At 68.2% G+C, this 55,248-nt stretch carries 54 protein-coding genes and 1 pseudogene (1 of these 55 only partly in view); 30 read left to right on the top strand and 25 right to left on the bottom strand.

Going from position 1 to position 55,248, the window contains the following annotated elements:
- Positions 1–220, top strand: the final stretch of a protein-coding gene (locus tag GGC47_RS16885) for a B12-binding domain-containing radical SAM protein (protein ID WP_038363004.1). It extends 1,400 nt beyond the left edge of the window; only the last 220 of its 1,620 coding nucleotides appear in the window; its start codon lies off the left edge, out of view; it ends in the stop codon at positions 218–220.
- Between the two features lie 129 nt (positions 221–349).
- On the opposite strand, the gene GGC47_RS16880 is transcribed toward GGC47_RS16885, so the two are convergent.
- The 6 genes from GGC47_RS16880 to GGC47_RS16855 all read right to left on the bottom strand — a co-directional run bounded on the left by GGC47_RS16880 (position 350) and on the right by GGC47_RS16855 (position 6,359).
- Positions 350–1,690 (bottom strand): MFS transporter, encoded by a 1,341-nt coding sequence (locus GGC47_RS16880; protein WP_429068547.1) that lies wholly within the window; start codon positions 1,688–1,690, stop codon positions 350–352.
- A gap of 50 nt (positions 1,691–1,740) precedes the next feature.
- Positions 1,741–2,856, bottom strand: a complete 1,116-nt coding sequence (argE, locus tag GGC47_RS16875; RefSeq protein WP_429068546.1) for an acetylornithine deacetylase — start codon at positions 2,854–2,856, stop codon at positions 1,741–1,743.
- Between the two features lie 152 nt (positions 2,857–3,008).
- Entirely contained in the window at positions 3,009–3,944 is a 936-nt protein-coding gene (locus GGC47_RS16870; protein WP_429068545.1) for a DMT family transporter, read from the bottom strand.
- A gap of 8 nt (positions 3,945–3,952) precedes the next feature.
- On the bottom strand, positions 3,953–4,678 hold the full coding sequence (locus tag GGC47_RS16865; protein ID WP_429068544.1) for an alanyl-tRNA editing protein: 726 nt from the start codon (positions 4,676–4,678) through the stop codon (positions 3,953–3,955).
- 97 nt (positions 4,679–4,775) lie between these two features.
- Positions 4,776–5,606 carry an AraC family ligand binding domain-containing protein gene (locus tag GGC47_RS16860; protein WP_113251915.1) on the bottom strand — a complete coding sequence of 277 codons (831 nt, stop codon included), beginning with the start codon at positions 5,604–5,606 and terminating at the stop codon, positions 4,776–4,778.
- A 108-nt stretch (positions 5,607–5,714) separates the two neighbouring features.
- Complete coding sequence (locus tag GGC47_RS16855; RefSeq protein WP_429068543.1) at positions 5,715–6,359, bottom strand: helix-turn-helix domain-containing protein; 645 nt, start codon at positions 6,357–6,359, stop codon at positions 5,715–5,717.
- Positions 6,360–6,599: 240 nt separating this feature from the next.
- On the opposite strand from GGC47_RS16855, the gene dapA reads away from it, so the two are divergent.
- The 8 genes from dapA (at position 6,600) to GGC47_RS16815 (ending at position 14,911) form a co-directional block, all read left to right on the top strand.
- Positions 6,600–7,499: a 4-hydroxy-tetrahydrodipicolinate synthase gene (gene dapA / locus GGC47_RS16850; RefSeq protein WP_112764911.1), complete on the top strand. Its 900-nt coding sequence runs from the start codon at positions 6,600–6,602 to the stop codon at positions 7,497–7,499.
- A gap of 14 nt (positions 7,500–7,513) precedes the next feature.
- Entirely contained in the window at positions 7,514–8,941 is a 1,428-nt protein-coding gene (locus GGC47_RS16845; protein ID WP_429068542.1) for an FAD-binding oxidoreductase, read from the top strand.
- 125 nt (positions 8,942–9,066) lie between these two features.
- On the top strand, positions 9,067–9,915 hold the full coding sequence (locus tag GGC47_RS16840; protein WP_038362993.1) for a transporter substrate-binding domain-containing protein: 849 nt from the start codon (positions 9,067–9,069) through the stop codon (positions 9,913–9,915).
- A gap of 141 nt (positions 9,916–10,056) precedes the next feature.
- Positions 10,057–10,722: an amino acid ABC transporter permease gene (locus GGC47_RS16835; protein WP_038362992.1), complete on the top strand. Its 666-nt coding sequence runs from the start codon at positions 10,057–10,059 to the stop codon at positions 10,720–10,722.
- A gap of 10 nt (positions 10,723–10,732) precedes the next feature.
- Positions 10,733–11,494, top strand: coding sequence for an amino acid ABC transporter ATP-binding protein (locus GGC47_RS16830; RefSeq protein WP_113251914.1), 762 nt, complete (start codon positions 10,733–10,735; stop codon positions 11,492–11,494).
- Positions 11,495–11,503: 9 nt separating this feature from the next.
- Positions 11,504–12,781 (top strand): NAD(P)/FAD-dependent oxidoreductase, encoded by a 1,278-nt coding sequence (locus GGC47_RS16825; RefSeq protein ID WP_142023033.1) that lies wholly within the window; start codon positions 11,504–11,506, stop codon positions 12,779–12,781.
- Positions 12,778–13,746 (top strand): ornithine cyclodeaminase family protein, encoded by a 969-nt coding sequence (locus GGC47_RS16820; protein ID WP_142023032.1) that lies wholly within the window; start codon positions 12,778–12,780, stop codon positions 13,744–13,746. The genes GGC47_RS16825 and GGC47_RS16820 overlap by 4 nt, the downstream gene beginning before the upstream one ends.
- A gap of 10 nt (positions 13,747–13,756) precedes the next feature.
- Positions 13,757–14,911, top strand: coding sequence for an alpha-hydroxy acid oxidase (locus GGC47_RS16815; RefSeq protein ID WP_142023031.1), 1,155 nt, complete (start codon positions 13,757–13,759; stop codon positions 14,909–14,911).
- A gap of 79 nt (positions 14,912–14,990) precedes the next feature.
- On the opposite strand, the gene GGC47_RS16810 is transcribed toward GGC47_RS16815, so the two are convergent.
- The 7 genes from GGC47_RS16810 to GGC47_RS16780 all read right to left on the bottom strand — a co-directional run bounded on the left by GGC47_RS16810 (position 14,991) and on the right by GGC47_RS16780 (position 21,689).
- Complete coding sequence (locus GGC47_RS16810) at positions 14,991–15,863, bottom strand: amino acid ABC transporter substrate-binding protein (protein ID WP_112764917.1); 873 nt, start codon at positions 15,861–15,863, stop codon at positions 14,991–14,993.
- A gap of 57 nt (positions 15,864–15,920) precedes the next feature.
- Positions 15,921–16,991, bottom strand: a complete 1,071-nt coding sequence (locus tag GGC47_RS16805) for an NAD/NADP octopine/nopaline dehydrogenase family protein (RefSeq protein ID WP_429068541.1) — start codon at positions 16,989–16,991, stop codon at positions 15,921–15,923.
- 84 nt (positions 16,992–17,075) lie between these two features.
- Positions 17,076–17,804 (bottom strand): amino acid ABC transporter ATP-binding protein, encoded by a 729-nt coding sequence (locus GGC47_RS16800; protein ID WP_038362977.1) that lies wholly within the window; start codon positions 17,802–17,804, stop codon positions 17,076–17,078.
- The gene (locus tag GGC47_RS16795; protein ID WP_038362974.1) at positions 17,801–18,457 is read right to left on the bottom strand and encodes an amino acid ABC transporter permease; all 657 of its coding nucleotides are present in this window, start codon (positions 18,455–18,457) and stop codon (positions 17,801–17,803) included. Before GGC47_RS16795 ends, GGC47_RS16800 begins: the two co-directional genes overlap by 4 nt.
- Positions 18,454–19,173: an amino acid ABC transporter permease gene (locus tag GGC47_RS16790; RefSeq protein ID WP_038362972.1), complete on the bottom strand. Its 720-nt coding sequence runs from the start codon at positions 19,171–19,173 to the stop codon at positions 18,454–18,456. Before GGC47_RS16790 ends, GGC47_RS16795 begins: the two co-directional genes overlap by 4 nt.
- 78 nt (positions 19,174–19,251) lie before the next feature.
- A complete protein-coding gene (locus GGC47_RS16785) occupies positions 19,252–20,709 on the bottom strand; it encodes an NAD(P)-binding domain-containing protein (protein ID WP_429068540.1) in 1,458 nt (485 codons plus the stop codon).
- On the bottom strand, positions 20,706–21,689 hold the full coding sequence (locus tag GGC47_RS16780; protein ID WP_429068539.1) for a LysR family transcriptional regulator: 984 nt from the start codon (positions 21,687–21,689) through the stop codon (positions 20,706–20,708). The genes GGC47_RS16785 and GGC47_RS16780 overlap by 4 nt, the downstream gene beginning before the upstream one ends.
- 90 nt (positions 21,690–21,779) lie before the next feature.
- Here GGC47_RS16780 and GGC47_RS16775 point away from each other — a divergent pair, with 90 nt between their 5' ends.
- Positions 21,780–22,274: a CMD domain protein gene (locus GGC47_RS16775; protein ID WP_113251906.1), complete on the top strand. Its 495-nt coding sequence runs from the start codon at positions 21,780–21,782 to the stop codon at positions 22,272–22,274.
- Positions 22,271–22,846 carry a peroxidase-related enzyme gene (locus tag GGC47_RS16770; protein ID WP_142023026.1) on the top strand — a complete coding sequence of 192 codons (576 nt, stop codon included), beginning with the start codon at positions 22,271–22,273 and terminating at the stop codon, positions 22,844–22,846. The genes GGC47_RS16775 and GGC47_RS16770 overlap by 4 nt, the downstream gene beginning before the upstream one ends.
- 7 nt (positions 22,847–22,853) lie before the next feature.
- On the opposite strand, the gene GGC47_RS16765 is transcribed toward GGC47_RS16770, so the two are convergent.
- Positions 22,854–23,921: an NAD/NADP octopine/nopaline dehydrogenase family protein gene (locus tag GGC47_RS16765; RefSeq protein ID WP_429068538.1), complete on the bottom strand. Its 1,068-nt coding sequence runs from the start codon at positions 23,919–23,921 to the stop codon at positions 22,854–22,856.
- Between the two features lie 22 nt (positions 23,922–23,943).
- Positions 23,944–24,630 carry a GntR family transcriptional regulator gene (locus GGC47_RS16760; protein WP_051987964.1) on the bottom strand — a complete coding sequence of 229 codons (687 nt, stop codon included), beginning with the start codon at positions 24,628–24,630 and terminating at the stop codon, positions 23,944–23,946.
- Between the two features lie 205 nt (positions 24,631–24,835).
- Here GGC47_RS16760 and GGC47_RS16755 point away from each other — a divergent pair, with 205 nt between their 5' ends.
- From GGC47_RS16755 to GGC47_RS16735, 5 genes are all read left to right on the top strand, one after another.
- Positions 24,836–26,338, top strand: coding sequence for an ABC transporter substrate-binding protein (locus GGC47_RS16755; protein ID WP_112764924.1), 1,503 nt, complete (start codon positions 24,836–24,838; stop codon positions 26,336–26,338).
- A gap of 93 nt (positions 26,339–26,431) precedes the next feature.
- Positions 26,432–28,513, top strand: coding sequence for a hydantoinase/oxoprolinase family protein (locus GGC47_RS16750; RefSeq protein ID WP_429068537.1), 2,082 nt, complete (start codon positions 26,432–26,434; stop codon positions 28,511–28,513).
- A gap of 2 nt (positions 28,514–28,515) precedes the next feature.
- Positions 28,516–30,162, top strand: a complete 1,647-nt coding sequence (locus GGC47_RS16745) for a hydantoinase B/oxoprolinase family protein (RefSeq protein WP_142023021.1) — start codon at positions 28,516–28,518, stop codon at positions 30,160–30,162.
- Positions 30,163–30,189: 27 nt separating this feature from the next.
- A complete protein-coding gene (locus GGC47_RS16740) occupies positions 30,190–31,110 on the top strand; it encodes an ABC transporter permease (protein WP_370955203.1) in 921 nt (306 codons plus the stop codon).
- Entirely contained in the window at positions 31,107–31,964 is an 858-nt protein-coding gene (locus GGC47_RS16735) for an ABC transporter permease (protein ID WP_051987962.1), read from the top strand. Before GGC47_RS16740 ends, GGC47_RS16735 begins: the two co-directional genes overlap by 4 nt.
- 41 nt (positions 31,965–32,005) lie before the next feature.
- Here the strand turns inward: GGC47_RS16735 and GGC47_RS16730 are convergent, their stop codons facing one another.
- Positions 32,006–32,926: a LysR substrate-binding domain-containing protein gene (locus GGC47_RS16730; RefSeq protein ID WP_038362954.1), complete on the bottom strand. Its 921-nt coding sequence runs from the start codon at positions 32,924–32,926 to the stop codon at positions 32,006–32,008.
- A gap of 214 nt (positions 32,927–33,140) precedes the next feature.
- Here GGC47_RS16730 and GGC47_RS16725 point away from each other — a divergent pair, with 214 nt between their 5' ends.
- From GGC47_RS16725 to GGC47_RS16710, 4 genes are all read left to right on the top strand, one after another.
- Positions 33,141–35,210, top strand: coding sequence for a hydantoinase/oxoprolinase family protein (locus GGC47_RS16725; RefSeq protein ID WP_370955204.1), 2,070 nt, complete (start codon positions 33,141–33,143; stop codon positions 35,208–35,210).
- A 10-nt stretch (positions 35,211–35,220) separates the two neighbouring features.
- Positions 35,221–36,984 (top strand): hydantoinase B/oxoprolinase family protein, encoded by a 1,764-nt coding sequence (locus GGC47_RS16720; RefSeq protein WP_113251899.1) that lies wholly within the window; start codon positions 35,221–35,223, stop codon positions 36,982–36,984.
- 107 nt (positions 36,985–37,091) lie between these two features.
- Positions 37,092–37,301, top strand: coding sequence for a hypothetical protein (locus tag GGC47_RS16715; RefSeq protein ID WP_112764930.1), 210 nt, complete (start codon positions 37,092–37,094; stop codon positions 37,299–37,301).
- Positions 37,302–37,462: 161 nt separating this feature from the next.
- Positions 37,463–37,786, top strand: a complete 324-nt coding sequence (locus GGC47_RS16710) for a hypothetical protein (protein WP_133565408.1) — start codon at positions 37,463–37,465, stop codon at positions 37,784–37,786.
- Between the two features lie 132 nt (positions 37,787–37,918).
- Here the strand turns inward: GGC47_RS16710 and GGC47_RS16705 are convergent, their stop codons facing one another.
- From GGC47_RS16705 to GGC47_RS16675, 7 genes are all read right to left on the bottom strand, one after another.
- Complete coding sequence (locus GGC47_RS16705; RefSeq protein ID WP_133565407.1) at positions 37,919–38,251, bottom strand: hypothetical protein; 333 nt, start codon at positions 38,249–38,251, stop codon at positions 37,919–37,921.
- Positions 38,252–38,433: 182 nt separating this feature from the next.
- Complete coding sequence (kduD, locus tag GGC47_RS16700) at positions 38,434–39,204, bottom strand: 2-dehydro-3-deoxy-D-gluconate 5-dehydrogenase KduD (RefSeq protein WP_142023020.1); 771 nt, start codon at positions 39,202–39,204, stop codon at positions 38,434–38,436.
- Positions 39,204–40,040 carry a 5-dehydro-4-deoxy-D-glucuronate isomerase gene (gene kduI / locus GGC47_RS16695; RefSeq protein WP_142023019.1) on the bottom strand — a complete coding sequence of 279 codons (837 nt, stop codon included), beginning with the start codon at positions 40,038–40,040 and terminating at the stop codon, positions 39,204–39,206. Before kduI ends, kduD begins: the two co-directional genes overlap by 1 nt.
- 10 nt (positions 40,041–40,050) lie before the next feature.
- The gene (locus tag GGC47_RS16690) at positions 40,051–41,331 is read right to left on the bottom strand and encodes a TRAP transporter large permease (protein ID WP_142023018.1); all 1,281 of its coding nucleotides are present in this window, start codon (positions 41,329–41,331) and stop codon (positions 40,051–40,053) included.
- A gap of 3 nt (positions 41,332–41,334) precedes the next feature.
- The gene (locus GGC47_RS16685; RefSeq protein WP_051987958.1) at positions 41,335–41,868 is read right to left on the bottom strand and encodes a TRAP transporter small permease; all 534 of its coding nucleotides are present in this window, start codon (positions 41,866–41,868) and stop codon (positions 41,335–41,337) included.
- Between the two features lie 71 nt (positions 41,869–41,939).
- Positions 41,940–42,926 carry a TRAP transporter substrate-binding protein gene (locus GGC47_RS16680; RefSeq protein ID WP_051987956.1) on the bottom strand — a complete coding sequence of 329 codons (987 nt, stop codon included), beginning with the start codon at positions 42,924–42,926 and terminating at the stop codon, positions 41,940–41,942.
- 64 nt (positions 42,927–42,990) lie between these two features.
- Positions 42,991–43,785: a 2-keto-4-pentenoate hydratase gene (locus tag GGC47_RS16675; RefSeq protein ID WP_142023017.1), complete on the bottom strand. Its 795-nt coding sequence runs from the start codon at positions 43,783–43,785 to the stop codon at positions 42,991–42,993.
- Between the two features lie 81 nt (positions 43,786–43,866).
- On the opposite strand from GGC47_RS16675, the gene GGC47_RS16670 reads away from it, so the two are divergent.
- Positions 43,867–44,541: a GntR family transcriptional regulator gene (locus GGC47_RS16670; RefSeq protein WP_142023016.1), complete on the top strand. Its 675-nt coding sequence runs from the start codon at positions 43,867–43,869 to the stop codon at positions 44,539–44,541.
- Between the two features lie 124 nt (positions 44,542–44,665).
- Positions 44,666–45,811: a lyase family protein gene (locus GGC47_RS16665; protein ID WP_142023015.1), complete on the top strand. Its 1,146-nt coding sequence runs from the start codon at positions 44,666–44,668 to the stop codon at positions 45,809–45,811.
- Between the two features lie 128 nt (positions 45,812–45,939).
- On the opposite strand, the gene GGC47_RS16660 is transcribed toward GGC47_RS16665, so the two are convergent.
- Positions 45,940–46,812 carry a helix-turn-helix domain-containing protein gene (locus tag GGC47_RS16660; protein ID WP_142023014.1) on the bottom strand — a complete coding sequence of 291 codons (873 nt, stop codon included), beginning with the start codon at positions 46,810–46,812 and terminating at the stop codon, positions 45,940–45,942.
- 127 nt (positions 46,813–46,939) lie between these two features.
- Between GGC47_RS16660 and pobA the strand changes: the two genes are divergently transcribed.
- The 6 genes from pobA to GGC47_RS16630 all read left to right on the top strand — a co-directional run bounded on the left by pobA (position 46,940) and on the right by GGC47_RS16630 (position 52,931).
- Positions 46,940–48,112 (top strand): 4-hydroxybenzoate 3-monooxygenase, encoded by a 1,173-nt coding sequence (gene pobA, locus GGC47_RS16655; RefSeq protein ID WP_142023013.1) that lies wholly within the window; start codon positions 46,940–46,942, stop codon positions 48,110–48,112.
- 125 nt (positions 48,113–48,237) lie between these two features.
- Positions 48,238–49,431: an ABC transporter substrate-binding protein gene (locus GGC47_RS16650; protein WP_142023012.1), complete on the top strand. Its 1,194-nt coding sequence runs from the start codon at positions 48,238–48,240 to the stop codon at positions 49,429–49,431.
- A gap of 171 nt (positions 49,432–49,602) precedes the next feature.
- Positions 49,603–50,466 (top strand): branched-chain amino acid ABC transporter permease, encoded by an 864-nt coding sequence (locus GGC47_RS16645; protein WP_142023011.1) that lies wholly within the window; start codon positions 49,603–49,605, stop codon positions 50,464–50,466.
- On the top strand, positions 50,466–51,473 hold the full coding sequence (locus GGC47_RS16640) for a branched-chain amino acid ABC transporter permease (protein WP_142023010.1): 1,008 nt from the start codon (positions 50,466–50,468) through the stop codon (positions 51,471–51,473). The genes GGC47_RS16645 and GGC47_RS16640 overlap by 1 nt, the downstream gene beginning before the upstream one ends.
- A complete protein-coding gene (locus tag GGC47_RS16635) occupies positions 51,470–52,228 on the top strand; it encodes an ABC transporter ATP-binding protein (protein ID WP_142023009.1) in 759 nt (252 codons plus the stop codon). The genes GGC47_RS16640 and GGC47_RS16635 overlap by 4 nt, the downstream gene beginning before the upstream one ends.
- On the top strand, positions 52,215–52,931 hold the full coding sequence (locus GGC47_RS16630) for an ABC transporter ATP-binding protein (protein ID WP_038362926.1): 717 nt from the start codon (positions 52,215–52,217) through the stop codon (positions 52,929–52,931). Before GGC47_RS16635 ends, GGC47_RS16630 begins: the two co-directional genes overlap by 14 nt.
- 75 nt (positions 52,932–53,006) lie before the next feature.
- Here GGC47_RS16630 and ggt read toward each other — a convergent pair whose 3' ends face one another.
- Positions 53,007–54,683: a gamma-glutamyltransferase gene (gene ggt, locus GGC47_RS16625; RefSeq protein WP_142023008.1), complete on the bottom strand. Its 1,677-nt coding sequence runs from the start codon at positions 54,681–54,683 to the stop codon at positions 53,007–53,009.
- 149 nt (positions 54,684–54,832) lie between these two features.
- On the opposite strand from ggt, the gene GGC47_RS16620 reads away from it, so the two are divergent.
- Positions 54,833–55,015 (top strand): hypothetical protein, encoded by a 183-nt coding sequence (locus GGC47_RS16620; RefSeq protein ID WP_142023007.1) that lies wholly within the window; start codon positions 54,833–54,835, stop codon positions 55,013–55,015.
- 33 nt (positions 55,016–55,048) lie between these two features.
- Positions 55,049–55,248 (top strand): annotated as a pseudogene (locus tag GGC47_RS16615) (ferredoxin--NADP reductase); the annotation flags it as partial.

Raw genomic sequence — 55,248 nt, 5'->3', positions numbered from 1 at the left:
AGGCGGCGTGCGGCGCGAGTTCTGGAAAACCGTGATCGATTGCCTCACGCATAATCGCCAGGCGCTGCCCTATGTGATGATGATGGTCGCGCTCTATCTCCATCTCGGGCCGTTCTCCCGGCAGGTGATGGCCCAGGTCCAGCAGCAGATCGACCGGCTGGCCGACGCTCAATCGCCGGCAGACATCCCGGTTGCCGCGATGTCGGCCGCCGTGGCGTGAGGGTGAACGGCATGCGATCTCGGACGGCCAAAGCCGGATCGCATCCGTAAGGCTGCCGAGGCGTCCCGCTGGGCAGGCACGCAATCCTGTCCAGCGAAGATGCGGATGCCGCGGCGCCGCCCGCCTCCCTCAGCGCCCGGCGGACATCCGCATCAGCTTGCCGCCCATGAGCAGGGCCGTCAGGCTGAAGGCCGCCGCCAGCATGACGTACCAGGCCGGTGCGAGCGCGCTCCCGGTCTGCACGATCAGCCAGGTGGTGATGAAGGGCGCGAAGCCGCCGAAAAGCGTGACCGCGAAATTATAGGCGATGGACAGGCCGGTCGAGCGCATGGCGGGCGGATAGAGCTCGGCCATCGCCGCCGGCGCGGGGCCGCTGAAGCCCGCGATCAGCACGGCGAAGACGATCTGCGCGAGCATGAGGTTGAACGCGCTGGGCTGGCCCGTCAGCCAAAGCAGCATCGGCCAGCTCAGCAGAAAGAGCCCCACCACCGAAGCCAGCATGATCGGGCGCCGGCCCACCTTGTCGGACCAGGCGCCGAAGACGGGCGCCAGCACGACGATCAGCGCGAGCCCGACGCTGTTGGCGAGAAGGCTCGCGCTCTGCGGCACGCCGAGCTGGCGCACCGCATAGGTCGGCATGGTGACCAGGAAGAAATAGGTGCAGACCGTCCAGGCGATGGTGATGCCGAAGCCTGTGATCACGGCGGCCCGATGCTGGCCGAGCGTGTCGCGCAAAGGCGAGAAATCGGTCTCAGGCCGCGCGGTACGCTCGCGCAGGATGGCCTTGAAGGCCTCGGTCTCGTCGACGCGCGAGCGGATGTAGAGACCGACCGGCGCGATCAGGAGCCCGATCAGGAACGGCACGCGCCAACCCCAGGCCTCGAGCTCGGCCTGCGGGAGCAGGCCGGTGAGCAGCGCCCCCGTCAGGGAGCCCAGCAGCAGGGCGCCGGCCTGGCTCGCCTGCTGCCAGCTCGCATAGAGCCCGCGGCGCGCGGGCGGGGCATGCTCGACCAGGAAGGCGGTGGCGCCGCCGATCTCGCCGCCGGCGGAGAAGCCCTGGATCAGCCGCGCGAGCACGATGATCGCCGGCGCCCAGGCGCCGGCTGTTGCGTAGGTCGGCGCAAAAGCGATCATCGCGGTGCCGAGTGCCATCAGCAGGATCGTCAGCGAAAGCGCCACCTTGCGGCCGCGCCGGTCGGCGAGCGTGCCGAGCACGAGCGCCCCGACCGGGCGCATCACGAAGCCGACGCCGAAGGTGGCGACGGTGAGCAGAAGCGAGACCGTGGCGTCGCCCGCGGGAAAGAAGAGCTTGGCGAGCGTCAGCGCGAAGAAGCCGTAGACGGCGAAGTCGTACCATTCCAGCGTGTTGCCGGCGACGGCGGCGATCACCGCCCGTCGGCTCGAAAACCTGCTGGCCGTCTTCCCGGCTCCGGATTCGGACATGGCATGCGTGGCGGCGAGTTCTGTCATGGTGATCCCCTCTTTGGAAAACAGGCCCTTGGCGTCGAGGCTGCGGGCGTTCAGGCGTGCTGGCGTCGGGCCCAGCCGGTGAGGCGGGCGAGAAAGGCGTCGGCGGCATCGAGTTCGGCGCGCGCGATCCATTCGTCGGGCTGGTGAGCCTGCGCGATCGAGCCCGGCCCGCAGACCACGGCGGAGATGCCCGCCGCCTGGAAGAAGCCGGCCTCCGTGCCGAAGGCCATCGGGAAGGGCGGCACGATGCCGCCGAGCGCGGCCGCGACAGCGAGCGCCCCCGCCTCGCCTTCCGCGCTGAGCGGCGGGACATGGATCTCCCGCAGCAGCGACGGGCGGATATCGTCCGGCACCGCGCGGGCGAGATAGGCGCGGGCGAGCACCTCGATCTCGGCGGCATCGCCGGCCGTGACCGGCCTGAACTCCCAGAGCACCTCGCAGAGGGACGGCACGATATTGATCGCGGTTCCACCCTCGATCCGGCCGATATTGACCGTGGTCGCGCTGGCGCCCACGCCGGTGCGGTGCCCGATGGTCTTCAGGAAGCCGATGAAATCGGCGGCCGGATAGATCGCGCTCGCGCCGGCACCGGGGTCGCTCGAATGCGCGGCCCTGCCCTCGAAGCGGGCGCGGAAGCCGAGGAAGCCGCGATGGCTGTCGCCGATCCGCATGCCGGTCGGCTCGCCGATGATCGCGAGCTCCGGCTTCTCCTCATGGGCGAGCAGGTCGTCGATGAGGCGGGGAACCCCGAGGCAGCCGACCTCCTCGTCATAGGACAGCGCGAGATGGACCGGCCGGGCGAGACCGGTGCCGGCAAAGCCCTCGGCCGCCGAAAGACAGGCCGCGACGAAGCCCTTCATGTCGACGGCGCCGCGGCCATGCAGCTTGCCGTCGCGCTCGGCCAGGCGAAACGGATCGGAGGTCCAGTCCTGGTCGGCGACCGGGACGACGTCGGTATGCCCCGACAGGACGACGCCGCCCGGCCCGCGCGGCCCGAAGCTGGCGAGCAGATTCGCCTTGGCCCGGTCGTCGTCATAGCTCAGCCGGATGCGGGCACCGAGGCTGTCGAGCCGGTCGGCGACGCGGCCGACGAGAGCCAGGTTCGAGCGGCTCGACGTGGTGTCGAAGCCGACGAGTTCCTCGAGCAGGGAGACCGTCGCGCTCATCGCTCAGGCCGCCAGCGCGTGCCGCCCGGCGCGGGCGCGCCGGGCCTGGGCGAGGCGCAGCGCAGCCATCCGGGTCGGGCTCCGCGCTCTCGAAGATCGCCCGCAGCGTGTCGCCGATGCCCGCGACGCCGCGAAGGCGTGGGAAAACACGGTCATGGCTTGAGCGCTCCCGCGGCTCGGGCTGGAGAGGGGCGGCCGCTGCTCGCCGCGAGGCCGAAGCCGCACAGGATGAGCGCGGCGCCGACGAGGTGGAACGGGCGCACCGGCTCGCCCAGCAGCAGGAATGCGAGCACGGCGGTGAACAGGGCGACGAGATGGAAGGAGGCCCCGGTGACGCTCGGCCCCAGTGTCGCGACGCAGCGGTTCCAGATGACGAAGGCGAGCAGCGAGGCGAAGACGCCGATATAGAGCACGGACGCGAGCGGGCCGGGCGCGGTCGGGATCGTCGCGCCGCGCGCCAGTTCCCAGATCCAGAACGGCAGCAGCACGAAGAGCCCCGCCACCATCGTCGCCGCCAGGAAGAGGAGCGGATCGAGATCGGCGGGCCGGCGGCGCAACAGCACCGAATAAACCGCGTAATTGGCGACCGCGAGCAGGACCAGCGGCTCGCCGCCGCCGATGCCCAGCCGCGACAGGCTCGCGGGCTCGCCGCGCGCCACGATCCAGGCCACGCCCACGAAGGAAATGGCGATTCCGGCAAGCGTGCGGACCGAGACGCGCTCGACCCCGAGCGCGAAGGCCGCGAGCGGCACCATCAGCGGCAAGGTCGAGTTGAGGAAGGCGACGCTGGCGGCGGGCGCGCTCTGCAAGGCGAGATAGCCGAGCGCATTATAGCCGGCGATGCCGAAGGCGCCGCAGGCCAGGACGATCCAGCGGGCGCGAAACAGCGCCTGCCGCTGCGCACTGAGCGCGCCGAGCACGAAGGGCGCGAGGCAGGCGAGCGCGACGAGCCAGCGCCCGACTGCGAGCGAGACCGGCGGAAACGTGTCGGCAAGCGCCCGTCCGAGCACGAGGTTGCCGGCCCAGAACAGGGGCGGCAGCGGGAGCAGCAGCAACGGCTGGTCCCAGAGACGCTGGAGGATCGACATTGCCGGCCTCACAGCGCGCCCGCGAGGCCGATCCGCAGGCGGCGGTTGTGCCGGCCCTTGTTGTCGATCTTCAGGATGCGGATCGGCGGCGAGCCGCCGGTCGAGGCGAGATGGGTGCCGCCGCAGGCCTGACGGTCGAGGCCGACGATCTCGACGACGCGCACCTGCCCGTCCGCAGTCGGCGGTGGGGCGACCGAGCGCGAGCGGATCAGCCCCGGCTCTGCGAAGGCCGCGGCCTCGGGGAGATAGTCCTGCCGGACGGCGAGGTCTTGCCGGATGAGCGCGTTGACCGGTTCCTCGATCGCGCGCAGGCGGTCATTATCGGCGTCCGGCAGGTCGAAATCGATGCGCGCGGTGCCGTCCTCGTTCATCTGCACGCCGGTGACGAGCGCGCCGTCGAAGCCCTGGAAGACGACGGCGTTGACGATGTGCAGATCGGTGTGGAGCGCGCGCATCAGCCCGCGAAACGCCGGGTCGACCCTGGCTTCCACGGTGCCGGCCGGGAGTTCGATGGGGTCGGCAAGCAGATGCCGGAGCCGGCCCCCCTCATTCTCGAAACCGGCGACCGCGACCTCGCCGCCGGCCCATTCCAGGGAGCCGCGATCGGGCAATTGTCCGCCGCCGCCCGGATAGAACGGGCTTTCCGCGAGAACGACCCAGCCCGGCCCCGCCTCGACGACCTCAGTCGCGAGCGTCGGGACCTCCGGATTGTCGAGGCAGAAATAGCGGGACATGAATCTCATCCTTTCCGCAGTGCCGACAGGGCATCCGCATGGAGGCGAGATTGGCGCGCCTTGCCGCGCCGCTATTGGCGGAAATTGAGAAAACCGCTCAGCCGGCGGTCGCCTGCACCCATTGCAGCGGGGTGATGCCGTAGCTGCGCTTGAAATGCCGCGTCAGCGCGCTCTGGTCGTAGAAGCCGGCATCCAGCGCGGCGGCAGCGATGCTCGTGCCGCGACCGAGCGCAGCGATCGCGGCCTTCAGGCGCAATTGCGTGAGATAAGCATGCGGGGTGAGCCCCGTGCTGCGCTTGAACAGGGCGATCAACTGGAACGGCGTGAGCCCGACGGCGGCGCCGAGCTCCTCCAGCGTCAGCTCCTCCGCATGGCGTTCGCGCATGATCTCGCGGACGCGGGCCGCCCGCTGCGCGTCGCGCGCCGGCGGCGACAGCCTGGGCTCGCCCGCGGCATGGCGCCGGATCAGGGCGCCGAAGCTGCGCAGCAGCAATTCGCGCTCCTCGAACGGGTCGTTGCCGTCGTCGAGAATGCGATGCAGCCCGAGGAAGGCCTCGATCAGATCGGCGTCGTGAAAGCTGTTCCGGCAGAAATAGGCCGTCGCGTCCAGCCCGAGCGCGGCATTGAGCGTCTCGATCGCCGGGCGGGTCAGATAGAGGCCGCGATAGCGCCAGCGCGGGCTCCAGCCCATGCGCCCGGAATGCGGCTCGTCGGGATTGAACACGAGCAGGGTCGAGGTTCCCGCCTCGTCGGTCCGCCCCCGGCTCTTGAACTCGGCGCCGCCGGCCTCCGTCACCGCCACGACGAAGGCCTCGTGGCTGTGAGGGGCGTAATCGTGGCTGGTGAAATCGGCGACGAGGCAACTCAGGCCCGGAACCCGAGGGTCGTGCCAGTAGCGGGACGAGTTGCGCAGGTCGATACGGGCCAAGATGCGATCCGATCGTCGGACAAGCCGGGATCGTGCAACGATCGTGCCGGGACCGCAACCGCGCCCTGCTCCGAGACGGAATCGGGCGCTGTCGCGGCGGCGGCGCCGTCAGAGGTCGACGAGCACCCAGAGCACGACCGCATCGGTCGGCCCCTTCGAGGTCCAGGTATGCTCGGTGGTGGCGTCGTAATAGACGGAATCGCCCTTGTTGAGCTCGAGCGGCTCGTAGAGGCGGCTATGCACGATGAGCGTGCCTTCCATCACCATCACGAAGATCTCCGCCTCGGATTTGGCCCAGGCTGCGTATTCGTCCGGCGAGCGGGCCGTCACCGTGGTCAGGATCGGCGTGGCGCGCTTGTTCTTGAGATCGGCGCAGAGCAGGACGTTGTTGCAGGTCCCGGTGGTGTGCTTGCTGCCGCCGCCCGCCCGGCTGATGCTGCGGCGCCCGGCGAAGCTCACCGCGCCGCCCTGCTCGCCGCTCGACAACAGCGTCACCAGCTCGACCTCGAGCCCATGGGCGATGCGCTGCATCGTCGAGATCGTCGGCGAAAGCTCGTTGCGCTCGATCTTGGAGAAGGCCGAGGCCGATACGCCCGTCATCGCGCTGACGTCCTGCAGGGTCAGGCCGCGACTCTTGCGCAGCTTGAGCAGCCGCGCGCCGATATCGATCCCGCCGCGCGCCTCGTCGCCGGACTGCCAGGCCTCAGGCGGCTCGGGCGATTCCCCCCGTTCCGCCAGCGAGATTTCCGGCATGCCCATTCTCCTCGTTCCAGCCCAATGGCGCCTCCTGTCATAATCGCCGGCCGCAGGGAAGAAAAGGGAACGTCACCGCTCATGGGCGAATAAATTTCGTATCCGACATTTTTATATTTTTGTGTTGACAGTTGGTCCCGGCTGCAACAATTTTCCGCAAATGGTGCGCCGGCAACCGGTCCGGAGGCGTTCGGCGAGGGGCCGGCGCGGCCAGGCGACATCGCGGCAGGGACGTTTCGCATGACACTCACGCACGACACACTTGGCGGCCTCTACACCGCGATCGTCACGCCGCTCGCCGCAGACGGCGCGGTCGACATCAAGGGCCTCCAGGCTTTGGTGCGGTTCCAGCTCGCGGCCGGCGCGGCCGGCATCGTGCCGATCGGCGGCACAGGCGAATATCCGGCCTTCTCCCGCGACGAGCGCCGCGCCATCGTCGCCGCCTGCGTCGAGGCGGCCGACGGCAAGCCGGTCATTCCCGGCGTGCTCTCCACCGGTTTCGAGGATGCGCTCGAAGCGGGCCGCGACTTCGCCGCTGCCGGCGCCGCCGCGGTCATGACCGTCACGCCCTATTACGCCCCCGGCACGCAGGACGGCATGCGCGCCTATTTCCGGCGCTACCGCGATGCGCTCGACCTGCCGGTCATGCTCTACCAGATTCCGCGCCGCACGACGGTCTCCGCCTTCGCCGACACGGTGCAGGCCATGGCCGAGGACGGTTCGATCATCGGCATGAAGTACTCGTCCTACGACATGCCCGATTTCATCCGCACGGTGAAATATGCCGGCGACAAGATCGCGATCCTGTCGGGCGAGGAGCCGCTCTTCGCCACCCATGTCGCGCTCGGCGCGCGGGGCGGCGTGCTGGCGTCGGCGACCATCTATCCGAAGATCTGGCTCGAGATCTTCGCGCTTGCCCGCCAGGGCAAGCTCAAGGAGGCGCTGAAGCTGCAGGACAAGATCGATCCGGTGGTCGACGCCATCTATGTCGAGACGAATCCGGGACCGCTGAAGGAGTATATGGCACTTGCCGGCATGCCGGTCGGCGGCGTGCGTCTGCCGCTGCTCGGACCGAGCGACCAGACGCTGGCCGGGCTCAAGGTCGCCGCGGCGCAGGCCAAAGCCATCAGCCTGGCCTGAGCGGAGAGCGGATCGTGATCGAGCGGCTTCGCGGCATCGTCGGCGACAAGGGCCTGATCACCGATCCGGCCGAGATGGAGCCCTGGCTCGTCGACTGGCGCCAGCGCCGGCGCGGCCGGGCGCTCGCCATCGTCCAGCCGGCTTCCACGGCGGAGGTGTCCGCCGTCGTCGCGCTCTGCGCGGCCGAAGGCCAGCCGGTCTTCCCGGTCGGCGGCAATACCGGCCTGTGCTTCGGCGCCGTGCCGGACAGCGGCCGGAGCGACAAGCCCGGCATCGTGCTGTCGCTGCGCCGCATGAACCGCATCCGCTCCGTCGACCGGGCCACCGGCGTCGCGACCGTCGATGCCGGCGTCGTGCTCGGCGATCTGCACAACGCCGCCATCGAGGCCGGGCGGCAGTTTCCGCTCCATCTCGGCAGCGAGGGCAGCGCCCAGATCGGCGGGCTGATCTCGACCAATGCCGGCGGCACCGGCGTCGTCCGCTACGGGCCGATGCGCGATCTCGTCGCCGGCCTGGAAGTGGTGCTGCCGGACGGGCGCGTGCTCTCGGACCTCGCGGCGCTGCGCAAGGACAATACCGGCTACATGCTGCGCCATCTCTTCATCGGCGCGGAAGGGACGCTCGGCATCGTCACGGGCGCGGCGCTGCGGCTGCATCCGCAGACGCCGAACACCGCCCATGCCTGGGTCGCCGTCGCCGAACCCGCGGCCGCAGTCGCGCTGCTGGCCGCGCTGCAGGACCGCGCCGGCTCCTATATCCAGGCCTTCGAGATGGTCTCCGCCTCGCAATTCGAGCTGGTGCGCAAGCATGCCGAGCGGGCCCGCTTCCCCTTCCCCGAGATTCCGGCCTGGTCCGTCCTGATCGAGCTCGGCAGCGAGGACGCGACCACCGCCCTCCCCGCGATCCTCGAGGAGGTCGTCGGCGCCGCGCTCGAAGCCGGCGAGGTGCTCGATGCCGTCATCGCGACCTCCGAGCAGCAGGCGGCCGAGTTCTGGCACCTCCGCCATTCGGTCTCCGAGGCCAACAGGAAGGAAGGCATGAGCATCACCCATGATGTCGCCGTGCGCTCCTCCCACGTCGCCCCCTTCATCGCGGCGGCCGACAAGGTCGCGGCCGAGCGCTACCCGCAGGCGATCAAGGAAGTGGTCTGCCATCTCGGCGACGGCAATGTGCACTACATCCTGATGTTCACGCACGAATTCTGGGCGGCCCTGCCCGATGCGGAAGCCTTCGCGCTCGAAGTCGAGCGAGCCATCCACGACGTCGCCGCCCGTTTCGGCGGAACCTTCAGCGCCGAGCACGGCGTGGGGCGCAAGCTGACCGAAGAGCTCGCGCGCCTCGCCGATCCGCTGCGCTACGAGCTGATGAACAAGGTCAAGACGCTGTTCGATCCGCAGAACCTGATGAATCCGGGCGTTCTGCTGGCGCCGGGCACGGCCTGAAGACGACCGAAAAATCCGCTGCGGCCTTCGGTGAGGGGGCGCAGGTCACGGAAGCCCGCAGGGGAAGCGGGAGCCTGCCTCACCAGCCATGACGGGGTTCGCCTCATAACGCCGGGAGAATGAACATGACGACACGCAGGGATCTGGCAGGCCTCATCGGCGCTGGCGCGGTGGCAGCCGGCGCGCTCACGCTGGCCTCCAACGGAGCGAGCGCGCAGAGCGCGGCGAAGAACACCTTCGACCGCATCATCGCCAGCAAGAAGCTCAGGCTCGGCGCCGTGACCTCGAGCGCGCCCTGGTTCGTCAAGGACCCGGCCAGCGGCAAGTGGAGCGGCCATTTCTACACGATCGGCGCCGCACTCGCGAAGGACATGGAGGTCGAGCTCGAGCTGGTCGAGACGACCTGGGGCAATGCGGTGCTCGATCTCCAGGCCGACAAGATCGACATCATGTTCGGGCTCAACCCGACGCCGAAGCGCGCGATGGCGGTCGATTTCTCGGTCGGCGCCTATGACAGCGCGCTGGTCGTCATCGCCAAGCCGGGCTTCGAGCCCAAGAGCTGGGCCGACATGAACAAGCCCGAGGTCAAGATCTCGGTCGATGTCGGCTCGGCCCATGACCAGATCGCCACGCTTTTGTGCCCGAAGGCCCAGATCACGCGCTTCAAGACCATCAACGAGGCGATGCTGGCGCTGCGCACCGGCCGCGTCGATGCGCAGTGCATCTTCTGGATGGGCGGCGTGCGCGCCGTGAAGGCCGACCCCAGCCTCGGCAAGGTCGTCGTGCCCCAGCCCTTCTTCGGCTCGACCTCGAACGCGGCCTTCCGCCGCGAATCGGACAAGACCTGGCGCGATTTCGTCAACACCTGGATCGTCTATGCGCGCGGCCTCGGCCTCGTCCGCAGCGCCGTCGTCGAAAGCCTGGAGCAGGTCGGCGTCACCTCCGAGGACATTCCGGCGGGCATCACCCTCTGAGGGTTCTCCGGCTTCCCGCGTCCATCGCGGGAAGCCGCTTCGTTTCCTGCACGCTCTTTCGTGCAGATCGCTTTTTGCGGGCCGCCTCCGGCAACACGCTCTCATGCGCGAGGGCCGCGCCGCGCGCGGGCAGGGTTGGACATGTCCTACACTTGGAATTTCGACATCGTCTGGAGCTATCGCTGGATCTTCCTGACCGGAACCGGCGTGACGATCGGCATCACCATCGCCGTCGTCCTGCTCGGCCTGGTCGTCGGCCTCATCGCCGGCATCGCCCAGCTCTCGCGCTCGCCGGCCCTGCGCTGGCTGTCCTGGGCCTATATCGAGATGTTCCGGCTGACGCCGCTGCTCGTGCTGCTGCTGTGGTTCTATTACGCGCTGCCGATCCTGACCGGCATCAAGCTCGACGCGATCACCGCCTCGGTCGTGACGCTGACGCTCTATGGCGGCTCGTTCTATGCGGAGGTGATCCGCGGCGGCATCATCTCGATCGAGCCGGGGCAAAGCGAGGCCGGGCTGGCGCTGGGCATGACCCCGGCGCGGGTGATGCGCCGGATCGTGCTGCCGCAGGCGATCAAGCGGATGATCCCGCCGCTGATGAACCAGTCGATCATCCAGTTCAAGAACACCTCGCTCGTCTCCGTCCTCGCCGTGCCCGACCTGCTCTATCAGGGCCAGGTTGCCGCCATGGACACCTACCGCGCGCTCGAGGTCTACACGGTGGTCGCCGCGATCTACGTGGTCGTGCTGCTGCCGCTGACCGCGATCGTCAAGCTGGCCGAAAAGCGGCTGGCGCACAGCAATTGAGGGCCGGGCGATGAGCTACAGGATCGAGGTCTCCGGCCTTCGCAAGAGCTTCGGCGCGCTCGTCGTGCTGAAGGACATCAATCTCAAGGTCGAGACCGGCCAGGTCGTCGCGCTGATCGGCCCGTCCGGCTCCGGCAAGTCGACCCTGCTGCGCTGCCTCAACCTGCTCGTCATGCCCGAGGGCGGCCGCATCCGCATCGGCGAGGACAGCTTCTCCTTCGGCGACGGCTCGAAGCTGCCGGCCACCCGCGAGCAGGCGCGCTTCCGCTCGAACACCGGCATGGTCTTCCAGCACTTCAACCTGTTCCCGCACATGACGGTGGTCCAGAACGTCATGGAGGGCCCGGTCTCGGTGAAGGCGATGCCGAAGCCGCAGGCGGAGGCGCTCGCCCGCAAGCTCCTCGCCAAGGTCGGCCTCAGCGACAAGGTCGACGTCTTCCCCAACAAGCTCTCGGGCGGGCAGAAGCAGCGCGTCGCCATCGCACGCGCGCTGGCGATGGAGCCGGAGGTGATGCTCTTCGACGAGGCGACTTCCGCGCTCGACCCCGAACTCGTCGGGGAGGTGCTCGGCGTGATGCGCGACCTCGCCGCCGAGGGCATGACGATGATCATCGTCACCCATGAGATCGGCTTCGCCCGCGAGGTCGCCGACCGCGTCGTCTTCATGCGCGACGGCGTCATCGTCGAGGAGGGGCCGGCGCGCGAGGTGATCGGCGAACCCAAGCAGGAAGCGACCCGGGCTTTCCTCAGCCACTTCCACAATCGCGGCTGAGGCCGGGCGATGCCGGGGGACGCGCCATTGACCGTCGCCGTGATCGGCGCCGGAATCGTCGGCCTGTGTGCAGCCCTCGAGGTCCAGCGCGCCGGCCACCATGTCCTGCTGGTCGAGCCGGGCGAGCCCGGCGGCCGTCAGGCCGCCTCCTACGGCAATGCGACCTGGATCAACCCCGGCGCGATCATGCCGATCTCCCTGCCGGGTCTCTGGCGCAAGGTGCCGGGCTTCCTGCTCGACCGGACCGGGCCGTTCACGTTGCGCTGGCGCGACCTGCCCCGCCATGCCGGCTGGCTCGCCCGCTTCATCGCCGCCGGCCGCGACTGGGAGCGCATCGGGATCTGCGCACGCCGGCGCTACCCGCTCTGCAAGCACACAGTGACCGATCACCGCGCCTATGCCGACGAGGCTGGCGTCGGCCACCTGATCCGGCAGGAAGGGCTGGTCTATGTCTATCCGGACCGCACCGCCTTCGCCGCCGAAAGCCGCATCTGGGCGATGCGCCGCGAGCTCGGAATCCGCTTCAGCGAGATCGAGGAGCCCGAACTGCGCCGCCTGCAGCCGGAGCTGTCGCCGGCCTACCGCTTCGGCGCCCGGCTCGACGATGCCGGCCAGATCGCCGATCCCGGCGCCTATTGCGCGGCGCTTGCCCGGCTGCTGGAGGCGCGCGGCGCGCAACGCATCACGGCGCGCGCCACGGGGTTCGTCATCGACGACGGCAGGCTGAGCGCCGTCGTGACCGACCGGGGCCCCCTCGCCTGCGACCGCGCCGTCATCGCGGCGGGCATCGGCTCGGCCGGGCTGGCGAAGCTTGCCGGAGACCGCGTGCCCCTGATCTCCGAGCGCGGCTACCATGTCGTCATCCCCGAGCCGGGCGTGGCGCTCGGTGCCGGGCTGATGCCCTCGGACGGCCAGATGGGCGTCGTCTCGACGCCGCAAGGGCTGAGGCTCGCCGGGCAGGTCGAGCTCGCCGATCCCGACGCAGATCCTGACTGGCGCCGCGCCGACATCCTGCTCGGCTATGCCCGCAGGATGTTTCCCGGGCAGGCGAAGCGCTTCGAGACCGCCCGGATCGACCGCTGGATGGGCAACCGCCCCTCGACGCCGGATGGCCTGCCCTGCATCGGCATCGCTTCCGGCTCGGCCGATATCGTGCATGCTTTCGGCCATGCCCATACCGGGCTGACCCAGGCGCCGGCGACGGGCAGGCTCGTCGCCGCGCTGATCGACGGGCGCGAGCCGCCCTTCGATCCCACCCCCTATTCCGCCCGGAGGTTCGCCCGATGAGCGAGCGCCTGCTCTATCTCTCGCGCAGCGACGTCAAGGCCCTCGCCATCCCGCCCGGCAAGGCGCGCGAGGCCGTGCTCCAGGCCTTCCGCGACCATGCCGCCGGCCTCAACCGCAGCCTGCCGAAAAGCGCGCTCGGGCTCGGTCCCGGCCATGGCTTCCAGGCCATGACGGCAGCCTCGCAGGCGCAGGGGATCGCGACGCTGAAATGGGTCTCGATGGCGCCCGTCGGCCCCGACAGCCCGGTGCCCGGGATCAACGCCCTGATCTGCGTCAGCGACTATCGCAGCGGCGCGCCGCTGGCCGTGCTCGACGGTGACGAGATCACGCTGATCCGCACCGCCGCGCTCTCGGCCGCCGCCGCCGCGCGGATGGCGCCGCCCGCCCCCAGGACCATCGGTTTCGTCGGCTGCGGCCTCCAGGCCCATGCCCATCTCGACGCCTTCCTCGCCCTCTATCCCGACCTGACCACGGCGCTGGCCCTGAGCCGCAGCCGCTCCTCGGCGGAGCGTCTCGCGCAGGCGGCTTCGAAGCACGGACTCGCGACCGAGATCGTCGCCGATGCCGACGCCCTGCTGGCGCGCAGCGACATCGTCATCTCGATGGTGCCGGGCGCGCCGGGGCTGAAGCCGTTCCTCGATGCGAGCCTGATGAAGCCGAACGCCTTCGCCGCCGCCGTCGACATCGGCCGGAGCTGGATCCCCGAGAGCCTGCCGGCCTTCGACGTGCTGGCGACAGACAGCCTCGAACAGTCGCAGGCGCCCTACGATATCGACGGCAACCCAGTGACGACGGTCCGCTTCGGCCACGATCTCGTCGAGATGGCGAACGACGCCCACCCGACCGCGCCGGGCGCCCGCTCCTTCTTCTGCTTCCGCGGCTTCGCCCTCGCAGATCTCGCGCTGGCGCATCTCGTCATCGGCCGCGCCCGCGAACGCGGCATCGGCATCGACCTGCCACGATGACGCCGCCGCGATGACCGCCTTCTCCCATATCCTCAACGTCGCCGATGCGCGCCGCGCCGCTTCGCGCCGTCTGCCGCGCGGCCTGTTCGAATATGTCGATCGCGGCAGCGAGGACGAAGTCTCCATCGCCACCAACCGCAGTGAGCTCGACGCGATCCGGCTTTCGCCGGCCGTGCTGGTCGATGTCTCCCGGCGCTCGACCGAGGCCGAGATCCTCGGCCAGCGCCAGCCGCTCCCGCTGGTGATCGCGCCTACCGCCGTCGCCGGCCTCGTCTGGCACGATGGCGAGATCGCCATCGCCAAAGCGGCGGCAGCGGCCGGCATTCCCTTCTGCGTCTCGACGCAGTCGATCACCGCCATCGAGCGCATCGCGGCGGAATCCGGCGCGCGGCTCTGGTTCCAGCTCTATGTCTGGAAGAACCGCCAGCGCATGCTCGCCCTGCTCGACCGCGCCTGGGCGGCCGGGGCCGAAACCCTCGTCCTGACCGTCGACACCGCCGTCGGCCCCAACCGCGAATACAATCTCCGCAACGGCTTCGGCATTCCGCTGAAGGCCTCGTGGCGGGCGGGGCTCGACGTAGCCCTGCATCCGCGCTGGACGGCCTCGGTCATGTTGCGGGCGCTGGCGACGGGCGGCGTGCCGACCTATGCGCACTACCCCGACGGGTTCCGCACCAAGCTCGGCCGCGCCGCGCTCTCCGACGAGCTCAGCCTGGCGGCGGACGTGACCTGGGAGGATGTGAAGCTGCTGCGCCGGCACTGGCGCGGCAAGCTCGTGCTCAAGGGCGTCCTGCGGGTGGAGGATGCGCAGGCGGCTTTATCGCACGGCGTCGACGCCATCGTCGTGTCGAACCATGGCGCGCGCAATCTCGACTGCGCGCCCGGCCCGACCCAGGTGCTGCCGGCGATCGCCGACGCCGTCGCCGGCCGTCTCGAGATCCTGGCCGATAGCGGCGTGCGCCGCGGCGCCGACATCGCCCGCTTTCTCGCTTTGGGCGCGAACGGCGTCCTGATCGGCCGCGCGCCGCTCTATGGCGTGGCGATCGGCGGCGCGGAAGGCGCTGGCCGCATCCTCGACATCCTCGCCAATGAACTCAGGACCACGATGGGGATGCTGGGCGCTCCCGCGCTCCGCGATCTCCGGCTCGCCCCCTCAGGTGCCTGACCGCAAGCGACCGACAGGCCCTGCCGCCGCGCGGAGCGCGGCGGGTCCGGTTCTCAAGCGCCGTGACGGCGGCGCAGGCTCATTCGGCGTAGGATTGCGTCGCCCAGGCCGCCCGCAGCTTCGGCCCGACATGGGCGCCGAGCGGCCCGAACCACTTCATGTACAAGGCCTCGGCCTCGCCCGATTTGAACATCTTGCCCATCGTGTGATTGACGATCCAGAGAATGGTCGGGTTGAGCTTGGGCACCATGAAGCCTTGCGGCGCATAGCCATATTCGTCGCCGACGATCTCCAGCGCATCGGGCTTCTTCGACTGCTTGATCAGCCCGTAGAAGGCGCCGTTGTCGCTGAAATAGGCATCGGCGCGCCGGGTCTCGACCGCGATCAGGGCGGCGGCGTGGTCGTCGACATTGATGACGCGCAGATTGAGCTTGCGCTCGGCCACGAGCTTCTTGAGGTCGGGCTCGCTGGTGCCGCCCGTCGCCACCGCAACGATCTTGCCGTTGAGGTCGTCGTAATTCTTGATGCCGGTGCTCTTGAGGACCAGAAGCTGGCTCGCCGAGACGTGGCTGACCGACGAGAAATCGACCTGCTTGTTGCGACCGAAGGTGTTGACCGTCCCCTCGCATTCGAGGTCGATCGTCCCGTTGGCAACGAGCGCCTGCCGGTTCTGGATCGTCATCGGCACGTATTTGATCTTGATCTCGGGCAGGTTCAGCTCGGTCTTGATGTCCTCGATGATGCGCTTGCAGAACTCGACCGCATAGCCCGTCGGATTCTTGTTGTCGTCGAGATAGCTGAACGGAAACAGCGCCTCGCGGACGCCCATGGTGATGGTCTGTGTCTCTTTCAGCTTCTTGACGATGCCGTCGACCTCCTGGGCTCCGGCGGCCGAACTCGCCAGGTTCAGCGCCAGACATGCGCCCGCGGCTGCAGCAAGATGGAATCTCATGGCTCTCTCCCGGTTATCGCGATCGCTCGCATGGCCGCCCTCGCCGGAGGACGGTGTCTAAAATCCATCCCGCGCCCGCGCCTCCAGCTCGTCGCGCGCCATCGCCGCGAAGCCGAGCGCCGGCAGCAACTCGTTCTCGCCCGCGAAATCCCGCCCATAGGCGGCCGACAGCATCGTCAGCCCCGCCTCGTGCAAGGTCGCCGGTTTCCCGGCGAGCCGGCCGAGCAGCACGGTGGGCCATAATCCGTAAGGTGCATCTTCGAGAACGTAGCGGCTCTCCAGCGTCGTCGGGCCGAAACCGCCCTTGCCGCGGCCATGCAGCTCGGCGTTCATCTCCGCGATGCTGGCGACCGGAAGCTGGTAGGAATAGGCATAATGCTCGCGGATCGTCCGGACCGAGACGCCGAAGGCCTCGGCGATGGCGAGCCGCTCCGCATCGAGCGCTTCCATCACGCGCCCGACGGCGGTGGTGACGTTCTCGGCCTGGCCCCAGCTTTCGCCCCGCTCCATCCGCGTCAGGTTGAACAGGGCGATGGCGAGATGGTTCTGCGGGTTGAGATTGCTCAGGGCGATCGCCAGCAGTCCCTCGCGGACGACAAAGCGCTCGCCGAACAGGGCGTTGCACAGCGCCAGCGCTTCGGCCGCAGCTTCCTGCGGCAAGGCCGCGATGTCGATCTTGGAGCGCAGCGAATTCACCGCGACCTCGGTCGGCGATGCCTTGCGGCCGGTCGTCAGGGTCGTCCCCCATACGACGATGGGCACAGACAGCTCCCGCGCCGCCAGCAGCTGCGAAAGGTAGAGCGCGCCGAAGGAGGCATGCGAGCTGACGATGACGGACTGCCCCTCCCTCAGATGAGGGGCGATCGCATCGAACGCCATCTTGTGGGCGTAGCCCGGCATCGCCAGCATCACGACGTCGGCGCTGGCGACGGCTTCCGCGGCGCTTCCCGCGATGCGCGGGTGGAAGCTGGCTTCGATCGCTCCCGTCGCGCGCAGCGGCGCTCCCGCAGCAAGCTGCTCCGTGCTCCGGCCGGAGGGCGACCACAGCATCGGGTCATGCCCCATGGCCGACAATTGAGCCGCGGCGCCGCAGGCCGCCGCTCCCGCACCGAGAATACTAACGCGCATCGTGGAATCGCCTCTCCCGACGGGACCGCCGGCTTGTTGTCGCTCGCGTGACCATGGCTGGCCGCTGGAAACGCCCATGACCGCTCAATGCGTCAGGACCTGCTTCAGGAATTGCCGCGCCCTCTCCGAGGCAGGGGCTGTGAAGAACTGCTCCTTGGGCGTGTCCTCGACGATCTCGCCACGATCCATGAACAGGACGCGATCCGCAACGCGTTGGGCGAAGCCCATCTCATGGGTGACGACGATCATGGTCATGCCTTCGAGGGCGAGCTCCTGCATCACCTCCAGCACCTCGTTGATCATCTCGGGGTCGAGCGCCGAGGTCGGCTCGTCGAACAGCATCGCCTGCGGGTTCATCGCCAGGGCGCGTGCGATCGACACGCGCTGCTGCTGCCCGCCGGAGAGTTGCGACGGGCGTTGTCCCAGCTTGTCGCCCAGGCCGACCCGCGTCAGGATCTTCGCCGAGCGCTCATCGGCCTCCTTCTGCGAGCGCCTGAGCACATGGATCTGCGCCAGGCTGACATTCTGCAGCGCGGTCATGTGCGGGTAGAGCTCGAAACTCTGGAAGACCATGCCGATGCGCGAGCGCAGGGCCGGCAGGTCGGTCTTCGGCGACGAGACCGAGACGCCGTCGACCGTGATCGTGCCCCGCTCGAACGGCACCAGCCCGTTGATGCATTTGATCAGCGTGCTCTTGCCGGAGCCCGACGGCCCGCAGACCACCACGACCTCGCCGAGACGGATCTCGGCCGAGCAGCCGCGCAGGATGTGCTGGGGGCCGTAGGATTTGTGCACGTCGTCCAGAACGATCATGACGGGCGCCCCTTCCTGTAGAATTCGGCAAGCTTCGTGACGGAGAGGCAGATCACCAGATAGACGACGGCGACCAGCGTATACATTTCGGTGGAACGCCCGTCGCGGGCGGCGACCACGCTCGCGGCGGTGAGGAAGTCGTGCAGCGACACGACATAGACCAGCGAGGTGTCCTGGAACACGATCACGATCTGGTTGAGGATCAGCGGCCCCATCGCCCGCATCGCCTGCGGCATCACGATCAGCCGCAGCACCTGCCAGCGGCGCAGGCCCGTCGCCAGCCCGGCATCGCTCTGCCCGGAGCGGACGCTGCCGATGCCGGCGCGGATGATCTCGCAATAGAACGCCGCCTCGAACAGGACGAAGGCGATCAGGGCCGAGGTCAGCGAGCCGACCGGCCGCCCGATGGCGAGCGGCATCAGGAAATAGAACCAGAACAGCACCAGCACCAGCGGCAGCGAGCGCATCACCGTGACGTAAGCCGCCGCCGGGACCGAGATCAGCCGGTGCGTGGACAGCCGCATCAGCGCCAGCCCGAAGCCGACGACGAGGCCGCCCAGCGTCGCGACCAGAACCAGCAGCGCGCTGAGCGCCATCCCTTCGGCGAGGAATCCATACGAGCGGGCGATCACGCCCCAGTCGAAATCGCTCACGTCGTGGCCTTTCGCAGCGAGGCTCCGCCGATCCGGCCATCGATGAGGCGCATCAGCCCCGTCGCGCACAGGCCGATCACCAGATAGCCCACCGTCGCGAAGGTGAAGGCCTCGAAGCCCTGGAAGGTGTAGTTCTCGACATGCCGGCTTTGCGCGGTCAGTTCGAGCACGCCGATCGTCAGGCTGAGCGAGGACAGTTTGATCGTGATCAGGAACTCGGAGGTCAGCGGCCCGACGATGGCGCGCAGGCCCAGCGGCAGGGCGATCAGCCGGAAGGCCTGCAGCGGGCGCAGGCCTGTGGCGAGCGCCGCTGGCAGCAACGGCGCGCCGACGGCCTCGATGCCGGCGCGAACCTGCTCGGCGACGCGCGCCCCGGCGAACAGGCCGATGGCGACCACCGCGGTGACGATCTCCGGATAAGGCAGGTCCCGCTTCAGCCAGAGGCCGACCCCGTCGGGAACGATCTCGGGCAGGACGAAATACCAGAGGAACAGCTGGACGAGCGGCGGCACGCTGCGGAACACGTCGATATAGATGCCGGCCAGCAGGCGCGCCACGCGAGACGGGGCGCTGCGGGCGACGCCGACGACGATGCCGATCGTCAGCGCGACGGCCCAGCTCAGGATGCTGATCGCCAGCGTCAGGAGCAGGCCGCTCCACAGCCAGTCGATATAGGGCTCCCTGATCAGGACCGACCAGTCCCAGCGGTAATTCATCCGTCCCTACCTGTCCCGAGGCCGCCCCGACGCATTGGTTATCCAGCTAAAGCAAAATGAAGAGCACCATCTAAATTGTCAGCCCGAAGCCGCCGAGTGCGGCGCGACCGTCCACTCGTCACCCAGCAGCTCCGGCGTATCATAGGCGACGAGCGCGGCGTAATGCGTCTCGCGATCCTCGCTGAACAGCCCGGCGGTGATGCTGCGCGCAAGGCGATCCGCGCCGTCGCTGACGGCCGGGATGTCGCCCGAGAGCTTCCCGTGGGAGAGCATCGCCGGATAGTTGAAGCAGTGGATCCGCGACAGCGCCGGGCAGGAGCCGGGCTCGCGTTCCTGGAACTCGAAGCCGGGCCCGAGATCCGGGGCATTGGCAAGCTCCGCATTGTCGAGGCCGGTCGGCGGCGTATAGCGGTGCTTCCAGAAGCGGATGAAGGGCGCGAAGGCCGCAAGCTCCGGCCGCAGGCCGAGATCGACCTGGAACCCCGTCGCCAGGATCAGGAAATCGAGCGGATAGGCACCGCTCGGCGTGGTCAGGACGAGATGACCGTCGCGCTCCTCCAGGCTCAGGATCGGGCTGCCGAGATGGAAGCGCGCCTGCGGATGGCGCGAGACGCGCAGCGTCGAATCGCGCGGCGGCGGCGTCTGCGCCTTCATCGCATGGTCGAGGAAGCGCCATTTCCACTCATCCGGCAGGGCAGCGAAACCATGGACCACGCCCTGGCTGCCGATGCCCGTGAACTTGTTGACGCGCGGCAGGTCCTTGCGGCGAACGAAGAGGTCGAGGCTGCCAGCCCCCTGTTCGAGAGCCTCGGCCGCATTGTCCATGGCGGAGGCGCCGGCGCCGACGACCCCGATGCGCTTGCCTCTGAGAGCCTCGAAATCGACCTCCTCCGAGCTATGGGCCCAGAGCTTGCGGTCGATACCGGAGACAATTTCCGGCACGAAGGGGCCGCCGAGCCCGTCGCGGCCGGTCGCCAGCACGAGGTGGCGGGCGCGGATGACGCGCTCGGCGCCGGCTTCGCGCAGGCGCAGCGTCAGCAGCTCCTCGGGGCCGGGCTCCACGGCGAGAAGCTCGACCTCGTTGCGGACCGGCAGGTCGAGCACGCGGCGATACCAGGTGAGGTATTCCATCCATTGCCGCCGGGGGATCTTGCCCAGCGCGTCCCAGGCGTCCTGGCCGAACTGTGCCTCGTACCAGGCGCGGAAGGTCAGGGCCGGCAGGCCGAGGGCCGGGCCCGTGAGCTGCTTGGGCGAGCGCAGCGTTTCCATGCGCGCGAAGGTCACCCAGGGCCCTTCGCGGCCGGCGGGCGCCTTGTCGAGCACCAGCAGATTCGCGATGCCGAGCCCCTTCAGCGCCGCCGCCGCGGCGAGCCCGCACATCCCGGCCCCGACGATCACGACGTCGGTGACGGGCTCTCCGGCGAAGGTACGCGGCGGCACCCAGCTCTTGGCCGGCCATTCCAGCCAGAAGAGGTCCTGTCGCAACCGCAATTCGAGCTGGCGCAGGCCGATGGCCGGCGGCGTGTTGGCGTTCATGGCGCAAGGTCTTTCGGATGGGGGGAAGAGCCCAGGGCGTCGGCCATCAGCCGGTCGCGGGCCGTCGCGGCGTGCCGGACGAAGCCCGGCAGCGTCTCACGTGAAATCGTCTCGAGCGCCTCGACAAGGCCCGAGGCCAGGCCGCTCAACGGCCGGCCATAAGGCGAGAAGACCGCCCAGAAGAAGGGGATCGACAGGTCGAGCGGGCGGATCGCCACTCCCTCCACCGGCACGCCATGGGCCATGACCGGCTCGACGATCGCAATGCCGAGGCCCGCCCGCGCCGACATGATGGCGGTCTGCGCGGTGTTGCTGTCGAGGATCGCGGCCGGCACGATGCCGCGCTCCGCCAGCGCCGTATCGAGGCGGCGGCGCCAGCGGAACGGATTCGCCATGGTGATCAGCCGGCGACCCGCCAGGCTCGCGAGCGGAATGCGGTCGCTGCCGGCGAGCGGATCGTCCGCCGCGACGACAGCGACGCAGGGCGCCTCGCCGATCCAGTGAATGTCGATCGCCGGATGCTCGACCGGCAGGCTGGCGATGCCGATTTCGCAGCCCTGCGTCGCGACGGCCTCCACGACCTGCTCGGCAATGGCCGTCCGGACATGGATCCGGTCGGGAAGGCTGTCTCCGTCCAGCCGCGCAAGCGCAGCCGGCAGCATGCCGGAGAAGGCGGCGATGGCGGCGACGGACAGCGAAGGCGGCCGCTCCTGCGCGATGGCGTCGGCCCGCTCGCGCAGCAGCCGCAGCCAGGCGATCACTGGCTCGACCTCCTGGTAGAAGCGCAGGCCCTGCCCGGTCGGGGTGACGCGCGGCCCGGCGCGATGCAGCAGGCCAAAGCCGAGCGAGGCTTCGAGATCCTGGATCAGGCGGGTCAGAGCCGGTTGCGAGCGCCCGAGCAGCCGCGCCGCGCCGGTGATGCTCCCGGCGGACATGACGGCGGCGAAGGCTTCGAGCTGGCGCAGATCCATGGCATCCATAATTCCAAATCCGAATGATATGGACATCATGATACGCGTCAAGCATTATTCGATCGGGCGACGAGACGCCCGCCTTGCGCGGAGGATGGAATGACTTTGATCGAGACCCTGGCCGGCGTCGGGGCAGGCTCGCCCCTCGCCGAGGCGCTGGCACAGCGGGCGCAAATCATGGAATTGAGTCAGGCCAGCCACGATGCGGTGCTGCTGCCGCGCGAGCCGGGCGGCCTCAGCCATGCCGAGCGGGCCGCGCTGGCGACGCGCATGGCCTCCGTCAATCGCGACGACGCCCTGGCGGCGCATTACCGCGCCTTGCTGGCGGATGCCGGCGAAACGCCGGTCCTCGCCGCGATCGCTGCCGGCGAGGACGCGAGCCGGGCCGGCGCCGATGCCCGGCTCGCCGCTTTGGTCCGCCACATCGACATCCTCACCGCCCGGACGCGGGAGGCGACGAAGGGAGATGTCGCCGCGCTCGTCGCCGCCGGCATCACTGAACCCGATGTCGTCCGGCTCGCGGAACTGGCCGCCTTCGTCAACTATCAGGCCCGCGTCATCGCCGGGCTGCGCCTGCTGGGAGCCTCCCGATGAGCAAGGTCGTCCACGAATTCACCGCGACGGTTCCGCGCTGGCAGCCCTATGTCACGCCCGTCGAGATCGACAAGGCGACGCCCGAGCAGCTCGAGGCGATGCAGGTGACGCCGTCGAACAAGAAGATCTCGGCCTATGTGCTGACGCTGGCGCATGATCCGGAATCGCTCAAGGTGCGCTCGCCACTCTTCAACGCGATCATGTACGGCAAGGGCGGCCTGTCCTCGGCGGAGCGCGAGCTCGGCGCCGTGGCGGCCTCGATCGTCAATGCCTGCGTCTACTGCGCCGCGGTCCACGCCTCGCGCTTCAACCAGCTCACCAAGCGCCCGGAGGTGATGGAGACGATCTTCGCGGCGGGCACGCAGGCCGAGCTCGAGGAGCAGCATCAGGCGATCTTCGACTTCGCCGTGAAGCTCTCGCAATCGCCGCCCGCGGCCGGCGCGGCGGAGCTTGCGGCATTGCGCGAGGTCGGCCTGTCCGAGGTCGAGATCCTCGACCTCATCCTCTCTGCCTCGATCTTCGGCTGGGCCAACCGGCTGATGCACACGCTCGGAGAGCCGGTGGCGGACTAGAGCCGGATCAGTCCCCGCGCAGCTCCCGCTGGAGCTGCACGGCGGAAAGCCGGCCAAGGTCGAGCGCCGGCAGCAGATCGTTCTCGGCGCGGAAATTCCGGGCGCAGATCGCGTCGAACAGGGCGATGCCGGCCTGATGCAGCGGCAGCGCCACGCCGGCGACCTGCCCCAAGGCCTCGAGCGGCACCAGGCCGAAGGGCACGTCCTCGGTAATGAAGCGGGTGTCCAGCGTCTTGGGGCCGAGCAGCTCCGGGCGGTTCCTGTAGACGGCCGCCGCCATCTCGCCGACCGGGCCCGGCGCCACGCCGAAGGAATGCACATAGTGGTCCTGCACGCTGCGGACCGACAGGCCGAAGGCCCCGGCCAGCGCCAGGCGCTCGACATCCATGGCATCGACGATGCGGCCGACGCCCTGGGTGATCGAGCCGTAATTGGGCCAGTCCTCGCCGCGCTCGGCACGGGTCAGGTTACCCAGCATGTTCGCGACATGGGCCGGCGGGTTGAGGTTGCTGAGCATGATCGCGAGCACATCCTCGCGCGGCTCGAAGCGATCGCCGAACAGGGCGCGGCAGGCATCGAGGCCCGCCTGCGCATGGCGAACCGGCAAGGTGGCAACGTCGAGCTTCGCCCGGATGCCCGAGACATGGACGCTGCGCGGCCCGCTCTTGCGCGCAGTCAGCGCCGTCGTCGCCCAGGCCGCGATCGGGACGTCGACGCCCCGCTCCTGCAGCAGGCGGTGCAGATGGAGCGCCGCGAAGGAGCAATGGGCGCTGATGATGACGCTCTGCCCGGCGACAAGATGTGGTGCGAGCGCATCGAGCACCGTCTTGAAGCCATTCGCCTGCACCGCGACGATGACCACCTCGGTCCCCGCGACGGCCTCGGCGCAATCGCGGGCGACGCGCAACGGCACGGCGGTTTCGAGCTTGCCGGTGACGGTCAGCGATGCATCCCCGGCAAAATCGGCCAGGGCCGCTCCGCTCGGCGACCAGATCACGGGCTCATGCCCCTGGGCGGTCAGGTAGGCGGCATAGCCGCGCCCGATTCCGCCGAAGCCGATGATGGCGACGCGCATGGCTCAATTCCCTCGGGTGATGTCAGACGACTTCGAGACCGCCCATCACATGCTTGTGGACGACGGCCTCCAGCCCGGGCTTGTCGCGCTCGCGCAGGCGTTCGACGATCTCGTAGTGCTCGCTCACCGTATTGGCGAGCAGGGCGGCGGTGTTCTTCTCGCGCGTCAACGTGACGGGCACCCGGCTGCGCAAATCGAAGATCATCGAGACGAGGTCGCGGTTCGGGCAGAATTCCAGCATCACGGCATGGAAGGCGTAGTTCGCCTCCTCCTGCGCGACCACGGTCCCGGCATTGACGGCTTCGGCGAAGGCGTCGGCGCGCAGCAGCAAGCGTTGCAGCCCCGCCTCATCGATATGCTTCAGCACCTCCGCGGCGGCCGCGACCTCCAGGATCGCGCGGATCGTCACCACATTGCGGAAGCGCTCCTTGTCGAAACTCTCGACGCGGTAGCCGCGATTGGCCTCCAGCTTGACGAAGCCCTTCTCCTCGAGCCGGTCCAGCGCCTGGCGGATGTCGAGCCGTGAGGCGCTGTACTGCGCTTCGAGATCGACCTGCTTCAGCCAGGAGCCGGCGCTGAGCCGGCCCGTGCTGATGTCCTTCTCGATCAGCTTTGCGAGTTCGCGCGCCCGCGAGGCGCTGCCGCCGGCGGCGCGCTTGCCGCCCGCCTCGCCAGCCGTCCTGCCGCCCTGCTCAGTCACCAAAACCATCGCGCCGTGTTCCAAAGACGAATCCGAGCATGTTCCCGGCCATCATCACCCGCTTTGCCGCCGGACCGCAATTCGCCTGCAGGGGTCCGGAGGTGAAGCTCACTGCCCGTGCCCGCCGATTGAGCAAAAACATCCATAGACCGAGATTGACAGATGCCAATCGTGAATTCAAGATTGGCGCCAAAGTCAAGCACAGGGGATCGTCATGCGCAACCGGGCCCACAGCCTCGCCGCCGCTCTCGCTTTCGCGATGAGCTCAACCGCCCTTCTCTCCCCCGCCTTGGCGCGCGACCTGACGATCGCGCTGTCGAGCAACGTCAACACGCTCGATCCCGACAAGTCGACGACGGTCGGTACCGACCTCAGCGTCGCCGCGCATATCTACACCCCGCTGGTCGACCGCGGCCCCGACCTGAAGCTGCGACCGGGCCTCGCCACCAAATGGCAGGCGATCGGCGACACCGCCTGGCAGTTTACCCTGCGCGAGGGCGTGACCTTCTCGAACGGCGAGAAGCTCGATGCGGAGGCCGTGAAATGGAATGTCGAGCGCGTGCTCGACCCCAAGACCGGCGCGCGCAACAAGCCCTGGTTCGCCGCGATCAACGAGGTCCGGGTCATCTCCCCGACCACCGTCGAATTCGTCACCAAGGGCGCCTATCCCGACCTGCCCGACCAGATGTCGATGTTCCTGCTGATGCCGCCGAAATGGACGCAGCAGAACAACCCCTCCGTGGCGGCGCTCGGCAGCGGCCCCTATGAGCTCGTCCGTTTCGCCAGCGGCGACCGCATCGTGCTGAAGGCGCGCCAGGACTACTGGGGCGAGAAGCCGGCCTTCGACAACGTCACCTTCCGCATCATCCCCGAGGATTCCTCGCGCATCGCCGCGCTCCAGGCCGGCGATGTCGATCTCATCACCGGCTTCCCGACCTCCGAGATCGCGCGCATCAAGGCAGGCGGCAAGGCCGAGGCCTCCTCGGTCGCCGGCACGCGCGGCATGTTCATCAAGCTCAACGGGCTGAAGGCGCCGTTCAAGGACAACCCGAAGCTCTGGCGCGCGCTCAATCTCGGCATCGACCGCAAGGCGATCAATGACGGGCTACTCGACGGCCTGGCTCAGATCAGCGCCTGCCAGCCGCTGTCCCCGGTCTATTTCGGCTACAACCCCGATCTGAAGCCCGTCCCCTACGATCCCGCCGAGGCCAAGAAGCTCTTGGCCGAGGCCGGCTTCGCCAACGGCCTGACCATGGATCTGGAAGTGCCGACCGGGCGCTACATCCAGGCTTCCGACATCGCCCAGGTCGTCGCCTCCCAGCTCGGCGAGATCGGCGTCACCGTGAAGCTGCGCGAGATGGAATTCGGCGCCTTCATGAACAAGTACATCGTCGGCAAGAATCTCGGCGACTCCGCCTATTTCGGCCTGGGGTGGCCGACGCTCGACGCAGGCGGGCTCCTGAACTTCTGGGAGAAGGAGAACCCGCAATCCTACTGGGAGAACGACAGCTTCAACGAGGATGCGAAGGCAGCCCGTTCGACCAATAATCCGATCAGGCGTCTGGGACTCTATCGCAAGCTGACCAAGCAGCTTTGCGAGGATTCGCCCTCGATCTTCATGTTCTTCACGCCGATCACCTACGCCCAGTCCAAGAGCATCGCCTGGCAGGCGCGCGGCGACGACTGGGTCCGCGCGATCGACATCAAGACGCGCTGAGCGCCCCTCGAACGACCCGAGCGGCGGGCCTCATCGGCTCGCCGGCAGCGGAGCCTTGCCTGAATTTCCGATCAACCGGATCGCGACAAAGTCATGACCGTTCAAGACGAAACCACCCTGAAGCTGCGCGTCGGCGTCGATTCCGGCGGCACCTTCACCGATGTCTGCATGTTCGACGAGACGCATGGCGAGATCCATGTCTGGAAGGTGTCGAGCACGCCGCAGGACCCTTCGCTGGGCATCGCCGGCGGCATCGAGCAGGGCGTCGCAGAGGTCGCCAAGGCGACGGGGCAGAAGGTCGACGTCGTCTATTTCGGCCATGGCACGACGGTCGCGACCAATGCGCTGATCGTCGGGCGCGGCGCCGAGACGGGCCTCATCACCACCAAGGGCTTCCGCGACGTGCTGGAATTGCGCCGGCAGAAGCGCGATTCCCTCTACGACATCCAGACGCAGAAGCCGCGCATCCTGGTGTCGCGCGACAAGCGTCTCGAAGTCAGCGAGCGCGTGCGCTTCGACGGCAGCATCCACACCCCGCTCGACGAGGAGGAGGTCCGTGCCGCCGCCCGCAAGCTGAAGGCCGATGGCATCACCACGGTCGCCGTCTGCTTCCTGTTCTCCTTCGTCGAGCCGGCGCATGAGAAGCGCGTCAAGGAGATCCTGGCCGAGGAGATGCCGGGCGCCTTCGTCTCGATCTCGCATGAGGTCGCCCCCGAGTTCCGCGAGTACGAGCGGCTCTCGACCACGGTCGTGAACGCCTATCTCGGCCCGATCATGAAATCCTATCTCTCGAAGCTGCAGCCGCGGCTGGCCGAGATCGGCATCGACGCCCATCCGCATCTGACCCAGTCGAATGGCGGCGTGATCTCGTCGGAGGTGGCGCAGAACTTCCCGGCGCGCACCGTGCTCTCGGGGCCGGCGGCCGGCGTCATCGGCGCTTTGTCCGTTGGCGGCCTTTCCGGCTTCGACAACATCATCACCTTCGACATGGGCGGCACCTCGACCGACGTCTCGCTGATCGACCGCGGCCGGCCGCAAATGTCGAACGATGCCGTCGTTCACGGCTATCCGCTGAAGCTGCCGATGCTCGACATCCACACCGTCGGCGCTGGCGGCGGCTCGATCGCCCATATCGATGCCGGCGGCCTGCTCAAGGTCGGCCCGCGTTCGGCCGCCGCCGATCCCGGCCCGGTCTGCTACGGGCGCGGCAACGAGGAGCCGACGGTCACCGACGCCAATGTCGTGCTGCAGGTGCTGAACCCGACGCATCTCCTGAATGGCCGCATGAAGATCGACCAGGCCCGCGCCAAGGCGGCGATCGGGCGCCTCGCCGACCAGCTCGGCCTCGGCGTCATGGAGACGGCCCAGGGCATCATCAGCGTCGTCATCGCCAATATGGCCAAGGCCATCCGCGTGATCTCGGTCGAGCGCGGCTATGATCCGCGCGACTATGTCATGCTCGGCTTCGGCGGCGCCGGCCCGATCCATGCCGCCCGGCTCGCCCGCGAGCTGGAGATCCCGCGCCTCGTCGTCCCGAAATATCCGGGCATCATGTGCGCGCTCGGCCTGCTGCTCACCGATTTGCGGACCAATCTCTCGCTGACGCGGCTCCTGCCTCTGAGCGAGGCCGGTGCGCCGGGCATGGAGAGCGGCTTCGCCGGCCTCGAGGAGCGCGGGCAGGACTGGTTCGCGCAGGAGGCGATCCCCGAGGAGCGCCGCTCGCTGATCCGCTCGGTCGACATGCGCTATGGCGGCCAGGGCTACGAGCTCACCGTGCCCTGCCCCGCCGGCCCGATCGACGCGGCCGCCCTCGTCACGCTGCGCGCGGAGTTCGAGCGCATCCACAAGCAGGTCTATGGCTATGTCGCCGCCGAGGAGCCGGTGCAGGTCACGACGCTGCGCATCGAGGCGGTCGGCCTCGTGCCCAAGGCCGACCTCAAGGCCTATCCCCCGGCCTCCGGCACGAGCAATGTCGCGATCACCGGCTGGCGCGAGGTCTGGCTGCCGGAAGCCGGCGGCTTCACCAACTGCCCGATCTATGACCGCGCCTTGCTCGGCCCGGGCCATGAGATGACCGGTCCCGCCATCATCGACCAGATGGATTCGACCACGCTCGTCCTGCCCGGACAGGTCGCGACGGTCGATGCCCATCTCAACCTCATCATCGAGGGCTGACCATGCTGGACAAAGCCAAGACGCAGCTCGACCCGATCACCGTCGAGGTCATCGGCAGCGCGCTCACCACCATCGTCGAGGAGATGGGCAAGGCGATCATCCGCGCAGCCTACTCGACCAACATCAAGGAGCGGCAGGACTGCTCGACCGCGCTGTTCGACGCCGCCGGACGCACCATTGCCCAGGCCGAGCATATCCCGGTGCATCTCGGCTCGCTGCTCGGCATCGCCGAGCACGTCTTCAAGAACCACGATCTCTCGACCGTGCGCCCGGGAGACGTCTTCGTCGGCAACGACGCCTATACCGGCGGCGGCACCCATCTCAACGACATCGTCTTCCTGGAGCCGATCTTCCATGGCGACAAGCTCGTCGCCTGGGTGACGAACCTCGCCCACCATTCCGATTTCGTCGATCGCGGCCACGCCCATATCTTCCAGGAGGGCCTGCGCATCCCGCCGGTCAGGCTCTATCGCGAGGGCGTGCTCCAGGAAGACCTGATGCAGCTCATCCTGCTGAACTGCCAGGTTCCGCGCGAGCGCATCAACGACTTCCGCGCCCAGATGGCGGCCAATCGCCTCGGCGTGCAGCGCTACCAGGCGCTCTGCGACAAATACGGCGCCGAGACGGTGCGCGCCGCCGGCGCGCAGGTGCTGGACTATACCGAGCGGCGCACCCGCGCCGGCATCGCCCAGATTCCGGACGGCACCTACAGCTTCCGCCACGACTTCGACAGCAACCTGATCGATGGCGTGATGGACCTGAAGGTGGTGATCGAGGTCAAGGGCGACGAGATCTTCATCGACTTCCCCGATGCGCCCGAACAGGTCCGCGCCCCCATCAACATGGTCTATACGGCGCTGCTGGCGACGGTGTATTTCGCCGTGAAGGCGATCGTCGATCCCGATCTGCCGGCCAATTCCGGCTTCCACCGGCCGATCCATGTCTCTGCGCCGCTGGGCTCGGTGCTGAACTCGACGCCGCCGGCCGCCGTCTACAGCCGCACCGATATCGGCCAGCGCCTCGTCGACATGATCTTCGCCGCGCTCGCCGATGTCGTGCCCGAGCGGATCGCCGCGGCCTCGACCGGCGGCACGCTCCTGACCACCAGCGGAATCCATCCGCGCACCGGCCGCTTCTACGTCTATAACGAGATGCATGGCGGCGGCATGGGCGCGCGCGCCGACAAGGACGGGCTCGACGGCGTGCAGGTGAACACGACCAACACGGCCAACCTGCCGATCGAGGCGCTCGAGATCGAGCACCCCGTCATGGTGAAGTGCTACGAGCTGGTGCAGGATTCCGGCGGCGCGGGCGAGTATCGCGGCGGCATGACGCTCAGGCGGCGCGTCGAGATGCTCGACCACACCGCCCGCATCTCGGCCGGCGGCACCAACAGCATCGTGCCGCCCTTCGGCCTCAAGGGCGGCCAGGACGGCCTGACCGCGCGCGTCGAGCTCTCGCCCGGCGCCAAGCCGCTCGACCGCCGCGCCGGCATCCTGCAGCCGGGCGAATGGGTCGGGATGGTGGCGGCTGGCGGCGGCGGCTTCGGCGACCCGAAAAAGCGCGACCGCGCGCTGGTCGAGCGCGACCTGCGCGAGGAGCGGATCTCGCGCGAGGCGGCCGTGGAAATCTACGGGCTGAAGCTCTGAGGATCGTCTGACGATGGAGGCCGCCGGATGCCGCGCCACCTGACCTCCCGCCTCGGCGAAGGCCTGATCGCGATCTGGGGCGTGGTCACGATCGTCTTCGTCGTCTCGCGGCTGCTCGGCGACCCCGCCGTGCTGCTGCTGCCGATCGGCGCGACGGAAGCGCAAATGCAGGAGCTGCGCACGCAGCTCGGGCTCGACCAGCCACTGCTCCAGCAATATCTGACCTTCCTCCTCCATGCGCTGAAGGGCGATTTCGGCCAGTCCTTCCAGTTCGCGCGCCCGGCGCTCGACGTCGTACTCGAAAGGCTGCCGGCCACGGCCCTGCTCGCCGGCTGCGCGCTGGCGATCGGCGTGCTGATCGGCGGCATGGCCGGCGCGCTCGCCGCGATCTATCGGGGATCCGCGATCGAGGGGCTGGTCCTGCTCGTGGCGCTGCTCGGCCAGGCGACGCCCTCCTTCTGGCTCGGCATCATGCTGATCCTGCTCTTCGCGGTGCAGCTCGGCTGGTTCCCGACAGGCGGCTACGGCGAATGGCAGAACCTTGTCCTGCCCTCGGTGACATTGGCCTGCTTCACCACGGCCAGCATCGCGCGCCTGCTGCGCTCCTCCATGCTCGACGTGATGCGCGACGACTATGTCCGCACGGCCTATGCGAAGGGCCTCGCCCCCCGCCGCGTCTATATCTGGCATGTCGGCCGCAACTCGCTGATCCCGGTCATCACCATGACCGGCATCCTCGCAGGCGAGCTTCTCGGCGGCGCCGCCGTGACCGAGACCGTCTTCGCCTGGCCGGGCGTCGGGCGATTGATCGTGCAGGCGATCGAGACCAAGGATTTCCCGGTCGTGCAGGCCGGCGTCGCCGTGGTCGCCACCATCTTCGTCCTGGTCAATCTCCTGGTCGACCTGCTCTACACCCTGATCGACCCGCGCATCCGGCAGGAATCATGAGGCTGCTCTCGTTCCTGCATCGCCAGCGCGCGAACTGGCTGGGCCTGCTCGGCGCCGCCTTGCTGGTGCTCCTGCTGGTGCTGGCGCTCGCCGGGCCCTGGCTCGGCCTGCCCGACCCGACGCGCGGCGATCTGAAGGCCCGGATGATGGCGCCGACGCTCTCCTGGGCCGGGCTGGGCGCCCACCCCTTCGGCACCGACCAGCTCGGCCGCGACATCCTGAGCCGCATCATCGCCGGCAGCCGCGTCACCCTGACCATCGCGGGCTCGGCCGTGATCCTCGGCGGCATCGTCGGCGTGTTTCTGGGCCTCGTCGCCGGCTATTTCGGTGGCTGGTACGACCGCATCCTGATGCGGCTGGTCGACATTCAGCTCGCCTTCCCGCTGATGTTGCTGGCGCTTCTGGTCGTCGCCGCGCTCGGCCCCAGCCTGCACAACCTGATCGCCGTGCTCGCCCTGACCAGCTGGGTCCGCTATGCCCGCATCGTCCGGGCGCAGGTCCTGACCGTCCGGGAGCGCGAATTCGTCCAGGCGGCGCTCGCCATGGGCGCAGGCCATGCCCGCCTGCTCTTGCGCCACATCCTGCCCAACGTCCTGACGCCGGTCTTCGTCGTCGCGACGCTGGAACTCGCGCGCACCATCGTGCTCGAAGCCGGCCTGAGCTTCCTCGGCCTCGGCATCCAGCCGCCCTCGCCGAGCTGGGGCCGGATGCTCGCCGACGGGCGCACCTATATCGCCAGCGCCTGGTGGATCATCACCCTGCCCGGCCTCGCCCTGATGCTCACCGTGCTCAGCGTCAATCTCTTGGGCGACTGGCTGCGCGACTGGCTCGATCCGCGCGCCGACCGGCACTGACCGCATGCGGCGCGCGCCGCCGCGGCAACCGAAGGCCGGCGTCAGGCCCAGCTCTTCGCCAGATCGTCGATGAAGCTCGTCGCCGTCGCCTTGGCTTCGTTGGCGAAGTCCGCGATCAGCGGGACGTTGCGGGCGTCGCGCGCGAAGCAGACCAGAAAATCCAGCGGGATGGTCGGCTCGAACGGACGCACCACGACCTGCTTCTCCACGCCCGCGATGAAGAGCGGATGCACCAGCGAGACCCCGAGCCCCGCTGCGACGAAATGGCAGAGCGTCGAATTGGAGTCGGCAGTCAGGACGACATGGGTCCGGACATTGTAGCTCTCGAACATGCTCGCGACCTTCTGCCCGGTATAGGTCTCGGTGTTGAAGGCGACGAAGGGAACGTCGTGCAGGTTCTCCGGCCGGATGACCTTCAGCGCCGCGAGCGGATGGTCCATCGGCATGATGCAGAGCAGCGGATGCTCGAAGAGCGGTTCGGTGACGATGTAGGGGTTCGCGGCGCGGGCCGTGACGATCCCGATGTCCAGCACGCGCGTCAGCACGTATTCGGGAATCCATTGCGAGCTCGGCGACTTGACCATGCAATAGACATTGGGATTGCGCTTGAGGAAGCTCATCGTCGTGCGCTGCATATAGGCGCCGCTCAAAGCGGGGATGGCCCCGATCACCAGCCGCCCCTGATCCTCGCGCTTGATCAGACCGATCGCGCTTTCGACCTGGCGCATCCCCACGAAGATCCGCGCGACCTCCTCATGCAGGCGCAAGCCCTGCGCCGTCGGGAACAGCCGCCCCTTGTAGCGGTCGAAGAGCTTGAGGCCGTTGTCTTTTTCGAGCTGCATCAAGAGCTTGCTCGCAGCCGGCTGCGAGATATAGAGCGCCTCGGCGGCCCGGCTGACCGTGCCGTGCTCGATCAGCGCCTTGAAGATCTCGATCTGACGAAGATTGATCGCGCGCGGCATGCTATAACCTTGGGAATAGAGTGCTGCCGAATTTCTATTGGACATAATACCATACCCGTCCCTAGCGTCGTCAACACGGCGGAACAGATGGCTGGGACGTTGCAGGGCCAATTCCGGAAAGACCGGCCCCTTGGCGGCCGCCTCGCGCTCGCCGCCGCAATCGCCGATCTCGGCGCGAAAGCGCTCCGGCCCGCGACACCGTCGGGCCGACCGGATGACCATGAGGGGTAATGGCGGCATGTATCGCATCGGCGTGGATGTGGGCGGAACCTTCACCGACTTCGTGATGGTCGATACCGAAGGCGGCCCGACCGCCTTCCACAAGGTGCCTTCGACGCCGGACGATCCTTCGCGCGCCATCGCCTCGGGCATCGTCGAGATGTTGGAGCTCAACGCGGTCTCGCCGGACGATGTCGGCTATGTCGGCCATGGCACGACCGTCGCCACGAACATGGTGATCGAGCGCCGCGGCGTGCCGACCGGGCTCCTGACCACCCGGGGTTTCCGCGACGTCCTGGCCATCGGGCGCCAGACCCGGCCCTCGCTCTTCGACTGGTCGGTGCGCAAGCCCGAGGAGCTGGTCGAGAGGCATCGCCGGGTCGAGGTCGAGGAACGCCTCGACAAGACCGGAACGCCACTGACCGCGCCCGATCTCGAGGCGGTGGAGACACTCGTCGTCCAGCTGCGGGACAGCGGCGTGAAGGCCATCGCCGTCGGCTTTCTGCACTCCTACCGCAACCCGGCGCATGAGCGCGCGGTCCGCGACCTGATCGCACGCGTCGCGCCGGATCTCTACGTCAGCATCTCCTCCGAGGTCGTCGCCGAGTTCCGCGAATATGAGCGCTTCTCGACCACGGTCCTGAACGCCTATGTCGGCCCGCGCACCCAGAAATACCTGCACCGCCTGCGCGAGAAGATCGCGGCCTGCGGCATCCGCGTCGAGCCGCTGACCTTCCATTCCAATGGCGGGCTCCTGCCGGTGCAGACCGTCGAGGAATTGCCGGTGCTCACCTGCCTGTCGGGGCCGGCGGCAGGCGTGATCGGCTCGGCCCGGATCGGCGCCGAGATCGGCGAGAGCGAGATCATCACCTTCGATGTCGGCGGCACCAGCACCGACGTGTCGCTGATCACCGGCGGCCGGGCGCAGTTCACCTCGAGCCGGCTTGTCGCCGGCCACCCGGTGCGGATGCCGATGGTCGACATCCATGTCATCGGCGCCGGCGGCGGCAGCATCGCGCGGCTGGACGATGCCGGGGCGCTGAAGGTCGGGCCGATGAGCGCGGGCGCCATGCCGGGGCCGATCTCCTATCTGCGTGGGGGCACCGAGGTCACGCTGACCGACGCCAATATCGTGCTCGGCCGGCTGAACCCGGTCGCCCTGCTGGAAGGGCGGATGAAGGTCGATCGCGGCCTCGCCTATGCGGCGATCCGCAGCCAGATCGCCGACCCGCTCGGGCTTTCGGTCGAGGAAGCCGCCTACGGCATCGTCAGCATCGCCACCGCCAATATGAGCCGGGCGATCCGCTCCGTCTCGATCGAGCACGGGCATGATCTCGGCGCCTTCACGCTCTTCGCCTTCGGTGGCGCGGGGCCCTTGCATGCCGCTGACGTCGCGGAGGAATGCGGACTCGACAAGATCGTCGTTCCGCAGGAGCCCGGCACGCTTTGCGCGCGCGGCGTCCTGCTCTCCGATCTCAGCCGCGACTATGTGCGCACGGCCCTGATCCGCGTGAGCTCGGAGAGCTGGGCCGACCTCGTCGCGCTCGGCGCCGAACTCTCCGAGGTCGGCCGCGCCTGGCTGGCGACGGAGGCGATCCCGCATTCCGGCCAGGAGCTGCTCTTCACGCTCGATGCGCGCTATCGCGGCCAGAGCCACTACATCCCCGTGCCGCTCGACGATCTGCGGAGCGACCTGCTCGACGATTTCGTCGGCCGGTTCCACCGCGCCCATGCCGACCAGTTCGGCTACAGCCTGGACGGGCGCGACATCGAGGTGGTCAATGTCCGGCTCAAGGCGGTCTGCCATGTCAGGAAGGGCGAAAGCGCGGCACCAGCGACCGGCACCTCGCTCGACGCCGCGCGGATCGAGACGCGCCAGGTCTATTTCGGTCCTGATCGCGGCTGGGTCGAGACGCCGATCTACCGGCGCGCGCTCCTGCCCGCCGGCATCCCGTTCGCGGGGCCGGCGATCGTCGAGGAGATGAGCGGCACGACGGTCATCCTCCCCAGCCAGAGAGCCGAGGTCGACGGCCTCGGCAATATCCATATCGCGCTCGAGCGTTGAGGATCCGACCATGCCGATGCCCGTCAAAGCCGCCCCGTCGATCGCGGGTTTCGATGCGATCGCGATGGAGGTCTTCGCCAATCGCCTGCTCTCGATCACCGAGACCATGGCGATCAACATGATGCGCTCGTCCTTCTCGGCGCAGATCAAGGAACGCCGGGACTTCTCCGTCGGGCTGTTCGACGGGCAGGGCCGGCTGGTCGCACAGGGGACGCATATCCCGGTCCATCTCGGCTCGCTGATGGGCGTCGTCGAAGCCTTGCTGGCGCGCTATCCGCGCGCCGAAATCCGCCCGGGCGACGCCTTCATCTCGAACGACCCCTACGCGGCCGGCGGCACGCATCTCCCCGACATCGCCATCGCGACGCCGGTGTTCCACGGCGAGGAGCTGATCGCCTTCGTGGTCAATATCGGCCACCATACCGATGTCGGCGGCGCCGTGCCCGGCTCGGTCTCGCCGACGGCGCGCTCGATCTTCGAGGAGGGCCTGCGCATCCCGGCGATGCGGGTCAGCCGCCAGGGCGAGGTCGACGAGGACCTCCTCAACCTGATCGCGCTGAATTCGCGCCTGCCGGAGGAGCGCCTGCTCGATCTGCGCGTCCAGGTCGCCACCAATGAGCGCGGCTGCGACGCCGCGCTGGAACTGGTGCGCCGCATGGGCGTCGACGGTTTCAAGGCGCGCATCCGCGACCTGCTCGCCTATACCAAGCGGCGGCTGGACCTGCGCATCGCCGGCCTCGCGGAAGGCCCGCCCAGCCGCTTCACCGCCTGGCTCGACGATGACGGCCTGCCCGATGGCGAGATGGTGCCGCTTTGCGCCGCCGTCAGCGTCGAGAACGGCAAGCTGGTGATCGACTTCGCCGGCAGCGGGCCGGAGGCGCGCGGAGCGATCAACATTGCCCCGAACGCCCTGCGGGCCACGGCCTATTACTGCGTCAAGGCGCTGCTCGATCCCGAGCTGATGGCGAATTCCGGCATGATGGATTCGATCGTCCTGCGCGCGCCGGAAGGCAGCATCGTCAATCCGCGCTCGCCGGCCCCGGTGGGCTCGCGCACCATCGCCTGCCAGCGCCTGGCCGGCGCGATCTTCGGGGCCTTCCAGCCGCTCGTCGATCCGGGCACCCGCATCGCCTCGGCCTATGACGTGCTGCCCTCCTTCAGCGTCTCCGGCCACCGCCCCGAGAACGGCAGCTTCTACATCTGCGGCGAGACGGTCGGCGGCGGCGGCGGCGCCCGCTGCGACGGCGACGGCATGGACGGAATCCATGTCCACGTGACCAATTCGCTCAATCTCCCGACCGAGGCGCTGGAGAACGAGTTCCCGCTCCATGTCGAGGAATACGCCTTCGTGCGGGACTCGGCCGGCTGCGGCCGGTGGCGTGGCGGCATGGGTATTGCCCGCACCGTGCGCGCCCTGCACGACAGGACGAATCTCGAAGCCCGCTCCGACCGGCACAAGGCCGGAGCGCCCGGCGCGGAGGGCGGCCTGACCGGCGGAAAGGGCCGCGTCACCCGCAACCCCGGAACCGGGCGCGAGCAGGCGCTGCCCTCGAAGATCGCCCAGCTTCTCGTCGATGCCGGCGAGACCATTCGCATCGCGACGCCCGGCGGCGGCGGCTTCGGCGATCCGGCGCAGCGGCCGGCCGCCCTGATCGCGACCGATCTGCTCAACGAGATCATGACCGAGGACCACGCCCGCGCCGGATATGGCGACGCGCTGGTCGATGCCGCGCTGGCGCTGCTCAGGGACGGGCGGAGGCGCTCGGCGGCCTAGATCGCGACAAGGATCGAAGCCAGCGCACCCCTGCGACAATCGACGGGGGTTGAATCGATCCGGCGCAGGCGGCCTAATCGCCGGCCCTAACGGCAAGGAGGAATCCAATGCGACTGGCGCTCGCCATCATCACCTTGGCTCTGACCGGCTGCAACAGCACGCCCCAGTCCGATCACCCCGCCCGCGACCTCACCGTGGGAACCGCCCAGTGCTCGAAGTTCAAATGGGGCACCTCCGAGATGGCGCAGTGCCTCGACAACGCCGCCAGAAGCCAGTCCGCCACCAGCCGCACCGGCGGGACCGACAACAGCGGCTGAAGGCGTTTGCCGCGCTCCGGGAAGCCCCGCCCTCGCCCCTCCACGCGGCGCCGAGCGCCCTGGCGTCGCATCATGGCAGATGAACGAAGGCGAACGATTTCGTTCAGCCTGCGTTCCAATACCGAGGGCTTTAATGCCCGACAGCAGAAAGGGAGATTCCCATGCGTCGGTATTCAGTTTTGGCAGCGGCCATCCTTGGCGCCGCTTCGGTCATGGCGGTGGCGCCGATGGCCCGGGCAGGCGAAGCGCTGCCGCAGGTCCTGGCCCAGCAGCTCGACCAGCAGCCGCTTCACTTCGCGATGACCGAGGCGAAGCGCGAGCGGTTGATGATCATGCAGGAGACCATGGCGCGCCAGCGCTATTATGGCCGTGGCGACGGCTATGGCTATGGCCGCGGCTATGGCTATGGTCGACGCTATGGCGGCCCGCCGCCCTGGGCGCCCGCCTATGGCTATCGCCGTCATTATTACGACGATCGCTGGTGAGATGCCCGCAGAGTCCCTTCGTCACGGCCTCTGTCGCACCGGACCGGAAAGCGGTGTCCGCTCTCCGGCAGAATCCGATGCGATGACGAGAAGATCGATCGCCACGTCACGCCCGTCAGGACGCGCGGCGATCTAGTCGGGCAGGCGATGGCCTGCCAGGAAGGCAGCGACGCTCAGCTTGTGACCGGGCTGGGCGGCGCAGTGCCGCTCGACGGCGTCGATGATGACCTCGTCCGAGAGATGAGGCAGCCGCCTGGGCGATTGCTGGCGCAGGGCATCGACCAGCCAGCGGCCGATGGCGGCATGCATCTCCGCATCCGTCGCCTCCCGCTTCATCCAGAGCTCGCAGGTGATGTAGTCCTGCAGGAACTCGCCCTTGCCCGGCTCCGCCGGCCATGCGGGCGATGGCGCACCCGTTGCCAGGATCGCGGCCAGCACCAGCCCGCGCATCGTCGTCCCTCTCATCGCCATCTCCGGAGCCCCGCCAACCGATCCCGAAGCATCGTCGCGGCGAAGCGGACACCGGCTCGCGTCAAGACGATGCGATGGGACAAGGAAGCGGAGCATGTCGCGATGCCCGTCATCGATCAAGACGGGCGCGGGTTCCGTGGAACGCGTTGAGCGACTCGCGGTATCCGTCCATCGCGTCAGCGCGCCAGCCAGCCGCCATCGACGGGTAGGACGACGCCATGGACATAGGCCGCGGCGTCCGAGGCGAGGAACACCGCCGCTCCGCCGAGTTCCTGCGGCTGCCCCCAATGGCCGGCCGGAATGCGGGCCAGGATCGCCTCGTTGCGTACCGGATCGGCCCGCAGCGCCTCCGTGTTGTTCGTCACGAAATAGCCCGGTGCGATGGCGTTGACGTTGATGCCCTTGCCCGCCCATTCGCAGGCGAGCAACCGCGTCAGCCCCGCAAGCCCGCTCTTCGACGCCGTATAGGAGGGGATGCGGATGCCACCCTGGAAGGAGAGCAGCGAGGCGATGTTGATGACCTTGCCGCCCTTGCCGTCGGCGAGCATGCGTTTCGCCACCCCTTGAGTCAGGAAGAAGGTCGACTTGAGGTTCACATCCATCACCGCGTCCCAATCGGCCTCGGTGAAATCGAGGGCGTCGGCACGGCGGATGATGCCGGCATTGTTGACGAGGATGTCGAGGCGCGAGCCGTCGGCCTTCGCTGCCGCCTCGGCCTCTTCCACGATCCGCGCAATCGGCTCCAGCGTCGCGAGGTCGGCGGCGATCTCGTGGAAGGGCTGACCGGTCGCCCCGACCAGCACCTTCGTCTCCGCCATGCTCGAGCGGCCGACCGCGACGATGCCGGCGCCGGCCTGGGCGAGCGCGACCGCGATCGCCTGGCCGAGGCCCGTATTGGCCCCGGTGACGATCGCGGTCCGGCCGCCCAAATCAAACGGTGAGCGCATCAGCGCAGATCTCCGGTCGCGACCATGTCCATGTCGGTATAGTCGACATTGTCGCCGCCCATGCCCCAGATGAAGGAATAGGCCTTCGTGCCGACGCCGGAATGGATCGACCAGCCGGGCGACAGGATCGCCTGCTCGTTGGCGACGACGAGATGGCGCGTCTCCTGCGGCTCGCCCATCAGATGGAAGACGCGGGCATCCGTGGGAACGTCGAAATAGAGATAGATCTCGCAGCGCCGGTCATGGACATGCGCCGGCATGGTGTTCCAGATGCTGCCTTCGTCGAGGGTGGTCACGCCCATCACGAGCTGGCAGGTCTCGCAGACGCCAGGGATGATGTACTGGCGGATGACGCGCTTGTTGGCCGTTGCCTGCTCGCCGAGCGCGATGGTCTTGGCATCAGCCTCCCGGATCACCTTGGTCGGGTGCACGGCATGGGCCGGGGTCGAAAGCAGGTAGAACTTGGCGGGATTGCCGACATCGTCGCTGGCGAAGGCGACCTCGCCCGCTTCCTTGCCGACATAGAGCGCATCGCGCTTGGCGAGCAGGTAGTCCTTGCCGCCGACAGAGACCTTGCCGGGGCCGCCGACATTGACGATGCCGAGCTCGCGCCGCTTCAGGAAGGCATCGGTGCCGACCGCCTTGGGCGTCGGCAGCACGACGGCTTTGCCCACCGGCATGGCGCCGCCGACGATGACGCGGTCGAGATGGCTGTAGGTCAGCTTGATCTCGCCGGGAACGAACAGCGTCTCGATCAGGAAGTGGCGCCGCAGCTCCGCCGTGTCGAAGCCCTTGACGGCCTCGGGGTGGGAAACCTGGCGAATCTCGATGGTCATGGTCGGTCCTTCAGTGGAACAGGCGCGGCAGCCAGAGCGACAGGCCGGGCACATAGGTGACGAGCAGGAGCACGGCGATGCTGGCGCCGTAGAACGGCCAGATCGTGCGCATGGACTCGCCGATGGAAATGCGGCCGATGGCGCAGGCGACGAACTGCACCGAGCCGACCGGCGGGGTATTGAGCCCGATGCCGGCGTTGAGGATCAGGATCACCCCGAAATGCACGGGATCGACGCCGAAGGCCTTCACCACCGGCAGGAAGATCGGCGTGCAGATGATGATCATCGGCGCCATGTCCATGAAGGTGCCGAGCACCAGCAGGATCAGGTTGACCATCAGCAGGATGGTGATCGGGTTGTCCGACACTGCCTTCATCGCGGCGATCGTCGCTTGCGGCACCTCGAGGAACGCCATCAGCCAGCCGAAGGCGCCGGCCGTGCCGATGACCAGAAGCACCATCGCCGTGGTCCGCACCGCGCCCAAGGTCGCCTCGACGAAGGCGGTCCAGGTCAACTGGCGATAGACGAAGATGGTGACGAGGATCGCGTAGACGACGGCGACGCAGGAGGATTCCGTCGCGGTGAAGACGCCGGAGCGGACGCCGCCGAAGATAATGCCGATCAGCAGGATGCCGGGCAGAGCCAGCACGACATAGCGCCCGACCGTCGCGAAGCCGGGGAAGGGCTCGCGCGGATAGCCGCGCTTCACCGCGACCGCCCAGGCCGCGACCATCAGCGCGGCGCAAAGCAGCAGGCCCGGCACGACACCGGCCGTGAAGAGGTCCGCAATCGAAAGATTGCCGCCGGCCGAAAGCGAATAGATGATCATATTGTGCGAGGGCGGGATCAGCAGGGCAATGATCGCCGCATTCGCGGTGACGTTGACGGCATAGTCGGCGTCGTAGCCGCGCTTCTTCATCTGCGGGATCATCAGCCCGCCGACGGCGGAAGCATCGGCCACGGCCGAGCCGGAGATGCCGCCGAACAGCGTGCAGGTGACAACGTTCACCTGGCCGAGCCCGCCGCGCAGATGGCCGACGAGGCTCGCCGCCATCTGGATCAGGCGCTCGGCGATGCCGCCGCGGATCATCAAATCGCCGGCATAGATGAAGAACGGGATCGCCATCATGGCGAAGGCGTTCATGCCGGAATTCATCTGCTGGAAGACGACGACCGGCGGCAGGCCCATATAGGCGACGGTCGCGACCGAGGCGATGCCGAGGCAGAAGGCCACGGGTACGCCGATCAGCAGCAGAACCGCGAAGACGCCGAAGAGAATCCAGAGTTCCATCGCTCAGGCCTCCTGGCTTTCGCCGAAATGCACGAAGCCGAGCGGGGCCTGTTCCTCGCCGGTGGTGAAGAGCAGGAGCTTCTCCAGCGCGAACAGGGCGATCAGCGCGCCGCCTGCCGCGATCGGCACATAGTCCCAGCCGCGGGATATGCCGATGATCGGCATACGATCGGCCCAGGTGCCGGCGGCGAGCTGCCAGCCGTAGCCGAGCATGGCGAGCCCGAAGGCGCAGACCAGGCCCTCGCCCAGCACGATCAGCGCGGCCCGCAAGGGCGGCGGCGACATCACCAGCCCGACCTCGAAGCCGAGATGGTCGCTCTCGCGCACGCCGACCGCGGCGCCGAGCAGGATGAACCAGGACATCAGGAAGAGCGATCCGGCCTCGACCCAGATCGGCGTGTCGTTGAGCACATAGCGGCCGAACACGCCCCAGGCGACCATCACGGTCATCAGGACGAGGCCGGCCCCGGCCGCGATCAGCGCGAACAGGCTGAGCTTGGCGTCGAGTCGTGTCAGGAAAGCGGTGAAAGCGCGCATGAAATCTGCCCGGGCTGCTGGCAAGGGGCCGAAGACGGAGCGGCCCGAAAGCCGCCCCGTCTGAACGAGGCTCAGTTCACCGCCTGGATCGCGGCCACCATCTCCTTCAGCTTCGGATCGGTGACGAACTTGTCGTAGACCGGCTTCATCGCGTCGATGAAGGGCTTCTTCTCGACCTGATTGATCTGGGCTCCGCCGGCCTTGACCTTGGCCTCGGACGCCTTCTCCCGCGCATCCCAGAGCTCGCGCATCTTGAGCACCGATTCCTTGGCGGCGGCCTTGATGATCGCCTGGTCGGCCGCGTTGAACTTGTCGAAGCTCTTCTTCGACATCACCAGCGCTTCCGGCGAGAGCGAGTGCTCGGTCACGGAATAGAACTTCGAGACCTCGAAATGGCGGGTCGATTCATAGGACGGCCAGTTGTTCTCGGCGCCGTCGATGACGCCGGTCTGGAGCGCGGAATAGACCTCGCCGAAGGGCATCGGCGTGGCGTTGGCCCCGAGCGCCGAGACCAGCGCGACGAACATGTCGGACTGCTGGACGCGGATCTTCATGCCCTTCATGTCAGCCGGCGTGTTGATCGGGCGCTTGGAATTATAGAACGAGCGGGAGCCGGAATCGTAGAGCGCGAGCCCGATCAAGTCGTGCTTCTCGAACTCCTTCAGCAGGTTGTCGCCGATCGGTCCGTCCATCGCCTTCCGCATATGGTCGACCGAACGGAAGATGAAGGGCAGGGAGGGAATGTTGGTCGCCGGGATCAGGTTGTTGAACGGCGCCATGTTGATGCGGTTGATGTCGATGACGCCGAAGCGGGTCTGGTCGATCGTGTCCTTCTCCTGGCCGAGCTGGGCCGAGTGGAAGACGTTGATCTTGATGCGCCCCTGGGTGCGCTCCTCGAGCAGCTTGCCCATGTAGCGGACCGCCTCGACGGTCGGGTAGTCGGTCGGATGGATGTCGGCGGAACGAAGCGTCACGCCCTGGGCGAGCGCCGCCGTGGCGGTTGCGACCGAAACCGCCAGCGCGGCGGCGCCGGCAAGTAAGATGCGACGTGCGATCATGATGTTCTCTCCCTGACAAGGCCCGTTTTCGGGCCGGTTCTTCTTTGGTTGAGGCGGACTGCCGCTAGCTGGCCGGCTCCCTTTCGATCAGCCTGACGGACAGGGGTGGAACCCCGGCACAGATCGCTTCCGCGACCTGGCCGATGGCGATGGGATGGACGCCCGTCGTCGCCCCGGCGGAGACGACATCGCCCTTGGCGAGGCCGCGTCCACGGCTCGCCAGATGGTTGACGAGGAAGAGCAGGGCATCGAGCGGCCCACCATTCGGGCCGTGGCTGCGGCCGCGGCCGATGACCTCGCCATCGATCCGCATCTGCGTCTCGAAATCGGAAAGACCCTGCTCGATCCCCAGCGAGGCGCCGACGGCGATGCCGGTATTGTTGCCGAAATCGGAGATGATGGCCTGCGGCCCGATCTCGTTGATGCTCGGCAGCGGCGAGCCGGCGATCTCCATCGCGACATGCACCCCGCCGATGAAGGGCATCAGCTCTTCCGCTGTCCAGGTTTGCGGGCGCGGCGCGATATCCGCCCCGAGGACGATGCCGATCTCGGTCTCGACCGCGATGAAGCCGCCGCGGATCACGCCGACCTCGGCCGTCTCCCCCGGCGCGACGCGGTGGACGCCAGCGCCAAAAGCCGGCCCCGCCATCCGTGCGGCACCGAAACGGGCGCGCAAATCGGGATGGATCGCCGCGACCTTCCAGCCGCGCACGGGCTCGGGCCACAGCGCGATCGCCGCCTCCTGCACGGCATAGGCTTCCGCGAGATTGCCGGGCAATTCGCCGGGAAAAGCCGCGAGAGGCCGTGCCTCGCGGCGCGCTTCGTGGAATGATCGTGCGATCGTCGCGGTAAAATTCATACTTTGGGATACCGTTACCGACACTGGTATGGTAGATTATCCCATGTCGCTTCGATTGCAAGCGATTTGGAGGCTGCTTTCGTGGGTTTCGCCGAGGGTCAGACAGGGTCGAGCGCCAACCGGCTCGAGAAGGAGCTTCTGCGCGCCATCGTCGCGCTCGAGCTGAAGCCGGGCTCGCGCCTCTCGGAGCAGGAGATCGCCACCCGCTACGGCGTCTCCCGCCAGCCGGTCCGCGAGGCGCTGATCGCGCTCAGCCGGCAGAAATTCGTCGAGGTCCTGCCGCAGCGCGGCACGGTCGTCGTCAAGATCTCGGTCCAGAAGATGATGGAGGCCCGCTTCCTGCGCGAGGCGATCGAGACCGCCGTGGTCCGGCGCGCCTGCGACAGCTTCAACCTGACGAGCCGGCAGATCGTCGATCATTGCCTGGAGGCGCAGCAGCGGGCGGTCGCCAATGGCGACCACACCGCCTTTCAGCGCTTCGACGAGCGTTTCCACGTGGCGCTCGCCGAAGGCGCGGGCTGCCCGATGGCCTGGACGCTGGTCTCCAACCTCAAGGCCCATATGGACCGCGCCTGCCATCTCAGCCTGCAGAGCCCCAACGCGATGCAGGAGCTGATCGCGCAGCATCAGGCCATCGTCGCCGCGATCGACAACCGCGACGCTGCGGCGGGCGAGGCCGCGATGCGGCATCATCTCAACGAATTGCTGCGGGCGCTGCCCGAGATCGAACAGCTCAATCCCGATCTCTTCGAATAGCTGTCTTCCAATGCGAGCAGGTGGATGCGGACGCCGGCAGATGCCGGCGCTTGAGCGAACGGCCGCTCCCTGCCAAGAAGGCCGCCGCGGGTCGCGATGGCCGCGCGAAAGGGAAAAGCCTCGCATGAGTCATTTGCTGCGCACCCGTCCCGCGACCACCGACGCGATGCTCGCCGTCTTCGAGGATGCCGCGACGCTGCGGCACGCGCTGGCCTTCGAGGCCGAGCTTGCCCGCGCCGAGGCGGCCGAGGGGCTGATCGGCAAGGCCGAGGCGGAAGCCATCGCGATGCTGTGCGGCGGCATCGCCATCGACCCCGCCGCGCTCGCCACCGAGGCCGCCCTCGCCGGCACGCTCGCCATCCCGCTCGTCGCGCGCCTGCGCAAGGAATTGCCCGAAACCGCGGCCAAGGCCCTCCACAAGGGCGCGACCAGCCAGGACATCGCCGATATCGTCCTGGTCCGCCAGATCCGCGACGGCCATGCCCTGCTGCAAGCCGATCTCGCGCGAACAGCGAGCGCCCTCGCCGCCCTGGCGCGCCGCCACGCCGGAACCCCCGCCATCGGCCGCACCCTGTTGCAGGATGCCTTGCCGATCGGCTTCGGCCTGCGCATCGCGCAATGGCAGGCCGGCATCGTCGCGGCAGCGGCGCGGCTGCAAGACGAGGTCGAGCAAGGCGCCGTCCTTCAGTTCGGTGGCGCCGCCGGCACGCGCGCCGGTCTCGCCGGCCGGGGCGCGGCGGTCTCGGCACGTCTCGCCGCGGCGCTCGGCCTGCCGGATGCGCCCCCCTGGCAGGCGCGCCGCGGCGGCATCGCCGGGATCGCGGCAGCGCTGGCGATCCTCGTCGGCGCGCTCGGCAAGATGGCGCGCGATGTCTCCCTGCTGGCGCAGAACGGCGTCGGCGAAGCGCGCGAGCCGGCCGTTCCCGGCCGCGGCGGCTCCTCCGCCATGGCTCACAAGCGCAACCCGACCGGCTGCCAGATCGTGCTCTCCGCTTGCCTGCGTGCGCCCGGCCTCGTCGCCGGCATCCTCGCGGGGCTGCCGGCCGAAGAGGAACGCGGGCTGGGCGGCTGGCAGGCCGAGGGGCCGGCCCTGGCCGAACTCTTCCTGCTGGCGGCCGGCGCCACGGAAGCCATGGCCACGGTCGCGGAAGGGCTGGAGATCGACGAGGCCGCCATCGCCCGCAATCTCGAGGCCGCCGCGCTCGGCGGCGATATCGGCGAGAGCGAGAACTTGGTCGAAGCCTTGCTGAAAAAGCAGCTTTCCTCCTGAACGGCGCCTGTTTCGTCACCGAACTGCGCCGTCATCCCGGGCTTGACCCGGGATCCATGCCGGAACGGTTCAGGCATGGATCCCGGATCTCCGCTTCGCTGCGTCCGGGATGACGCGCGGAGAGAATGTTACGCCTTCGCCCGATAATCCGACGGCGAAATCCCCGCCCGCTTGGCGAAGAAGCGCGAGAAATAGGCCGGGTCGGAGAACCCCAGCCGGAACGAGATCTGCGCGACCGTCAGCGAGGTGTAGACGAGGTCGCGCCGCGCCTCGATCATCAGCCGGTCCTGGATGACGCGGGCCGCCGAATGGCCGAGCACCTCGCGGCAGCTGCGCGACAGATGCGGCACGGAGACGCCCAGCGCGCGGGCATGTTCCGTCAGCGGCTCATGGCTCTGGAAGCGGATTTCGACCCGCTCGATGAAGCGCCGCACCAGCCCGGCGCGCAGATCCTTCGCCGGCTCTCCGCCGGCCCGCAGGCCGCGCGCCGCGCGCGAAAACCAGGAGGCGAGCAGATCGGCATAGGCCGCCAGCGCGAACTCCCGGTTCGGCCGGTTGGCGCCGAACTCGCTCATCGCCAGCCGCATCAGCGTCTCCAGCGACTGCGCCTCCACGCTCTCCGGCTCGGCCTGCAGCAACGCCGGCGTGGCGAGGAGGGAGCGCGCCTCGGGCTCGGCGTCGAAGAGCCGCTTCAGCGATGTCTCGGCGACGCTGGCGACGAAACCCTCCGTGTCGACGACGAAATGGAACTCGTGGATCGTCGCCGGCGGCAGCAGCAGCGCCGAGCCCGGCTTGAGCTCGCGGTCGCGCCCGTCGATCCGGGTCCGCCCGCCTCCGCCCACGACGAGGAAGAACTGGAAGAGCTGGTGGTGGAAATGCGGCTGGATCGTCCAGCCATGCAGCGCGCTGCGGGCGACGATCGGCTCGATATGAAGCGCATCGGGAAAGCGATCCGTCAGGCGTTCGGCGTAGAGCCAGTAGGCGGGGACCGTGGCCGGCATGCGTCCTCATGATCGATTTGTCCAAGACACTGCGCGAATCCTCCATTCCGTCAAGTGTCGTCATGGCGCATAGCTTGGGGCGCGGAATGTCGGCTCAAGACCGTCATCGCCTTGGGAGGACGCGGAAATGCGCACGCAGGTCGCCATCATCGGCGCCGGCCCGGCCGGGCTTCTCCTCGGCCAGCTCCTGTCGCGCGCCGGGATCGATAATGTCATCCTGGAACGCCGCAGCCTCGACTATGTGCTCTCCCGCATCCGCGCCGGCGTCCTCGAACAGGGCATGGTCGACATGCTGCGCGAGGCCGGCGTCGCCGACCGCCTCGACCGCGAGGGGCAGGTGCATGACGGCGTCAATTTCGCCTTCGACGGCACGCTCCACCGCATCGACCTCAAGCATCTGAGCGGCGGCAAGACCGTGACGGTCTATGGCCAGACCGAGGTCACGCATGATCTCGCCGAGGCGCGCCAGGCCCTCGGCCGCACGACGATCTACGAGGCCGAGGACGTCGCGCTGCACGATATCGACACGGCCGCGCCCCGCGTGACCTTCCGGGTGAATGGCGAGGTGCAGGAATTACGTTGCGACTTCATCGCCGGCTGCGACGGCTATCATGGCGTCTCCCGCCGCTCGATTCCAGAGGGCGCACTGACCAGCTTCGAGCGCGTCTATCCCTTCGGATGGCTCGGCCTGCTCGTCGACCGCCCGCCGGCGGCGCATGAATTGGTCTATGCCCGCCACGAGCGCGGCTTCGCGCTCTGTTCGATGCGCTCGGCGCAGCGCAGCCGCTACTATGTCCAGGTGCCGCTGGAGGAGCGTGTCGAGAACTGGTCGGACGAGGCCTTCTTCGACGAATTGCGCCGCAGGCTTCCCGCCGAGGTCGCGGACGCCGTGCAGACCGGGCCCTCGCTGGAAAAGAGCATCGCGCCGCTGCGCAGCTTCGTCGCCGAGCCCATGCGCTTCGGCCGCCTGTTCCTCGCGGGCGATGCCGCCCATATCGTCCCGCCGACCGGCGCCAAGGGCCTCAACCTCGCGGCCAGCGACGTGCGCTATCTCTTCGATGCCCTGCGCGAGCATTACAATGACGGTTCGGACGCCGGGATCGAAGCCTATTCCGCCCGCGCCCTCGCCCGCATCTGGAAGGCCGAGCGCTTCTCCTGGTGGATGACGGGGCTGCTGCATCGCTTTCCGGAGCGCAGCGCCTTCGAGGAGCGCATGCAGCAGGCGGAACTCGACTATCTCGTGAGTTCGCCCGCTGCCGCGACCGCGATGGCGGAGAATTATGTCGGCTTGCCTTACTAGGCCGAAGCGGGCATGGCCTAGCCCACAGGGCCACCGCCCATAAGGCCGCCAAGACGAAAGACACCGGAGCCAACCGGGGCAATCGAGACAGTCAAGTCCAGGGGACGGATACGGGAGGGATGACGATGAAGATCAGCAGACGGAATTTCACCGGGCTGGCGGGCGCGCTGGCACTGGCCGGTACGTTCGGCCTTGGCGGCGCGGCCGCTGCCGAAACGATCAAGATCGGGATCATCGGGCCGTTCTCCGGCCCCTTCGCCCTGCAGGGCAAGAACTTCCAGGCCGGCGTCGAGGCCTGGCTCGCCCAGAACGGCAAGTCGGTCGCCGGCAACGAGATCGAAATCATCTATCGCGACCTGCCCACCGCCAACCCGCAGCAGGCCCGCGCCCTGGCGCAGGAGCTGATCGTCAAGGACAAGGTGCAATATCTCGGCGGCGTCTATTTCACGCCGGATGCGCTGGCGATCACGCCGTTGCTGAAGCAGGGCAATGTGCCGCTGGTGATCTTCAACGCCGCGACCTCTGCGATCATGACCTCCTCGCCGCTGGTCGTGCGGACCTCCTTCACCACCGGGCAGACCACGACGCCGCTCGGCAAGGCCGCCGTCGATCGCGGCATCAAGAAATTCGTCTCCGCCGTCACCGATTACGGCCCCGGCGTCGATGCCGAGGGAGCGTTCAAGAAGGCGGTCGAGGCGGCTGGCGGGCAGGTCGTCGAGACCATCCGCATGCCGCTCAACACCACCGAGTTCAGCCCGATCATGCAGCGCATCCGCGATGCCGGCGCGCAGGGCGTCTTCGCCTTCCTGCCCTCGGGCCCGCCGACGCTCGGCTTCGTCAAGTCCTTCAACGACACCGGGCTGAAGCAGGCCGGCGTCAAGCTCTTCGCCACCGGCGACCTGACGCAGGAATCCGATCTGCCGGCGCTGGGCGAAGCCGCTGCCGGGATGATCACCGGTTTCCACTACGCCACCTCGCACGATTCCGGGGCCAACCGGAAGTTCGTGGAGGCCGGCGAAAAGGCGATCGGCGGCCCCGGGCAGCTCACCTTCCCGGCGGTCGGCGCGTATGACGGCATGTATGTCATCGCGAAGATGATCGCCGCCACCGCCGGCAAGCAGGATGCCGAGAAGGCGGTCGAGGCGGTCAAGGGCCTCGCCTGGGAAAGCCCGCGCGGGCCGGTCAAGATCGACCCCGAGACCCGCCACATCACCCAGACGATCTATCTGCGCGAGGTCGCCAAGGACGCCAAGGGCAACTGGATCAACAAGGAGATCCAGAGCTTCCCCGAGCAGAAGGACCCCGGGCTGGCGAAGTAGAGCCAACGTCTCCTCGTCTGCTGCGCCGTCATTCCGGGCGCAGCGAAGCGGAGACCCGGAATCCATCGGAGGGCGCTCAGCGCGATGATGGATTCCGGATCGGCGCCGCTTTGCGGCTTGTCCGGAATGACGGTGCGTTCCGACTGAACTTCGACGAGGCCCGCAACCCGCATGCAGACCGCGCTGAGCATCGCCCTGGACGCCTTCGCCTATGGCATGGCGCTGTTCATCATCTGCATCGGCCTGTCGCTGACGATGGGGCTGATGCGGCTGGTCAATCTCGCCCATGGCGCCTTCGCCATGATCGGCGGCTACATCGCCTCCTATGCCGTGCGCAATCTCGGCCTGGGCTACGGCTTCGGCATCGTGCTGGCGGTCGTCGGCACGGTGCTGATCGCGGTGCCGCTCGAACGGCTGCTCTTCCGCCGCATCTATGACCGCAGCGAGCTCTCGCAGGTGCTGATGACGATCGGCATCACCTTCTGCGTCATCGGCATCACCAATTACTTCTTCGGCCCGACGCTGAAGACGATTCCCCTGCCGGCGGAACTGGCGCAGCCCGTCGATCTCGGCTTCCGCAGCATCGCCGGCCACCGGCTCTTCGTCATCGCGAGCGGGCTTGTCGTCGCGGGCGGGCTCTGGTTCCTGATCGAGCGCACCGGCTTCGGCATCCACCTGCGCGCCGCCGTCGAGAACGCGCCGATGTCGCGCGCACTCGGCGTCCGCACCGAATTGATCTATGCGGCGAGTTTCGCGCTCGCCATCGGGCTTGCCGCCTTCGGCGGGATGGTCGGCGCCGAATTCCTGCCGATCGAGCCCTATTACGCCCTGCGCTACATGGTGACCTTCCTGGTCGTGGTCTCCGTCGGCGGCGCCGGCTCGATTCCCGGCGCGCTCGTCGCCTGCCTGCTGCTCGGCGCCATCGACGTCACCGGCCGCTATCTCATGCCGGATTTCGGCAATTTCTTCTTCTATCTCGCGGTGATCCTCGTGGTCTGTGCCTTCCCCCGCGGCCTGATGGGACGGGCCCAGTGATGGCACAGGCTCCCGCCCCATCCGCTGCCGCTCCCCCCGCCCGCAGCCTCGTCCGCGATCTCGCCGGCTTCGCCCTGATCGCGCTTGCCGGGCTCGCGGGCTACTGGCTCTTCCCCGACAATCTCGCCTTCCTGACCCGCGTCATCTCGGTCGCCCTGCTCGTGCTCTCGCTCGACCTCATCGTCGGCTATTGCGGCATCGCCTCGCTCGGCCAGGCCGCGCTCTACGGCGCCGGCGCCTATGCCGCCGGCATCGCCTGCCTCAACGGCGTGACCGAGCCTTTCCTGCTGATCCTGGTCGGGGCCGCGGCCGGCGCCGTCACCGGCCTGCTCATGGGCGCGGTGATGCTGCGGGCGCACGGCCTGCCGCAGCTCGTCCTCTCCATCGCCATCGTCCAGCTCCTGCACGAGGCGGCGAACAAGCTCGCTTGGCTGACCGGCGGCAGCGACGGCCTCGCCGGCATGGTCCCCGCCCCGCTCTTCGGCCTGTTCGAATTCGATCTCTGGGGCCGCGCCGCCTATCTCTTCGGGCTCGGCCTGCTGCTGGTCGTCTTCGTCGCGCTGAAGCTCATCGTCCGCTCGCCCTTCGGCATGGTCTGCCGCGGCCTCAAGGAAGATCCGCTGCGGATCAGCGCGCTCGGCATCTCCGCCTTCCCGGTTCTGCTCAGGATGTTCGTGATCTCCGGCGCCGTCGCCGGCGCGGGCGGGGCGCTCGGCGCCATCGCGACCCAGGTGGTGGGGCTGGACAGCCTGAGCTTCGAATTATCCGCCAATGCGCTGGTCATGTTGGTGCTCGGCGGGCTCGGCAATCTCTATGGCGCGCTGATCGGCACCGTCGTCTTCATGGCGGTCGAGCATGTCGTCGCGGCGATCAATCCGTTCCACTGGATGACGCTGGTCGGCGCGCTGCTGATCGCCATCGTGCTCTTCGCCCCCCGCGGCCTCTCCGGCACGCTCGACGAGGCCGCCCGCATCCTGACGCGTGGCCAGCGGAGGGCCGGGCCATGAGCACGGTCTTCGCGGTCGACCATCTGTCGAAATCCTTTGGCGGGCTCAAGGTCAATCACGACCTCTCCATCGCCATGACCGAGGGCGAGCGGCTCGCCTTGATCGGCCCCAACGGTGCGGGCAAGACCACCTTCGTCAACCTCGTCACCGGGCGCATCCCTCCGAGTGCCGGCACGGTCCATCTGATGGGCGAGGACATCACGCGCCTCGGCGCCGTCGCGCGGGTCAGGCGCGGGCTGGTGCGCACCTTCCAGGTGACGCGTCTCTTCCCCGACATGACCCCGGAAGAGCATGTCGTCATGGCCATCCTGCAAAGGCAGGGACATGCGACCCGCATCCTCGCGCGCTTCCACGGCAACCGTGCGGCCATGGACGAAGCCGCCGACATCCTCGCCACGCTCGGCCTGACCGATGTCGCGCGCCGCAAGGTTGTCGAGATCGCCTATGGCCAGCAGCGCCTGCTCGAGATCGCCATCGCCATGGCGCAGCGCCCGAAGGTGCTGCTGCTCGACGAGCCCGCTGCCGGCGTGCCCTCCTCCGACACGCCATTGATCGAGCGGGCGCTGGAGCGGCTGCCGGCCTCGCTTGCCGTGCTGATGATCGAGCACGATATGGATCTGGTCTTCCGCTTCGCCCGGCGCGTGGTGGTGCTGGCGGCAGGCGAATTGATCTTCCAGGGCCTGCCGGCCGATGTCGCCAGGGACGAGAAAGTCCGCGAAGCCTATCTGGGGAGCTACGCCCATGCCGGCCGCTGAGCTCGAGGTCCGGAATCTCAACGCCGGCTACGGCCAGACCCATGTGCTGGAGGATGTGTCCTTCTCCGTGCCGGCCGGCGGGCGCCTCTCGATCCTCGGTCGCAACGGCATGGGCAAGACCACGCTGCTGGCGACGCTGATGGGGCTCACCCGCCACTACGCCGGCAGCATCAGCCTGGCGGGCCAGGACGTGACGGCCCTGCGCACCACGGGCCGCGCACTCGGCGGCATCGGGCTGGTGCCGCAGACCCGCGAGATCTTCAAGGGCCTCACCGTCGAGGAGAACCTCTTCGTCGGCCTCAAGGGCCGCCCGCGACAGGCGATCGAGGAAGCCTATGCGCTGTTTCCGCGCCTGCAGGAGCGCCGCCGCAATCTCGGCTCGCAGCTCTCCGGCGGCGAGCAGCAGATGCTGGCGACAGCCCGCACCATCCTCGGCCAGCCCTCGATCCTGCTGCTCGACGAGCCGCTGGAGGGCCTCGCCCCGGTGATCTGCGACATGCTGATGGCGGCCTTCACGCAGCTCGCGGCCAGCGGCGCAATGACGATCCTCTTCGTCGAGCAGCGGCTCGAGAGCGCGCTCGACTTCGCCGAGGACGTCATCATCCTCGAACGCGGCCGGATCGTCTGGTCGGGAACTTCAGCCGCTTTGCGGGCCGATGGCGATGTCCTCGAACGCTATGTCGGCGTCGGTGGGCTGCACTGACCGTGTAGATGTCGCGCGGAACCGCGCCGTCATCCCGGGCTTCACCCGGGATGACCTGCTCCCAAAGCAGAAATTCTAGATACTGAAACGCGCTCCCGCGCGCGCCAGCCCGCCCGAGATCGCGACCGGCGTGCCGTCGGCCCGCCAGCAGGCGGCGCCGGTCAGCGTGCCGTCCGCATTGAAGGCGATGGCGTTCATGCCGCCGGCGACGCGCGGCGAACGCACGACCTTGTGGCCGCGCGCGATCAGCGCCTGCGCCACCGCTTCGGGGATCGCTTCTTCCAGTTCGAGCACGCCGCCCTCGGTCCAGACGCGCGGCGCCTCGACCGCCTCTTGCAGGCTCATGCGATGGTCGATCAGGTTGACGATCGCTTGCAGGGCCGAGGGGAAGATGCGCAGCGCGCCGGGCAAGCCGAGCGCATAGGCGATCCGGCCCTCCCGTAGCACCATCATCGGCGCCATCGAGGTGAAGACGCGCTTGCCGGGTGCGATCGAGAGCGCCCGGCCGGGATGGGGATCGAAATTGTACATGTAGTTGTTGGCGATCATCCCCGTGCCGGGGATCTGGACGCAGGCGCCGAACAGCCCGTTGATCGTCTGCGTCGCGCTGACGACATTGCCCTGCGCATCCGCCACGGTGACATGGGTGGTGTCGGCAGATTCCCCGCCCGAGAGCCCGGCCGTCCAGCTTTTCGCCCGGCCCATCTCGATCAGCGCGCGCCGCTCGGCCGCATAGCCCTTGTCGATCAGCCTCTCGACGGGAACCTTGACGAAGGCGGGATCGGCCGTCGCCACGGCGCGGTCGGCGAAGGCGATCTTCAGCGCCTCCGCCAGCAGATGCACCGCGTCGGTCGAGCCGAAGCCGAGCGCGCCGATGTCGTAGCCCTCGAGGATGTTGAGCATCTCGGCGATATGCACGCCCGACGAGGAAGGCGGCGGCGGGCCGATGATCTCATAGCCGCGATAGGAGCCCCGGATCGGCTCGCGCGTCTGCGTCCTGTAGCCGGCGAGGTCGTCCGCATCGATCAGGCCGCCCTGCTCAGCCATGTAGCCGGTCAGCGCCGCTCCCAGCGCGCCACCATAGAGCGCCGCCGGCCCTTCCTTGGCGATGAGTTGCAGGCTTTCCGCATAATCGCCCTGGACCAGCTTCGCGCCGGGCTGGAGCGGGGTTCCGCCCGGCAGCAACATCGCGGCGAGGCCGGGATCGCGGGCGAGGTCGCCGGCATTGTCCGTGATGCAGTTCGAGAGATAGGGCGTGACGGTGAAGCCGCGCGCGGCGAGCGCGATCGCCGGCTGCAACACATCCGCCAGCGGCAGGCTGCCGAAGCGCTCCAACGCCTCGCACCAGCCCTTGAGCGCGCCGGGAACCGCGACCGCCTTCGCACCGACGACGTTCTCGCGGTCGCGCGTGTCGCGCTGCTTGCCGATCTCGTCGGAGAGGCAGTCATACATGTCGGGCGTGGCGCGGCCCGGCGCGGTCGAGAGGTTGTCGATGACGCGATGGCTGCCATCGGCGAGCCGGATATGGCTCAAGCCCCCGCCGAGGATGCCGACCATCATCGGCTCGGCCACCGTCAGCGCGAAGAGCGCCGCGACCGCCGCATCGACGGCATTGCCGCCCGCCAGCAGCATCTGCGAGCCCGCCGCCGAGGCCAGCGGATGGTTGGTGACGACCATGCCGCGCGAGCCGGTGGCGGGCCTTTTCTCGCAGGTGAAATCGGCGATGCGGGGAACGGAGACGGGAGCATTCATGGCCGCAATTGAGCCTGAGTCCGGGCGAACGTCCACCCGGCTTTCCGGAAAAGGATCCTGCACCGGCCGCATGGCGAAACCCGCGCCCGTCTCGGCGCTGCCGGCGCCGGGCTTTGCCCCTGCCGCCGCTCAGGCCTCGACCGTGATGGATGGCCGTCTCGCTGCCCGTGCCGATCGAGGGCTTTTCGGGCAGGAAGAAAATTCTCCGGAAAGCTCTGCGCGCGCCAGATTGTTCCGATCAGGGGCCGCTGGCTAGAAAGAAAGAGAAGATTTTGATTTCGCTCGCGTTTTCTGCTTATCCGCTGCTGGCGGCCGACGCTCAAACCCGCTAAACAGCCCGCCGCCGGACTTTCAAGGACGATGCGATGAGCCATTTCTACGAGGAACAGGTCCTGAGCGTGCATCACTGGACGGACACGCTGTTCAGCTTCACGACGACGCGCGACACGACGTTCCGGTTCAAGAACGGGCAGTTCACGATGATCGGGCTGAAGGTCGGCGAGAAGCCCTTGCTGCGGGCCTACAGCGTCGCCAGCACGAACTATGACGAGACGCTGGAGTTCTT

Origin of the sequence: Allobosea sp. OAE752, assembly GCF_050433265.1 — a bacterium.
Classification (GTDB): domain Bacteria; phylum Pseudomonadota; class Alphaproteobacteria; order Rhizobiales; family Beijerinckiaceae; genus Allobosea; species Allobosea spartocytisi.
Note: the sequence above shows the minus strand (reverse complement) of the source record. Positions and strands in the feature narration are given on the sequence as shown.

Excerpts from the sequence above, each read along its gene's own strand:
- GGC47_RS16880 (WP_429068547.1), bottom strand. The coding sequence starts at position 1,690 with ATGACAGAACTCGCCGCCACGCATGCCATGTCCGAATCCGGAGCCGGG.
- argE (WP_429068546.1), bottom strand. The coding sequence starts at position 2,856 with ATGAGCGCGACGGTCTCCCTGCTCGAGGAACTCGTCGGCTTCGACACC.
- GGC47_RS16870 (WP_429068545.1), bottom strand. The coding sequence starts at position 3,944 with ATGTCGATCCTCCAGCGTCTCTGGGACCAGCCGTTGCTGCTGCTCCCG.
- GGC47_RS16865 (WP_429068544.1), bottom strand. The coding sequence starts at position 4,678 with ATGTCCCGCTATTTCTGCCTCGACAATCCGGAGGTCCCGACGCTCGCG.
- GGC47_RS16855 (WP_429068543.1), bottom strand. The coding sequence starts at position 6,359 with ATGCCGGAAATCTCGCTGGCGGAACGGGGGGAATCGCCCGAGCCGCCT.
- dapA (WP_112764911.1), top strand. The coding sequence starts at position 6,600 with ATGACACTCACGCACGACACACTTGGCGGCCTCTACACCGCGATCGTC.
- GGC47_RS16840 (WP_038362993.1), top strand. The coding sequence starts at position 9,067 with ATGACGACACGCAGGGATCTGGCAGGCCTCATCGGCGCTGGCGCGGTG.
- GGC47_RS16835 (WP_038362992.1), top strand. The coding sequence starts at position 10,057 with ATGTCCTACACTTGGAATTTCGACATCGTCTGGAGCTATCGCTGGATC.
- GGC47_RS16830 (WP_113251914.1), top strand. The coding sequence starts at position 10,733 with ATGAGCTACAGGATCGAGGTCTCCGGCCTTCGCAAGAGCTTCGGCGCG.
- GGC47_RS16825 (WP_142023033.1), top strand. The coding sequence starts at position 11,504 with ATGCCGGGGGACGCGCCATTGACCGTCGCCGTGATCGGCGCCGGAATC.
- GGC47_RS16820 (WP_142023032.1), top strand. The coding sequence starts at position 12,778 with ATGAGCGAGCGCCTGCTCTATCTCTCGCGCAGCGACGTCAAGGCCCTC.
- GGC47_RS16815 (WP_142023031.1), top strand. The coding sequence starts at position 13,757 with ATGACCGCCTTCTCCCATATCCTCAACGTCGCCGATGCGCGCCGCGCC.
- GGC47_RS16810 (WP_112764917.1), bottom strand. The coding sequence starts at position 15,863 with ATGAGATTCCATCTTGCTGCAGCCGCGGGCGCATGTCTGGCGCTGAAC.
- GGC47_RS16805 (WP_429068541.1), bottom strand. The coding sequence starts at position 16,991 with ATGCGCGTTAGTATTCTCGGTGCGGGAGCGGCGGCCTGCGGCGCCGCG.
- GGC47_RS16800 (WP_038362977.1), bottom strand. The coding sequence starts at position 17,804 with ATGATCGTTCTGGACGACGTGCACAAATCCTACGGCCCCCAGCACATC.
- GGC47_RS16790 (WP_038362972.1), bottom strand. The coding sequence starts at position 19,173 with ATGAATTACCGCTGGGACTGGTCGGTCCTGATCAGGGAGCCCTATATC.
- GGC47_RS16785 (WP_429068540.1), bottom strand. The coding sequence starts at position 20,709 with ATGAACGCCAACACGCCGCCGGCCATCGGCCTGCGCCAGCTCGAATTG.
- GGC47_RS16780 (WP_429068539.1), bottom strand. The coding sequence starts at position 21,689 with ATGGATGCCATGGATCTGCGCCAGCTCGAAGCCTTCGCCGCCGTCATG.
- GGC47_RS16775 (WP_113251906.1), top strand. The coding sequence starts at position 21,780 with ATGACTTTGATCGAGACCCTGGCCGGCGTCGGGGCAGGCTCGCCCCTC.
- GGC47_RS16770 (WP_142023026.1), top strand. The coding sequence starts at position 22,271 with ATGAGCAAGGTCGTCCACGAATTCACCGCGACGGTTCCGCGCTGGCAG.
- GGC47_RS16765 (WP_429068538.1), bottom strand. The coding sequence starts at position 23,921 with ATGCGCGTCGCCATCATCGGCTTCGGCGGAATCGGGCGCGGCTATGCC.
- GGC47_RS16760 (WP_051987964.1), bottom strand. The coding sequence starts at position 24,630 with ATGGTTTTGGTGACTGAGCAGGGCGGCAGGACGGCTGGCGAGGCGGGC.
- GGC47_RS16755 (WP_112764924.1), top strand. The coding sequence starts at position 24,836 with ATGCGCAACCGGGCCCACAGCCTCGCCGCCGCTCTCGCTTTCGCGATG.
- GGC47_RS16750 (WP_429068537.1), top strand. The coding sequence starts at position 26,432 with ATGACCGTTCAAGACGAAACCACCCTGAAGCTGCGCGTCGGCGTCGAT.
- GGC47_RS16745 (WP_142023021.1), top strand. The coding sequence starts at position 28,516 with ATGCTGGACAAAGCCAAGACGCAGCTCGACCCGATCACCGTCGAGGTC.
- GGC47_RS16740 (WP_370955203.1), top strand. The coding sequence starts at position 30,190 with ATGCCGCGCCACCTGACCTCCCGCCTCGGCGAAGGCCTGATCGCGATC.
- GGC47_RS16735 (WP_051987962.1), top strand. The coding sequence starts at position 31,107 with ATGAGGCTGCTCTCGTTCCTGCATCGCCAGCGCGCGAACTGGCTGGGC.
- GGC47_RS16730 (WP_038362954.1), bottom strand. The coding sequence starts at position 32,926 with ATGCCGCGCGCGATCAATCTTCGTCAGATCGAGATCTTCAAGGCGCTG.
- GGC47_RS16725 (WP_370955204.1), top strand. The coding sequence starts at position 33,141 with ATGACCATGAGGGGTAATGGCGGCATGTATCGCATCGGCGTGGATGTG.
- GGC47_RS16720 (WP_113251899.1), top strand. The coding sequence starts at position 35,221 with ATGCCGATGCCCGTCAAAGCCGCCCCGTCGATCGCGGGTTTCGATGCG.
- GGC47_RS16715 (WP_112764930.1), top strand. The coding sequence starts at position 37,092 with ATGCGACTGGCGCTCGCCATCATCACCTTGGCTCTGACCGGCTGCAAC.
- GGC47_RS16710 (WP_133565408.1), top strand. The coding sequence starts at position 37,463 with ATGCGTCGGTATTCAGTTTTGGCAGCGGCCATCCTTGGCGCCGCTTCG.
- GGC47_RS16705 (WP_133565407.1), bottom strand. The coding sequence starts at position 38,251 with ATGAGAGGGACGACGATGCGCGGGCTGGTGCTGGCCGCGATCCTGGCA.
- kduD (WP_142023020.1), bottom strand. The coding sequence starts at position 39,204 with ATGCGCTCACCGTTTGATTTGGGCGGCCGGACCGCGATCGTCACCGGG.
- kduI (WP_142023019.1), bottom strand. The coding sequence starts at position 40,040 with ATGACCATCGAGATTCGCCAGGTTTCCCACCCCGAGGCCGTCAAGGGC.
- GGC47_RS16690 (WP_142023018.1), bottom strand. The coding sequence starts at position 41,331 with ATGGAACTCTGGATTCTCTTCGGCGTCTTCGCGGTTCTGCTGCTGATC.
- GGC47_RS16685 (WP_051987958.1), bottom strand. The coding sequence starts at position 41,868 with ATGCGCGCTTTCACCGCTTTCCTGACACGACTCGACGCCAAGCTCAGC.
- GGC47_RS16680 (WP_051987956.1), bottom strand. The coding sequence starts at position 42,926 with ATGATCGCACGTCGCATCTTACTTGCCGGCGCCGCCGCGCTGGCGGTT.
- GGC47_RS16675 (WP_142023017.1), bottom strand. The coding sequence starts at position 43,785 with ATGAATTTTACCGCGACGATCGCACGATCATTCCACGAAGCGCGCCGC.
- GGC47_RS16665 (WP_142023015.1), top strand. The coding sequence starts at position 44,666 with ATGAGTCATTTGCTGCGCACCCGTCCCGCGACCACCGACGCGATGCTC.
- GGC47_RS16660 (WP_142023014.1), bottom strand. The coding sequence starts at position 46,812 with ATGCCGGCCACGGTCCCCGCCTACTGGCTCTACGCCGAACGCCTGACG.
- pobA (WP_142023013.1), top strand. The coding sequence starts at position 46,940 with ATGCGCACGCAGGTCGCCATCATCGGCGCCGGCCCGGCCGGGCTTCTC.
- GGC47_RS16650 (WP_142023012.1), top strand. The coding sequence starts at position 48,238 with ATGAAGATCAGCAGACGGAATTTCACCGGGCTGGCGGGCGCGCTGGCA.
- GGC47_RS16645 (WP_142023011.1), top strand. The coding sequence starts at position 49,603 with ATGCAGACCGCGCTGAGCATCGCCCTGGACGCCTTCGCCTATGGCATG.
- GGC47_RS16640 (WP_142023010.1), top strand. The coding sequence starts at position 50,466 with ATGGCACAGGCTCCCGCCCCATCCGCTGCCGCTCCCCCCGCCCGCAGC.
- GGC47_RS16635 (WP_142023009.1), top strand. The coding sequence starts at position 51,470 with ATGAGCACGGTCTTCGCGGTCGACCATCTGTCGAAATCCTTTGGCGGG.
- GGC47_RS16630 (WP_038362926.1), top strand. The coding sequence starts at position 52,215 with ATGCCGGCCGCTGAGCTCGAGGTCCGGAATCTCAACGCCGGCTACGGC.
- ggt (WP_142023008.1), bottom strand. The coding sequence starts at position 54,683 with ATGAATGCTCCCGTCTCCGTTCCCCGCATCGCCGATTTCACCTGCGAG.
- GGC47_RS16620 (WP_142023007.1), top strand. The coding sequence starts at position 54,833 with ATGGCCGTCTCGCTGCCCGTGCCGATCGAGGGCTTTTCGGGCAGGAAG.